The organism is Lactobacillus crispatus, assembly GCF_018987235.1.
Classification (GTDB): Bacteria; Bacillota; Bacilli; order Lactobacillales; family Lactobacillaceae; genus Lactobacillus; species Lactobacillus crispatus.
The window spans coordinates 749,729-807,399 of the sequence record NZ_CP072197.1; the positions used below are offsets into that span (position 1 = coordinate 749,729).

At 37.4% G+C, this 57,671-nt stretch carries 42 protein-coding genes, 1 tRNA gene, 7 pseudogenes and 1 other annotated feature (2 of these 51 running past the window's edge); of the genes and pseudogenes, 37 read left to right on the forward strand and 13 right to left on the reverse strand.

Features of this window, described 5'->3' with window-relative positions:
- Both J6L97_RS03760 and pulA read left to right on the forward strand, forming a co-directional pair.
- Positions 1-1,133, forward strand: a pseudogene (locus J6L97_RS03760) (IS256 family transposase) (it extends 46 nt beyond the left edge of the window).
- A 234-nt stretch (positions 1,134-1,367) separates the two neighbouring features.
- The gene (gene pulA, locus J6L97_RS03765; protein WP_005719486.1) at positions 1,368-5,147 is read left to right on the forward strand and encodes a type I pullulanase; all 3,780 of its coding nucleotides are present in this window, start codon (positions 1,368-1,370) and stop codon (positions 5,145-5,147) included.
- A gap of 332 nt (positions 5,148-5,479) precedes the next feature.
- On the opposite strand, the gene J6L97_RS03770 is transcribed toward pulA, so the two are convergent.
- Together J6L97_RS03770 and J6L97_RS03775 are read right to left on the reverse strand one after the other, a co-directional pair.
- Positions 5,480-6,139, reverse strand: a complete 660-nt coding sequence (locus tag J6L97_RS03770; protein WP_057726923.1) for a LacI family DNA-binding transcriptional regulator — start codon at positions 6,137-6,139, stop codon at positions 5,480-5,482.
- A gap of 95 nt (positions 6,140-6,234) precedes the next feature.
- Entirely contained in the window at positions 6,235-7,269 is a 1,035-nt protein-coding gene (locus J6L97_RS03775; protein ID WP_123811765.1) for an IS30 family transposase, read from the reverse strand.
- Positions 7,270-7,638: 369 nt separating this feature from the next.
- Between J6L97_RS03775 and J6L97_RS03780 the strand changes: the two genes are divergently transcribed.
- The 5 genes and pseudogenes from J6L97_RS03780 (at position 7,639) to J6L97_RS03800 (ending at position 12,009) form a co-directional block, all read left to right on the forward strand.
- Positions 7,639-7,884, forward strand: coding sequence for an AbrB/MazE/SpoVT family DNA-binding domain-containing protein (locus J6L97_RS03780; protein ID WP_005719479.1), 246 nt, complete (start codon positions 7,639-7,641; stop codon positions 7,882-7,884).
- Entirely contained in the window at positions 7,884-8,261 is a 378-nt protein-coding gene (locus J6L97_RS03785; protein ID WP_005726889.1) for a type II toxin-antitoxin system PemK/MazF family toxin, read from the forward strand. The genes J6L97_RS03780 and J6L97_RS03785 overlap by 1 nt, the downstream gene beginning before the upstream one ends.
- Positions 8,262-8,604: 343 nt before the next feature.
- Positions 8,605-9,168, forward strand: a complete 564-nt coding sequence (locus J6L97_RS03790; protein ID WP_005726890.1) for a tyrosine-type recombinase/integrase — start codon at positions 8,605-8,607, stop codon at positions 9,166-9,168.
- A 127-nt stretch (positions 9,169-9,295) separates the two neighbouring features.
- Positions 9,296-10,473, forward strand: a pseudogene (locus tag J6L97_RS03795) (IS256 family transposase).
- 165 nt (positions 10,474-10,638) lie between these two features.
- Positions 10,639-12,009: an ISNCY family transposase gene (locus tag J6L97_RS03800; RefSeq protein WP_054833069.1), complete on the forward strand. Its 1,371-nt coding sequence runs from the start codon at positions 10,639-10,641 to the stop codon at positions 12,007-12,009.
- A 54-nt stretch (positions 12,010-12,063) separates the two neighbouring features.
- Here J6L97_RS03800 and J6L97_RS11040 read toward each other — a convergent pair.
- The 3 genes and pseudogenes from J6L97_RS11040 to J6L97_RS03820 all read right to left on the reverse strand — a co-directional run bounded on the left by J6L97_RS11040 (position 12,064) and on the right by J6L97_RS03820 (position 14,120).
- Positions 12,064-13,414: pseudogene (locus tag J6L97_RS11040) on the reverse strand (ClC family H(+)/Cl(-) exchange transporter).
- Positions 13,415-13,500: 86 nt separating this feature from the next.
- Entirely contained in the window at positions 13,501-13,917 is a 417-nt protein-coding gene (locus J6L97_RS03815; RefSeq protein ID WP_081036440.1) for a GntR family transcriptional regulator, read from the reverse strand.
- Positions 13,905-14,120: a GntR family transcriptional regulator gene (locus J6L97_RS03820; protein ID WP_054833068.1), complete on the reverse strand. Its 216-nt coding sequence runs from the start codon at positions 14,118-14,120 to the stop codon at positions 13,905-13,907. Before J6L97_RS03820 ends, J6L97_RS03815 begins: the two co-directional genes overlap by 13 nt.
- Before the next feature lie 139 nt (positions 14,121-14,259).
- On the opposite strand from J6L97_RS03820, the gene J6L97_RS03825 reads away from it, so the two are divergent.
- Positions 14,260-15,294 (forward strand): IS30 family transposase, encoded by a 1,035-nt coding sequence (locus tag J6L97_RS03825; RefSeq protein WP_123811765.1) that lies wholly within the window; start codon positions 14,260-14,262, stop codon positions 15,292-15,294.
- 182 nt (positions 15,295-15,476) lie between these two features.
- Positions 15,477-16,124, forward strand: a complete 648-nt coding sequence (locus J6L97_RS03830) for an NAD(P)H-binding protein (RefSeq protein WP_054832863.1) — start codon at positions 15,477-15,479, stop codon at positions 16,122-16,124.
- A 54-nt stretch (positions 16,125-16,178) separates the two neighbouring features.
- Here J6L97_RS03830 and pyrE read toward each other — a convergent pair whose 3' ends face one another.
- Positions 16,179-16,817, reverse strand: coding sequence for an orotate phosphoribosyltransferase (gene pyrE / locus J6L97_RS03835; protein WP_005721958.1), 639 nt, complete (start codon positions 16,815-16,817; stop codon positions 16,179-16,181).
- 1 nt (position 16,818) lies between these two features.
- Positions 16,819-17,523, reverse strand: coding sequence for an orotidine-5'-phosphate decarboxylase (gene pyrF, locus J6L97_RS03840; protein ID WP_005726123.1), 705 nt, complete (start codon positions 17,521-17,523; stop codon positions 16,819-16,821).
- Positions 17,524-17,773: 250 nt separating this feature from the next.
- Here pyrF and J6L97_RS03845 point away from each other — a divergent pair, with 250 nt between their 5' ends.
- From J6L97_RS03845 to msrB, 10 genes are all read left to right on the forward strand, one after another.
- Positions 17,774-18,697 (forward strand): dihydroorotate dehydrogenase, encoded by a 924-nt coding sequence (locus tag J6L97_RS03845; protein WP_057726775.1) that lies wholly within the window; start codon positions 17,774-17,776, stop codon positions 18,695-18,697.
- Between the two features lie 168 nt (positions 18,698-18,865).
- The gene (pyrR, locus tag J6L97_RS03850) at positions 18,866-19,408 is read left to right on the forward strand and encodes a bifunctional pyr operon transcriptional regulator/uracil phosphoribosyltransferase PyrR (RefSeq protein WP_054832864.1); all 543 of its coding nucleotides are present in this window, start codon (positions 18,866-18,868) and stop codon (positions 19,406-19,408) included.
- A 140-nt stretch (positions 19,409-19,548) separates the two neighbouring features.
- Entirely contained in the window at positions 19,549-20,505 is a 957-nt protein-coding gene (locus tag J6L97_RS03855) for an aspartate carbamoyltransferase catalytic subunit (RefSeq protein ID WP_057726776.1), read from the forward strand.
- On the forward strand, positions 20,505-21,782 hold the full coding sequence (locus J6L97_RS03860) for a dihydroorotase (protein WP_057726777.1): 1,278 nt from the start codon (positions 20,505-20,507) through the stop codon (positions 21,780-21,782). Before J6L97_RS03855 ends, J6L97_RS03860 begins: the two co-directional genes overlap by 1 nt.
- Positions 21,782-22,867, forward strand: a complete 1,086-nt coding sequence (locus J6L97_RS03865) for a carbamoyl phosphate synthase small subunit (protein ID WP_005728149.1) — start codon at positions 21,782-21,784, stop codon at positions 22,865-22,867. Before J6L97_RS03860 ends, J6L97_RS03865 begins: the two co-directional genes overlap by 1 nt.
- Entirely contained in the window at positions 22,860-26,048 is a 3,189-nt protein-coding gene (gene carB / locus J6L97_RS03870; protein WP_054832865.1) for a carbamoyl-phosphate synthase large subunit, read from the forward strand. Before J6L97_RS03865 ends, carB begins: the two co-directional genes overlap by 8 nt.
- A gap of 263 nt (positions 26,049-26,311) precedes the next feature.
- A complete protein-coding gene (locus J6L97_RS03875) occupies positions 26,312-27,838 on the forward strand; it encodes an L-lactate permease (protein WP_057726778.1) in 1,527 nt (508 codons plus the stop codon).
- A 144-nt stretch (positions 27,839-27,982) separates the two neighbouring features.
- Positions 27,983-28,846, forward strand: a complete 864-nt coding sequence (locus J6L97_RS03880; protein ID WP_013086553.1) for a GRP family sugar transporter — start codon at positions 27,983-27,985, stop codon at positions 28,844-28,846.
- Between the two features lie 125 nt (positions 28,847-28,971).
- Complete coding sequence (locus tag J6L97_RS03885) at positions 28,972-29,253, forward strand: hypothetical protein (RefSeq protein WP_005726124.1); 282 nt, start codon at positions 28,972-28,974, stop codon at positions 29,251-29,253.
- A gap of 15 nt (positions 29,254-29,268) precedes the next feature.
- The gene (gene msrB / locus J6L97_RS03890; RefSeq protein WP_057726779.1) at positions 29,269-29,706 is read left to right on the forward strand and encodes a peptide-methionine (R)-S-oxide reductase MsrB; all 438 of its coding nucleotides are present in this window, start codon (positions 29,269-29,271) and stop codon (positions 29,704-29,706) included.
- A 56-nt stretch (positions 29,707-29,762) separates the two neighbouring features.
- Here the strand turns inward: msrB and J6L97_RS03895 are convergent, their stop codons facing one another.
- Positions 29,763-32,144, reverse strand: coding sequence for a Xaa-Pro dipeptidyl-peptidase (locus tag J6L97_RS03895; protein WP_057726780.1), 2,382 nt, complete (start codon positions 32,142-32,144; stop codon positions 29,763-29,765).
- 94 nt (positions 32,145-32,238) lie between these two features.
- Between J6L97_RS03895 and J6L97_RS03900 the strand changes: the two are divergent.
- The 6 genes and pseudogenes from J6L97_RS03900 to J6L97_RS03925 form a co-directional block, all read left to right on the forward strand.
- Positions 32,239-32,538 (forward strand): annotated as a pseudogene (locus J6L97_RS03900) (alpha/beta hydrolase); the annotation flags it as partial.
- 122 nt (positions 32,539-32,660) lie between these two features.
- Positions 32,661-32,921 carry a hypothetical protein gene (locus J6L97_RS03905; RefSeq protein ID WP_005719435.1) on the forward strand — a complete coding sequence of 87 codons (261 nt, stop codon included), beginning with the start codon at positions 32,661-32,663 and terminating at the stop codon, positions 32,919-32,921.
- Positions 32,922-33,042: 121 nt separating this feature from the next.
- On the forward strand, positions 33,043-33,369 hold the full coding sequence (locus J6L97_RS03910; RefSeq protein ID WP_005721964.1) for a hypothetical protein: 327 nt from the start codon (positions 33,043-33,045) through the stop codon (positions 33,367-33,369).
- Positions 33,370-33,428: 59 nt separating this feature from the next.
- The gene (locus tag J6L97_RS03915; RefSeq protein WP_013086548.1) at positions 33,429-34,244 is read left to right on the forward strand and encodes a Cof-type HAD-IIB family hydrolase; all 816 of its coding nucleotides are present in this window, start codon (positions 33,429-33,431) and stop codon (positions 34,242-34,244) included.
- Positions 34,245-34,577: 333 nt separating this feature from the next.
- A pseudogene (locus tag J6L97_RS03920) lies at positions 34,578-36,150 on the forward strand (ATP-binding cassette domain-containing protein).
- Positions 36,150-37,730 (forward strand): ATP-binding cassette domain-containing protein, encoded by a 1,581-nt coding sequence (locus tag J6L97_RS03925; protein ID WP_054832867.1) that lies wholly within the window; start codon positions 36,150-36,152, stop codon positions 37,728-37,730. The pseudogene J6L97_RS03920 and the gene J6L97_RS03925 overlap by 1 nt, the downstream one beginning before the upstream one ends.
- Before the next feature lie 45 nt (positions 37,731-37,775).
- Here J6L97_RS03925 and J6L97_RS03930 read toward each other — a convergent pair whose 3' ends face one another.
- The 3 genes from J6L97_RS03930 to J6L97_RS03940 all read right to left on the reverse strand — a co-directional run bounded on the left by J6L97_RS03930 (position 37,776) and on the right by J6L97_RS03940 (position 40,175).
- Complete coding sequence (locus J6L97_RS03930; protein WP_005721969.1) at positions 37,776-38,132, reverse strand: arsenate reductase family protein; 357 nt, start codon at positions 38,130-38,132, stop codon at positions 37,776-37,778.
- Between the two features lie 12 nt (positions 38,133-38,144).
- On the reverse strand, positions 38,145-39,041 hold the full coding sequence (locus J6L97_RS03935; RefSeq protein WP_057726781.1) for an alpha/beta hydrolase: 897 nt from the start codon (positions 39,039-39,041) through the stop codon (positions 38,145-38,147).
- A 99-nt stretch (positions 39,042-39,140) separates the two neighbouring features.
- Positions 39,141-40,175: an IS30 family transposase gene (locus J6L97_RS03940; RefSeq protein ID WP_123811765.1), complete on the reverse strand. Its 1,035-nt coding sequence runs from the start codon at positions 40,173-40,175 to the stop codon at positions 39,141-39,143.
- Positions 40,176-40,374: 199 nt separating this feature from the next.
- On the opposite strand from J6L97_RS03940, the gene J6L97_RS03945 reads away from it, so the two are divergent.
- The 7 genes from J6L97_RS03945 (at position 40,375) to J6L97_RS03980 (ending at position 46,886) form a co-directional block, all read left to right on the forward strand.
- Positions 40,375-40,448: transfer RNA gene (locus tag J6L97_RS03945), tRNA-Arg, on the forward strand.
- Positions 40,449-40,710: 262 nt separating this feature from the next.
- A complete protein-coding gene (locus J6L97_RS03950; protein WP_057727046.1) occupies positions 40,711-41,949 on the forward strand; it encodes a GH25 family lysozyme in 1,239 nt (412 codons plus the stop codon).
- A 129-nt stretch (positions 41,950-42,078) separates the two neighbouring features.
- Positions 42,079-42,984 (forward strand): alpha/beta hydrolase, encoded by a 906-nt coding sequence (locus tag J6L97_RS03955; protein ID WP_439709047.1) that lies wholly within the window; start codon positions 42,079-42,081, stop codon positions 42,982-42,984.
- Between the two features lie 3 nt (positions 42,985-42,987).
- Positions 42,988-44,769: a DUF2207 domain-containing protein gene (locus tag J6L97_RS03960; protein ID WP_057727044.1), complete on the forward strand. Its 1,782-nt coding sequence runs from the start codon at positions 42,988-42,990 to the stop codon at positions 44,767-44,769.
- A 47-nt stretch (positions 44,770-44,816) separates the two neighbouring features.
- Entirely contained in the window at positions 44,817-44,996 is a 180-nt protein-coding gene (locus tag J6L97_RS03965) for a 2-hydroxymuconate tautomerase (RefSeq protein ID WP_054833048.1), read from the forward strand.
- 173 nt (positions 44,997-45,169) lie between these two features.
- On the forward strand, positions 45,170-45,691 hold the full coding sequence (locus tag J6L97_RS11045; protein ID WP_223876395.1) for a hypothetical protein: 522 nt from the start codon (positions 45,170-45,172) through the stop codon (positions 45,689-45,691).
- A gap of 160 nt (positions 45,692-45,851) precedes the next feature.
- Positions 45,852-46,886 (forward strand): IS30 family transposase, encoded by a 1,035-nt coding sequence (locus J6L97_RS03980; protein ID WP_123811765.1) that lies wholly within the window; start codon positions 45,852-45,854, stop codon positions 46,884-46,886.
- Positions 46,887-47,118: 232 nt separating this feature from the next.
- On the opposite strand, the pseudogene J6L97_RS03985 reads toward J6L97_RS03980, so the two are convergent.
- A pseudogene (locus J6L97_RS03985) lies at positions 47,119-48,296 on the reverse strand (IS256 family transposase).
- Positions 48,297-48,392: 96 nt separating this feature from the next.
- Between J6L97_RS03985 and J6L97_RS03990 the strand changes: the two are divergent.
- The 4 genes and pseudogenes from J6L97_RS03990 to rpmA all read left to right on the forward strand — a co-directional run bounded on the left by J6L97_RS03990 (position 48,393) and on the right by rpmA (position 51,473).
- Positions 48,393-49,778 (forward strand): DUF2325 domain-containing protein, encoded by a 1,386-nt coding sequence (locus J6L97_RS03990; protein ID WP_057727059.1) that lies wholly within the window; start codon positions 48,393-48,395, stop codon positions 49,776-49,778.
- Positions 49,779-49,861: 83 nt separating this feature from the next.
- Positions 49,862-50,694, forward strand: a pseudogene (locus tag J6L97_RS03995) (YitT family protein).
- A 62-nt stretch (positions 50,695-50,756) separates the two neighbouring features.
- Positions 50,757-50,837 (forward strand) — a sequence feature (ribosomal protein L21 leader region).
- A 15-nt stretch (positions 50,838-50,852) separates the two neighbouring features.
- Entirely contained in the window at positions 50,853-51,164 is a 312-nt protein-coding gene (gene rplU, locus J6L97_RS04000; protein ID WP_054833071.1) for a 50S ribosomal protein L21, read from the forward strand.
- A gap of 18 nt (positions 51,165-51,182) precedes the next feature.
- A complete protein-coding gene (gene rpmA / locus J6L97_RS04005) occupies positions 51,183-51,473 on the forward strand; it encodes a 50S ribosomal protein L27 (RefSeq protein WP_005721978.1) in 291 nt (96 codons plus the stop codon).
- A gap of 85 nt (positions 51,474-51,558) precedes the next feature.
- Here the strand turns inward: rpmA and J6L97_RS04010 are convergent, their stop codons facing one another.
- On the reverse strand, positions 51,559-52,416 hold the full coding sequence (locus J6L97_RS04010) for an IS982 family transposase (protein WP_118992340.1): 858 nt from the start codon (positions 52,414-52,416) through the stop codon (positions 51,559-51,561).
- A gap of 186 nt (positions 52,417-52,602) precedes the next feature.
- Between J6L97_RS04010 and J6L97_RS04015 the strand changes: the two genes are divergently transcribed.
- Positions 52,603-57,671: the 5' end (the start) of a mucin-binding protein gene (locus J6L97_RS04015; protein WP_216786122.1), read on the forward strand. The gene runs 6,868 nt beyond the window's last position; 5,069 of the gene's 11,937 nt are visible here — the first part of the coding sequence; it begins with the start codon at positions 52,603-52,605; its stop codon lies off the right edge, out of view.

The following is a 57,671-nucleotide window of genomic DNA, read 5'->3' on the forward strand; positions in this document are numbered from 1 at the left end:
ACAAAATAAACGATTTATTGCGCAAAGAACTCCAGCAAGCAGTTAATGACTTATTAGAGGCTGAACTGACTGCGTTTTTAGGCTATGATCCTTATGCCAGAGCTGGCTGGAATACAGGCAATTCACGCAATGGTGCTTACTTTCGCAAGGTTGATACGCAATTTGGCGAGATTAAAATTCAGGTGCCTAGGGATCGCAACGGCATGTTTCATCAGCACACGCTCCCTGACTACAAGCAGCACTCCAATGTCTTGGAAAGCATGATTATCAAGCTATATTCCAAAGGCGTAACCACTAGAGAAATAGCCGACTTGATTGAAAAGATGTATGGCAGTCATTACAGCCCAGCTCAGGCATCTAACATCTCCAAGCAGATGATTCCAAAAGTCGAGGCCTATCATCAGCGCAAACTCAGTGACAAGTTCTTCTGCGTTTATTTGGACGCTACCTACATTCCTTTGCGCCGAGAAACGTTTGAGCGTGAAGCAGTCTATATTGCCATTGGCATCAAGCCTAATGGTCACAAGGAAGTCATCGATTACCGCATTGCTCCCAGCGAAAACGTCGAGAATTGGACGGAAATGCTTCAAGACATGAAGTCTCGCGGTCTAGAACAGGTTTAGCTCTTTCTTTCAGATGGCGTTGTGGGCATGAAGACAGTGCTGGAGCAGACTTATCCGAAAGCTCATTTTCAACGCTGTCTAGTTCATGTCATGCGCAATATTTGCGCTAAAGTATTCGTAGATGATCGCGAAACGATCATGAATGAATTCAAGCAAATTCATCAACAGCCAAATAAGGAAGCCGCGATCAAAGTCTTGCACGCTTTCTATGACAAGTGGAACAGAGCGTACAACCATGTCATCAGAAATCTCAAAGAGATTGAACCTGATCTGCTAGTCTTTTACAGCTATCCTAAGCAGATCAGGGCTTCAATTTACTCTACCAATATGATCGAATCCTTTAACAACGTTATCAAGCGTAAAGCTAAGCCTAAAGCAGAGTTTCCAACTGAACAGTCGCTTAATACTTTTATTGGCATTCAGGCAATGAGCTACAATGACCGTTATTTCAATCGAATCCACAAAGGCTTTGATCAGGTTCAGGATACCTTAGAATCCTACTTTGATTAAATAAAAGATTAAAAAATCAATCTACGAGAAAAATCTATTTACACAAAAAATTTGACAGTTTCAGATTAAATTTCTTCACTACTTAATTCAAACATATTAATAATTGATTTAAACATAGATAAAAGTTGTTTAACTATTAAAAATGAATTTTGTGAATATAATGTTATCGATAACAGAAATCATTTTTATATTGCAAATGAAAGCGCATACGTTTATTGTTGAATTTGAAAAAACATGATTTTGTGGAGGAATTTATTTATGAATAAAAAGAGTGGTCATAATATCAAATTTAAATCAATTTTTGTATGTACTTCAGCTATTATGAGTCTTTGGTTAGGGGCAAACTTAACTACGACTCAAGTTCATGCTGCAGAGGACAATGCAGCTCCTAAAAGTTCAGAAGTTGTAGGCCAAACGAATTCTAGCAAAGATAATGCAGCTACTGCTACTGTACAAAATCAAAGTAACGCAAAAGCAAAGCAGCGTCAACAAGGTGTAGCTCCTCAAAACGTTCCTACAGTTTTGGCAGCCAAAACTAAAGATGAGGGAACAAATAACTCTCCAGCACGTGAGGAAGTTAAAGATCAGACTAAAGTAGTTATTCACTACAATGGTGATGGTGAAAAATGGGTTCCTTATATTTGGGGTAAGAAACCTAATGGTAACGGCAATGAATACAAATGGGCCGGCAAAGATGATAATGGGTATTACTCGGTTATTGATTTAGATAAAAACTATGACCAAGTAGGAGTTTTAATTAAAACCAAAGGCAGTTGGGCTGGTAAAGACGGTACAGGTGCTGATCGTAGCTTAAATGTTAGCGATAATGGCAAAGCGGAAGTCTTCTATAAAGCAGGTAGTGATGATGCCCAAAAGGTAACACCAGAGTACCATTCCGCAAATATAAATTTGCATTATTACGGTGATGACCAAGTTAATAAGGTTAATGTTTGGACAGATAAGGATCAAGATAATAAACAACTTATTAGCTTAACCAAACAAGGCAATAGTCAAGATGGCTCAATCAAATTAGACAATACTGATTTTAATAAACTTTTTGTTGCGCCAGTTGGTTCTGATGAAATAACAAGAGAATTCACTCCGTTACCGGGTAATAAGGCGACAGATATTTATTTAGTTAAAAATGATACAGAAGCTTATTATAGCAAGAGTTTTGCCTTAGCTGATCAAAGTCTATCTTCTGCATATATGACTTCACCAGATAGTTTGACTGTTGAAGCAGGTAAGGCTACTACTGTCGATAAAATCAAAGGAAAACTTAGTCTGCGAAATAATAGTATTGATCATATTGAAGCAGTCGATGCTAATACTGATGGTAAAGCAAAGAAATTTATTATTCATACCAAAGCAGATATTGATATTTTAAAGGATAACCAAGTTGGACTAGGGATGAACTTTAAAAATGTTGATATCGGTCCTTATGTTCGTTCCAAAGCTTTTGACGATAAATATGCCTATGATGGTGACGATCTAGGCTGCACCTATGATAGTAAAAAGACGCAAATTAAACTCTGGGCTCCAACTGCTAAAGAGGTTGAATTGAATTTATATGATAGTGTTGATAATAGTGCCAAGCCTACGAATGTTATTGCTTTGACAAGAGGCGATAGAGGTGTTTGGACTGGTATTATTAAGGGCGATAAAAAAGGCTGGGCTTATGATTTTAAGTTAACTTTTGGTAATGGCAAAATAACACAGACTGATGATCCATATTCTAAAGCCGTTACTGTCAATGGCGTTAGAAGTGTAATTGAAGACTACAATAATATCAAACCGACAGATTTTAACCGAATGCCTTCATTCTCTAAGCCAACTGATGCAATCGTTTATGAAACTTCAATTCGTGACTTTAGCAGTGATCCTAACTCAGGAATTAAAGATAAAGGTAAGTTCTTAGGGATGATTGAATCAGGTAAGACACCAACTGGACAAGTTACTGGCTTAGACTATCTCAAGGCATTAGGCATCACTCATGTTCAAATTATGCCTTCATATGATTTCGCTAGCATTGATGAAACTAAGAGTTTAAAGAATCAATACAACTGGGGTTACGATCCAAAGAATTATGATGTGCCTGAAGGATCATATTCTTCTGATCCAACTAATCCAACTGCTAGAATTATCGAAATGAAAGAAATGATTAATGGCCTGCATAAAGCTGGTATTAGGGTCATTATGGACGTGGTATACAACCATGTTTATAATCCTCAAGAGCAAGCTTTTGAATTAACAGTGCCAGGATATTATTTCCGTTACGATGCTGATAATAATACCACAAGTGATAGTGGCTGCGGTAATGACATTGGTAGTCAACGTAAAATGGTTCGCAAGTACATTGTTGACTCAGTAGTTTACTGGGCTAAGAACTACAATCTAGATGGCTTCCGTTTTGATATCATGTCCTTACTAGATCGAGAGACTATGAATGATGTTAGAGCTGCTCTAGATAAGATTGATCCTGGTATTATTACTTATGGTGAAGGCTGGGAAGTTGGTAACCAGAAATATACTAGAGAAGAAGGAACGACCCAATACACTGCGGATAAAGTTCCTAATGTTGGTTTCTTTAGTGATGATATGAGAAACTCGGTTAAAGGTAATGATGATGGCTCCGAACCAGGATTAGTAATTGGTAACGGTAATGAAAGAAACTTTGATAAGCATGCTGTCTTGTTTACCGATAGTTTTTTAAGAGGTAAATGGTTACATAATGATTCTTGGGAGCCACATAACTATGCAACTCCAAGCCAAATGGTTAATTATGCCGCTTGTCATGATGGTAAGACGTTGTATGATTACATCAAGGCTGCAATGCCAAATGAATCAGATGAGAATAGTGCCAGGAGAGTAAGATTGGCTAACTCAATGATCATGCTTTCACAGGGTATTTCTTTCTTCCACTCAGGTCAAGAAGCATTAAGAACTAAAGGTGGCAATTCAAATTCATATAATTCACCAGTAAATATTAATGAAATTAATTGGGAAAGAGTTGGTGCTAATAAAGCATCAGTCCAATATTTCCAAAAATTGGCTAAATTACGTAAACAGCTGCCAATTTTGCATTTGAATGATTTCAATAAGATTTATGACGAGAATGTTACTAAAATTATTAGTTATGGTAGAGAAACCAAAGATAAAAACATCAAGGGTGTATTTGAGTACGAATATAATGTTAATGGCAAGAAGTTATTAATTGTCTTTAATGTCAACAATGATAAAGTTGCTCTAAATAATGTTGATTTATCACATGGTAAGAAATTGTTAGATAGTGATGGCAATGTGAAATTAAGTGATAAAACTATGCTGGCACCATTAAGTACGCTTGTAGTTGATGAAGATGGAACAATGGTTTTACCAGACGTGCCAAAACCAGATCAACCTGTAAGTCCAACCACTCCAGGTGATAAGCCAGGTAAACCAACTACACCAGAAAATCCAAGGATTCCGGATCAAAAGCCAGCCAATCCAATTGTTCCGCAAGAAACAATTATTACACCTGAAGCTCCAAGTGAAAATAGTATTATAGACAATACTAAAAATATAATTAATGGATCAGAAGAGACTACTACAGTTTCTACTCAGGATAATACAACCACTGAAATATTATTGACCCATAATGCTTATGTGTATGACAGTGAAGCAAATCCTATTTATCAAAATGATAACAAGCTTGTCTTGAAAGCTGGAGATACAATTAAGCCTTTGGATAATGGTAAAAAGTATAGTATTAAAGGTAAGTTGTTCTATAAAGTAGCTAAAAATCAATTTGTCAAAGTTGCTAATACTGTTAGTTACTATAAGTTAGCTCATAACTCATTCGTTTATAATAAGCATGGCAAAGCAGTTAAGAAGAATGGAAAGCGCATTTTACTTAAGAAGAATAAGCATATTTCACTTCATTCTGATAAGGTCGTTAAGATTAAAGGGAAGAAATTCTATCAATTAAAAGATGGTAGCTTTATTAAGGCTAGAAATGTTAAAAGAATTGGTTAGATTTAGATAGTTAATTAAAAATATTAAAAAACAAGATTGTTTCCAAAATGGGCAATCCTGTTTTTTTAATCCTGATTAATCAAGCTAACGGGCAAAGTATAAACACTCTCCAATGATACCGCTGGATCATTAATTTCGCAATCTCTTTAGTCCGTTGCCGCGCACTAATTAAATGTGGGAATAGGTTCTGAATCAATTGTGTGCCGTCAAATCCTGTAATTAACGATTTTTTATTTAAATAATCGTTGCATTCTTTAGCCAATAAAGCCGTATGTCATCCGTACAACAAATCGCATCGTAATCGTTATCTTTCAAAAATTGAAGGATAGCGATTACGATGCGATAATTGATTCACGGGCGCTAATTGAGCGTAAATCAAATTTAACGTCAAAGGTATTAAACACACACATCATCCCTTTGATACGATCACTGATTGGATAATAGTCTTCTTTGGAACCAGCAATAATGATTACTTTCTTCTTTTTTTGCTTTAAAACCGACTTTGCAATTTGCATCCCCGCATCATAGTTATTCGACTGCACAGTAGGGATCTGCGGACTAATTACCCGGTCAAAACTAACCACCGGTAGATTAAGCTTGCCACTCTTCTTTGAAATCTGAATTGGCGAGCTGGTAAGTAAGCCTACGATCTTTTTTTGCTTATATTTATCCAAATAATACTGCATATCTTGCTCTTGATAATGATCTAAATGCAAAATGCAATCATAACCTTTATCCTGCAAAATAGTAGCCAAGTATTCATACAGTTCTGAATAGAAAGGATTATTGATTTGCGAAAAATTGATTTCAATTAAGTTTAATTCTGTTTTAGCGGAAATTACATTCTTGGGTTTATAACCCAGTTTTTTGATAGCTTCCTTTATTTTTAAAGCCGAATCAATGCCAACGTAACCATTCTGATTAAGATATCGCGAAACGGTGGCAATAGAAACGCCGGCTTTTTTAGCTATTTCTTTAATAGTTACTGCCATGTTTTACACCTTTATATGTAAATCCTACACACTTTCTATCAGTAAGTATAGCATATTCTAAAACCTGAATTGTCAAATTAAGTGCAACAGTTAGGCTATGAGGAAATATATTGCTTGAAGAGTTCTTCTGCTGTGTGATATTGAAGGATTCGACGATGTTTGCGGTTAATGGCATCAGTTGCCTGTTGAACATAAGCAGCTGACTTATCTTTCATGCTTTTGCCTTTAGGGAAGAATTGACGCAGAAGTCCATTGCAGTTCTCATTGGTGCCTCTTTCCCATGGAGAATATGGGTGGGCGAAGTAGATCTGGCAGCCTTTGATCTTGGTCATATCCGCAAACTCAGAGCCATTGTCAAACGTGATCGATTTAAACCAGGCAGGATGTCTGTCAATCTCATTTTGAAGCAGCCTTTGGCATGTGCTTGCCCGATAGTCAGGAATCTTGATAACTACTTCAAAGCGTGTGGTTCTTTCGGTCAAAGTCATTAAAGCAGGCTGATTCTTGCGTCTGACGCCTTTAACCAGATCTCCTTCCCAGTGCAGCGGCGTTTTTCTGTCTTCAATCTCTTTAGGACGCTGTTCAATGGAATTGCCAAGATTCTTCTTGTGCAAAGCATGACCGCTCTGGCCGTGATGACGCTTGTTCCTGCGTCTTTTGAGCTTCATAGGCAGATCAATATTGCTTATGTCCAGCAAGCCCTGATCAATATAGCGATAGACAGTTGGTGTGCTGGGACAAGGGTAGCCTGGCATAGTCCTTTTGAATTCACCAACGAATTCATCGATGCTGGTGGCATCAAATTTAGCTTTGAAGCGTCTGGAGAGCATTCTCAAAAAGACAGCATAATGCTTCAATGGATTGCGCTGATAGCAGTTTTTGCGACGCTTCTCATAATAAAGCTGTGCAGTATCAGCGTAATAGTGCTCATACAATAAATAGCTGCTGTCTCTTTGCAGGACGCTTCCGCGTTTGATTTCGCGACTGATTGTCGACTTATGGCAGCCGACTTCTTGAGCGATAACAGTACGGGAAGTTATGCCGGAATCCAGCATTGCTTGAATTTGTCCACGTTGTACGCTGGTTAATTGATGATAGTGCTTAGAAATGCTAGAATTTGAATTGGTCATGAAGATCTTCCTTTCTTGATTTTTCGTCACTTCAAGTTTAGGTCTTCATGGCCTTTTTGTTTAACACTTGGTGTTGCACTTCAATTTTAAATCCGGGTCCATTATTAATTCCTTTCATAGAAAACTAAATTCCTTTTCTAAAGGGGTCAAGAGCTATTATATACAGTTTTCTCAGCAGTTACATTCGCAAAAAAGAAAAATGCTAAATTTATTTAAAATATTTAGATTTTTTATGCAATAAGGACAAATAGCTAGGAGAAAGAACAAAGAATATCTCCCCATCTATTGATGTAACGCTAAAACATAATTTACTTTCTTTCTTTTTTTGTGTATACTAAATATACACAAAAAAGAAAGAGGCGTACAACTATGACTGTAAAATTAAGAAAAGTTGGAAATTCAAAAACTTTAACAGTTCCTAAAGATATAATAATTACTAGTAAAGAGTATACTGTGAAAAATGAGGGGATGAATATAGTTTTTACACCCGTCGTGAAGAAAAAGAAAAATATTTTTGCAACCAAAGAATGGCAAAATTATGATTATCAAAAAGACATAGAAAATGACGTGGAACTACAATCAGTAAAACCAGTGGGACGTGAGGTAGTTGATTAATGATTTATCCGAAAAAGGGAGATATTGTTAAAGCAGATGCAGAACCTCATTCCGGACATGAAATGGGTGGCCATAATCCGCATAAAGGTAATATTAGAAGACATTATGTGGTAATGAGTACCAGTGCCTATAATAAATCAACACATATGTTTATAGGGATGCCGATTACTACTTCAGATAAATATCAAGGCAACCCACATTACGAGCCAATATTAATTCCAGGCAGTAATGGCACTGGAGTAAAAGGTTATGTTGTTTTATGGCAACTTCAGAATTTTGACTTTGAATCTAGAAATGGAGAAATTGTTAATCACGTAAATATTCAGCTATTAGACAAACTTCAAGGTTTCGTGAATGATATGGTGGGACTAGAATAGGTAAAACAATTATGCCAATTTTAAGGCTAGTTCGATTATGCTGAGAGGACGATTCTGAGGTCAAGTTCGACTGCAGAGGTTAAAATTAATAATCATTTAATGCAATAGAATGCTAATTCTTATTTTTATGGGAAATTAGCATTCTTTTTTGTACTTTCTAACTATGTAGAATAATGAGATTTTATTCTACATAGTACATCTAATCATGCATTATTCTGCTATGCCAATTTTTGGGTGTGTTGATTATGTAGTATAATTAGCTATAGACTAATTATTCAACATAGAGTGACGAAATACTTGTATATCAAGGACTAATATAAAAATTGACAGAAGGAGACGTAAATTGAAGCATAAAGATACTCGTCCAATTACTGATCCAATAATTTTAAAGAAGTTTTTGAAACATTTACGTGAAGATACTAGTATGGGAGAAAGAAACTATGCTATATTTCAAACCGGTAAAGCAACCTTACTACGGGTAAGTGATGTTCTAGCTTTGAAAAAGAATGATGTCTTTCAAGCCAATGGCAGAGTTAAGAAAAATGCTTATATCGTTGACAAAAAGACAAAAAAGCCTAACCGATTATATTTAACTCCAGTTAGGGATGTTTTAGAGGATTACTATGATTGGCTGCAAGAATATGAAAAGAAGCATCCCTACACGAAGCTGTTTTCTTCTGAATGGCTATTTCCAAGTTCTAGGAGATTAGGTGAGGATGTTCCAATAAGAGAAAATAGTTTTTATAGAATTTGTCATCAGACCGGGCTTAAAATTGGGGTTAATTGGATTGGCTCACACTCAATGAGAAAAACAGGAGCTTTTATGGTTTATCAGCAGACTAATCATAATACTGCTTTAGTTATGAAAATGCTAAATCACTCCAGTGAAGCAATGACTTTAAGATAGAGACCGTAAAATATTTTGTGTAAGGATGAATATTTCCTTAATTTTATTTCCCTGAATATTAGAAAAAGGAATCCTTTTCCCGTATGATTGATTTGAACGAAAAACATACTAGAAAAGAGATTCCTTCATGAATGATTTTACCAAAGATATGGCTAATGCTCTATTCAATCAGGATAAAATTAATGATTTATTTAGACAAAAGCTCCAACAGGCTGTCAATGACCTGCTTGAATCCGAATTGACTGCCTTTTTAGGCTACAATCCTTATGAGCGCGATGGCTGGAATACCGGAAATTCTAGAAATGGTGCTTATTACCGCAAGGTTGATACGCAATTCGGACAAATAGAAATCAAAGTTCCTAGAGACAGAAACGGTGAGTTTCATCAACACACTATGCCAGATTATAAAAGGCATACTGATGTTTTAGAGCAAACTGTTATCAAGCTCTATTCCAAGGGCGTCACAACCCGAGAAATCGCTGATTTGATTGAGAAAATGTATGGCGGCTATTATTCTCCAGCTATGGTTTCCAATATTTCTAAAGAAATGATTCCCAAAGTTGAGGCATATCATCAGCGACATCTGTCAGATAAGTTCTTCTGCGTTTATCTCGATGCCACCTATATTCCTCTTAAGCGGGTCACTTATGAGCGCGAAGCAGTTTATATCGCCATCGGTATCAAACCTAATGGTCATAAAGAAGTGATTGACTACTGTATTGCGCCTACTGAAAATATTGAGATTTGGAGCGAAATGCTCAAAGGCTTCAAGAGTCGCGGCCTTGAACAGGTAGAGCTCTTCTTGTCTGACGGAGTAGTTGGCATGAAAGAGGCTATCTGCCAGTCCTATCCTAAAGCGCATTTTCAACGCTGCTTGGTACACGTCATGCGTAATATCAGTGCCAAAATGCGGGTTGACGATCGAAAAAAGCACTGGATGAATTCAAGCAGATTCATACTCAGTCAAACAAAGAAATGGCTGTACAGGTGCTGCATGAATTCTATCAAAACTGGGAAAAAGCCTACAAAAACGTAGTTAGAGATCTTAGACAGGTTGAGCCTGATCTGTTAACCTTTTACAACTATCCGCCAGCTATTAGAGCTTCAATTTACTCAACTAACATGATTGAATCCTTTAACAACAGGCTTAAGCGGAAAACCAAGCCTAAAACAGAATTTCCAACTGAGCAGTCGCTTGACACCTTTATTGGAGTTCAGGCAATGGATTACAATGACCGTTACTTTAACAGGATTCATAAAGGATTTGGGCAAGTTCGAGACACCCTAGAATCCTATTTTGATTAAAAGATAAATAAAAAAGTCAATCAACGAGAGAGATTATTTACACAAACTTCTTGACAGTCTCTAATGTCTTAACTGTTAACTTAGGAAAATGTCCTAATTGTAGTAAGTATGACATAATTTCCTTTATTGGAGGTTATAGTTAGAGTGAATAGGATTGATTTAACTATGAAATATGATGAACAGTACAAAGTCATTAAGGATCTTGTAGATCACAACGGCAATAAGAAAAGAGCAGCCTTGAAGCTAGGAATATCCGTTAGACAAATAAACAGGAGAATCAAGCAGTATCAAGCTAAAGGAAAAGCGGCCTTCGTTCATGGGAACAAAGACCGCAAACCTGTTAATTGTCTCACCACAGAAATTAACAATCAAATTGTAACCTTATACCGTACTAAATATCAAGACTGCAATATAAAACATTTTGTACAGCTGTTAGATCGCTTTGAGGACATTCATGTCTCTTATACCAAAGCTTACAGCCTGCTCAAGCAGCAGGATATTCTTTCCCCTAAGCCTTGGAGAAAGACTAAGCGTGCCTTAGCCAAAAAGAAATGGCATAAGCAGCACCCTAAGCAAAACAAACAAGAAGTCAGCGCTGCAGTTGATCATCAACTAGCTTTGGCAGATGCTCATCCTCGCCATGAAAGATGCAAGTACTTCGGCGAAGAAATTCAGATGGATGCTTCTGTCTTAGTCTGGTTTGGTAAGCGTAAGGCTTACCTGCACCTTGCAATCGACAACGCTACTGGCATTATTGTCGGGGCTTATTTTGACTGGGAAGAGACTTTGAATGGCTACTATCACGTCTTTGAGCAAATTCTTAAGGAATATGGCATTCCCCTTTGCTTTAAGACTGATAATCGGACTGTATTCAATTATGAGACTGCTCAAACCAAAGCTGCCCATAAAGATGTGCTGACACAATTTGGCTATGCCTGCAAAACTCTTGGCGTAGATCTAAAAACTACTAGTGTTTCTCAAGCCAAAGGCATGGTTGAAAGAGCTAACCAAACCGTCCAAGGTCGCCTTAAGCCAGAACTAAGATTGGCTGGAATCATGACAATCAACGAGGCAAATAAATACCTGCATGATGTGTTTGTTCCTGACTTTAACCAAAACTTCAGTCAGACTAGTCGTAAAGCCTGGTCTGTTTTTGAAAAGGCTCCTGATGACCGCAAAATCAATTATACCTTGGCCGTTCTCACTGGCAGAGTGTTTGATAGCGGCTCAGCTATTTCTTTCAAAAACAAGCTTTATCAAGCAACAGATGAATATGGCAAATTAGTCTGCTTCATGAAAGGAACTAAATGTCTGGTAATTGAAGCCCTAGATGGACAACTGCTAACGACAGTAGATGAGCATGTATATCTGCTTAAAGAAATTCCTAAGAATGCCAAAATATCGCCAGAAGTAGACCAAGAGCCTAAAAAGAAAAGGACCAAGAAAAAGTGGATTCCACCAATGTCACATCCATGGAAGCGAGAATCATTCATAAAGCAACAAAAGAGAGCTCATAAATACCATCAATACGTATAAAAATAGCGGAGAGCAAATTCTCCGCTAATAATTAAATAATTTTGGGACATTTTCCTAAATTATTGACATATTTTTATGATAATTCATTTGCAAGCGTAAGTCCTCGTAAATTGGTTTTCCACCTAAAATGTCCAGAATGTAGTAAGCAACGAAAGTAACAATAATCATTGGCAATACTTGCTGGACAGTCCCAATCATTTCAGTCAGTAGCATAATTGCTGTGAATGGTGCTTTTTCTATTGCACCAAAATATGCGGCCATGGAAATCACTAGGATATGAGGGAAGTACATTGGCAAAATAATCTGCAATTTTATCATAATATTGGCGCAAATTATTCCCAATAATGCCCCAAGAACTAGGATAGGCATGAAAATACCACTAGGTACGGAAGAATCATATGAAAGCATTGAAAAGACAAACCGAATTATCAAGAATAAGATCGGTAGTAAAAGAAAGTCCCATGATCCAAAGGCTTTGACATTCCAATTCAAATTGAATAAATTATCAATTAACACATGTGAACCACCGAGTAAGTGGGCATTAAATAGACCAACTGGAATAATTAAAATTAAAGGAATGATACTGTGATAGGCTGCAGGGATTTTTTTAATTTTACTGAACCATGGCTTTAGCGAAAGTAGTACATATTGATAAATGTATGCCATTATTCCCAAAAAGATACCAATTAAAGGTAAAGCCCAGTATGCAGTAACAGGTAAATAATCGTTAACGGGTAAATAAAGGAATGGTTTGTTTCCAAAGGCTAGAATAGTAACGAAGTCAGCTGAAAAAGTGGCGGCCAAGACGGCTACTACTTTTTGAGGTTTAAAATCAAAAGTAATTTCTTCGACCAAGAAAAGTGCACCAGCTATTGGCGCGCTAAAGGCGGCAGCCAATCCTGCAGCCACACCGCATTATTGTAGCGTTCTCAAATTTTCCTTGTTAGATTTAAATACTTTTTCTGCTAATCCTTGACCAACCATTGCGCCCATTTCAATACAAGGACCTTCACGACCTAGCATTAATCCAGGACAGATAGCTAATAAGCCTCCAATAAATTTCCGCCAAAGAATGGACCACCATGGCATCTTATTTTCATTTAAAAGAACAGCCTCGATTTGTGGTACCCCTGAGCCAATTACTTGTTCAAGGTAAGGCGCAGTTATTTTACCTAATGTTATTGCAATAATGAACATCAATAAGATGTAGGGTACGATCAGTACTCGCTGGGCTGCCATTTGCGGATAAATTTGATAAAGCAACTTCATAGTTTGATCAATAATCCAGCGAAATGCGCTAACTATAACTCCAGTAGTTAGCCCAACTGAAATTGCCTGAACCAAAGTTTTAGTCATGTTGGTTGAAAAAAGGTTTTGCTAAAATCTGTTTTGCATTTTTAATCATTACATTTCCCCATATTACAGACGATACATCCTTTTTATCCTAACAAAATATAGCAAAAAAGGCATTTATGTTTTTGATGAATGATCTTATTTTTGTAAAAATTGTTGTTCCCAATCATAGACATTTTTTATATGCTTCTTTAAAGCGTTAGAGGCTAACAAAATATCTTTTTTCTCAACTGCAGAAATAATATCCATTATTTCCTGAACCGAGGATTTCATACAACGATCATTGTCTACGATGGCATAACGCATACGATTGGTTTGAGTACGTAAAAGATCGATGGTTCGCTGAAGCGTGGGATTTCCGGTATTTTCAGTTAAAAATACATGGAATAGTTCATCAAGTTTAAGATAAGCTTGCCAATCATGTTTTGCTAAAATTTCTTGGAATTTTATTCCATAATCATTAGCCAGTTGTGGATCTAAATTGGGAAAATTTTTTTCCAAGGCATAACTCTCTAATAGAGAACGTAAATCATAATTGTCTTTTAATTCAGCCAATGTAATATGGCTAACGATTTTTTTTGTCCTTGACGAACTAGTAAGCTTTCATTTTCCAATTGTTTGATTGCTTCTCTAATTGGAGTACGAGACATGTTAAGTTTAATACGCGTTTGATTTTCTGATAAAAGATGACCTGGCTTAAAATGACCAGTGTTTATTTGATCTTTGATAAAAAGATATGCTTTTTCTTGATTATTCATTTGGTTCTCCTAACTAAGATAATTTTACAACTTTTTTATTTTCCCGGATTTAAAATTGAAGTGCAACACCAAGTGTTAAACAAAAAGGCCATGAAGACCTAAACTTGAAGTGACGAAAAATCAAGAAAGGAAGATCTTCATGACCAATTCAAATTCTAGCATTTCTAAGCACTATCATCAATTAACCAGCGTACAACGTGGACAAATTCAAGCAATGCTGGATTCCGGCATAACTTCCCGTACTGTTATCGCTCAAGAAGTCGGCTGCCATAAGTCGACAATCAGTCGCGAAATCAAACGCGGAAGCGTCCTGCAAAGAGACAGCAGCTATTTATTGTATGAGCACTATTACGCTGATACTGCACAGCTTTATTATGAGAAGCGTCGCAAAAACTGCTATCAGCGCAATCCATTGAAGCATTATGCTGTCTTTTTGAGAATGCTCTCCAGACGCTTCAAAGCTAAATTTGATGCCACCAGCATCGATGAATTCGTTGGTGAATTCAAAAGGACTATGCCAGGCTACCCTTGTCCCAGCACACCAACTGTCTATCGCTATATTGATCAGGGCTTGCTGGACATAAGCAATATTGATCTGCCTATGAAGCTCAAAAGACGCAGGAACAAGCGTCATCACGGCCAGAGCGGTCATGCTTTGCACAAGAAGAATCTTGGCAATTCCATTGAACAGCGTCCTAAAGAGATTGAAGACAGAAAAACGCCGCTGCACTGGGAAGGAGATCTGGTTAAAGGCGTCAGACGCAAGAATCAGCCTGCTTTAATGACTTTGACCGAAAGAACCACACGCTTTGAAGTAGTTATCAAGATTCCTGACTATCGGGCAAGCACATGCCAAAGGCTGCTTCAAAATGAGATTGACAGACATCCTGCCTGGTTTAAATCGATCACGTTTGACAATGGCTCTGAGTTTGCGGATATGACCAAGATCAAAGGCTGCCAGATCTACTTCGCCCACCCATATTCTCCATGGGAAAGAGGCACCAATGAGAACTGCAATGGACTTCTGCGTCAATTCTTCCCTAAAGGCAAAAGCATGAAAGATAAGTCAGCTGCTTATGTTCAACAGGCAACTGATGCCATTAACCGCAAACATCGTCGAATCCTTCAATATCACACAGCAGAAGAACTCTTCAAGCAATATATTTCCTCATAGCCTAACTGTTGCACTTAATTTGACAATTCAGGAACTTTTTTATTTTTTATTTTTTATATTATTTGCAACTAATAAAACTAAAAACTTGTATACAGGTTATCTGTGGTAAATCGTTGACTTACAAAATATAAGTTTTACTATGTAATTGTAAGTTAAATTTTGATAGAAATGAGGAAAGAAAAATGACTAAAATTGCAGTACTTGGTGCAAGTGGACAAATTGCTAAATTAGCAGAAAATTTATTTTTGGAAGATAAAAATAATGAATTAATTTTATTTTTACGCCATCCTAATAAATTGGATAAAAAAGATATCGATGATCAACGTGAAAGGATTGTCGTAGGGGATGCAAGTAAATTGGATGAACTTGCTCCGGCTATTAAAGGCGCAGATATCGTTTATGCTAATTTAGCTGGTTCAAATATTGAAGATCAAGCTAAGACAGTTGTTAAAGCTATGGATGAAGATTGTATTAAGCGTTTGATTTGGATTTCCTCGTTAGGAGTCTATGATGAGGTACCAGGCAAATTTGGTGAATGGAACAAGAATATTTTAGGTTCATATTTGACCACTTATCGTGCAGCTGCTGATCAAATTACTGCTAGCGATTTGGATTACACGATTATTCGTCCAGCTTGGTTGACCAATAAAGATGAAGTTGACTATGAAATAACTGAAGGCGCAACTACCCCATTTAAAGGAACTGAGGTCTCTCGTCTAAGTGTGGCTAGTTATGTAAATGAAATAGTTAAAGACCAAAGTAAAGACAGTCGTGGTAATGTTGGTTTAAATAAACCAAATACCGACGGTGATAAGCCAGCTTGGTATTAAAACAAAAAAATAAAGACCAGCTTCAAACTGAAACTGGTCTTTATTTTGGCTTAATTATTTTTCGAATTGTTTGCCCCAAGCCCATGGATCTTCGTGCCAGGTCTTTAAGACATCATATTGCGTGCTAGAAATATGACCTGACTCATTTTCCTTTTTGAGTAATTCAGGGTAGGAAAGAAGCGGAGCATATTTAACATTAGCTTTAGCAAAGTTTTCTTTTGCATCCGGTAGGTAGTAGGTGAAAATTGAAGAAACGCCAATGACGTTGCCACCATCTTTTTCAGTTGCTTTAACTGCATTTAAAACGGAACCACCAGTGGTGATTAAGTCATCAATTAAAACGATCTTATCATCTTTACTGAAACGGCCTTCGATTTGGCGGCCTTTGCCATGATCCTTTGGCTTAGGACGAACATAGATCATTGGTAAGTGCAGTTTATCTGCAACCCATGCGGCATGGGGAATACCGGCGGTAGCGACGCCACCAATAATAGTAGCCTCAGGGAATTCTTTGGCGATTAAATTAGCTAAATCACCAGCAATCATATCGCGTAATTCTGGATATGAAACCGTTAACCTAAGGTCGGTGTAAATTGGAGAAAGCATCCCACTTGCGTAAGTGAATGGTTTGTCAGGTGAGATAGTGATAATTTTTTCTTGAATAAGTTGACTGATAATTTGATCCTTATGCATTTTAGTTAAACTCCTTTTTAATTGCTTCATATGCAGCTTCTGGGTCACTGGCTAAAGTAATTGGCCGTCCAACAACAATAGCGCTTGAGCCCCATTCTTTGGCTTGCGCTGGTGTGGCCACGCGAGATTGATCGTCTTTAGCATTGCCAGCAGGCCGAATTCCCGGTGTGACATATAAAAAGTCATCGCCAACTTTTTCGTGTAATTCTTTTACTTCAAGTGGTGAACAAATAACCCCATCTGCTCCAGAGTGCTTAGCCATTTTTGCTAGCGAAAGAACTTGCTCTTTCATTGACAGTGCGCAATTTTGTTCATGTGCCAATACTTCATCAGAAATCGAAGTTAATTCGGTTACTGCTAGTAACTTAGGCACGCTTTTGCCAGCAGGTGTACCCGCGATTAAACCGTCTTTAGCTGATTTGATCATTTGACTGCCGCCTAAAGCATGAACGGTAGTAAAAGTAATTCCTAACTTAGCTAATTGTTTAGCCCCGTTATAAACGGTATTAGGGATATCATGCAATTTTAGATCCAAGAAAATCTTATAACCTTGCTCAGCTAAGTCTTTAACCACTTGGTTGCCAGCGTGATAGAATAATTCCATACCGACTTTGATAAAGACGTTTTCTGGTTTGCCTAATTTAGACAAAATCTTATGCAGTTGCTCTTCATTGTCAATATCTAATGCAACAATTACAGGTTTCATTTTTCCTCCACAAAAAAAGTCTATCTTAGCGCAGAGAGACACCAAGGATAGACTTTTCCTAGATAATTTAAGTCAATATTTTGAACTTGCGGTCTCTCTGTACCGTTTAAAGTTTGATCAAGGTGAAGTTTAACACCTCAAAAGTAAAAATACAAATAAAATTTTTGCTTGGAAAAAATTATAATCACGTGTAGAATCATTTCTTGAAAAAATAAAGAGTGTCCGTGAGCATTCATTTTGGAGGAAAATTATGGTTAATACACATGTAAAATTACCAGGTTTAGATTTGAAAAATCCAGTTATGCCAGCAAGTGGAACTTTTGGCTTCGGCGATGTGCCTGCAGCTAAGAAGTTTGACTTAAATGATCTTGGAGCAATGGTTATTAAGACAACTACGCCACATGCAACCACTGGTAATCCGCAACCACAGATTGCCGTTTTAGATGATGGGGTTTTGAATTCGGTTGGTCTTACTAATCCTGGTGTGGACAAGGTGATTAGTGAAAAGTTAGAACCATTGAGAAAGCAATATCCAGAATTACCGATCGTGGCTAGCGTTGGCGGTGATAGTGAAGCAGATTATGTTGAAGTAGCACAAAAGCTGTCAAATTCTGGCTTGGTTAATGCTTTAGAAATTAATGTTTCTTGTCCTAATGTGGCCCAAGGTGGAATGAGCTTTGGCGTGCATGCCGATGTGGTTGAAGAATTGACTAGAAAAATTAAAGCAGTTGTCAATATTCCAATTTATGTGAAGTTAACACCAAATGTGACTGATATCACTGTAATTGCTAAAGCTGCCGAAAAGGGTGGTGCCGATGGCTTATCGATGATCAATACATTGCTAGGGATGCGAATTGACGTGAAAAAACGCAGACCACTGTTAGGCCATAATATGGGCGGTTTATCAGGTGAGGCTGTTAAGCCAATAGCTATTAGAATGATTAGTCAAGTGCGTCAAATTACTTCTTTGCCAATTATTGGCATGGGTGGCATTGCTTCGGCCGAAGATGTGGTGGAATTTATGTTAGTAGGTGCTAATGCCGTAGCGGTTGGTACTGCTCATTTTAAAGATAGTATTGCTTCTAAGCATATTGCAGATGCCTTGCCGCAAGAACTTGAAAAATTAGGCATTGAAGATATCAATGAATTAGTTGGTCAAGTAAAATTTAATTAGAGCTTGACAAACGTTTCTAATTACAGTAACTTTAAAGCAATGAATGTCCTTTAAAATTAGTCTCGTGAGGCTAGCAAGGCAGGCTTAACTTAAGTTTCGACTTTACTAAAGCTCCTAGTCTCAGTTGAGATTGGGAGCTTTTTTCATGGGCAGAATTAGGAGGCTATAATGGCAAAAGAAATCTGGGATGCACTAGCAATGAAGCGTGCTTTAACCCGTATTACTTACGAGATCATTGAACAAAATAAAGGAACCGATGATTTGGTTTTGGTAGGGATTAAAACGCGAGGCGTTTACTTGGCTAAACGAATTCATGACCGTATTCAGAAATTGGAAGGCGTTGATGTACCAGTTGGTGAATTGGACATTACCTTATATCGGGATGATCGTCATGATGCTAGTTTAAAGCAAGATCCAGTTGTCAATTCTGATCAAGTTGGTGTTAATATTGATGACAAGCATGTTGTTTTGGTTGATGATGTTATCTATACTGGACGAACAATCAGAGCGGCGATGGATGCTTTGATGCACGTTGGTCGCCCAAGTTCAATCAGAGTCGCAGTGCTAGTTGATCGTGGTCACCGTGAATTGCCAATTCGTGCTGATTTTGTTGGTAAAAATATTCCAACTTCTGCCGATGAACAGGTTGCTGTTAATGTAATTGAGAAGGACGGCAAAGATTCAGTTGAACTGAAGGCTTTACCAAAATAAAAAGAAGATAGTTAAATATCCAACCATTTAATTGACTCCAGAGAGGGCCAGAAGGGTTGATTTCTTTTCGTGTACACGGGAAGACTCTAGGCCTGGAGCAATTAAATGCTTCAGGCTTTTTTGTATAGAAAGAATAGAAAATGGAAAATTTAAATCTTGTTAATTTACCACATTTTGTGAGTGTTGAAAATTTGGATAGTAATGAAGTAGAAGCCTTAATCAGGAGAGCTGAGTACTTCAAAAAAGGCGGTGCAACACCACGTTTAACTAAGCCAGTTTATGTAACTAATATGTTTTTTGAAGATTCATCTAGAACACATACGAGCTTTGAAATGGCTGAAAGAAAACTAGGTTTGACAGTTATTCCTTTTGATCCGGCTCATTCGTCTGTTAATAAGGGTGAAACCTTATATGACACTTCATTAATTATGAACGCCTTAGGTGTCAACTTAGAAGTGATTCGTCACTCACAGAATGAGTATTACAATGATTTGATTAACTTAAAAGAACATCAACATTTAAATATTGGTGTGATTAACGCTGGAGATGGTAGCGGTCAACATCCTAGCCAATGTATGCTCGATATGATGACTATTCATGAACATTTTGGCCACTTTAAAGGCTTAAAGGTTGCAATTGTTGGTGATATTACTAATTCTAGGGTTGCAAAAAGTGACATGGAACTTTTGACTAGGTTGGGCGCTGAAGTTTACTTCTCAGGTCCAAGTTACTGGTATGATAAAGAATTCGATCAATATGGTAAGTATGAAGAAATTGATCAATTAGTTTCAAATATGGACGTGATGATGCTCTTACGGGTTCAACATGAACGTCATGCAGGCGATCCTAATGAAAAGACTTTTAATGCTAAAGCATATCACGAAAAATATGGTATTAATCATCAACGCTATAGTGCATTGAAGCCCGACACCATCATCATGCATCCGGGTCCAATTAACCATGATGTTGAACTTAGCGGTGATTTAGTTGAAAGCGATAAGTGCATGTTTGTCAGACAAATGCAAAATGGTGTGTTCATGCGTATGGCAATGATCGAGGCAGTATTGCGCGGTAGACGACTTGGAGGATTAGAATAATGGCAACAGTAATTAAGAATGGCACAGTTTATCAAAATGGTCGTCTAATTAAAGCAGATGTTTTAATTGAAGATCAAAAGATTAAAGCAATAGGGACTAACTTAACGGCAGATAAAGAGATTGATGCAAGTGGCAAGCTAGTTAGTCCTGGACTGGTTGATGTCCACGTTCATTATCGTGATCCCGGACAAACTTACAAGGAAGATATTAAAACCGGTAGTGAAGCCGCTGCTCATGGTGGTTTTACTATGGTAGGGGCAATGCCTAATGTAACGCCTGTACCTAATACGCCTGAGCTAATGCAAAAAATGGTACAAGAAAACAATGAAAAAGGTGTGGTTCATATTTTTCAATATGGACCAATCACTAATGATGAAACTACTGATGTCATTCCTGATTATGCAGCATTGAAAAAGGCTGGTGCTTTTGCCTTAAGTAATGATGGTCATGGAGTCCAAACTGCTCAAACGATGTATTTGGCAATGCAAAAAGCCAAGGAAAATAATTTGATCATTGCTACTCATGCACAAGACGATTCGCTTTTTAATAAAGGGATCGTGAATGAAGGACCTAAAGCCAAGGAATTAAACTTGCCGCCAGTAACTGAATTAGCAGAAACAACGCAAATTGCTAGAGACTTGCTTTTAGCACAAAAAACGGGCGTCCATTATCATATTTGCCATGTATCAACTAAAACTAGTGTGGAACTGGTTCGAATGGCTAAGGCGCGTGGAATCAATGTTACCTGTGAAGTAGCGCCACACCATATTTTATTAACAGATGACGATATTCCTAAGGACAACGGTTATTATAAGATGAATCCGCCATTGAGAAATAAGGAAGATCAAGCGGCGTTACTAGTGGGACTACTAGACGGTACAATCGATTTAATTGCGACTGACCATGCTCCTCATGCTCGCAATGAAAAAGAAGGTGGCATGAAGGGCGCATCATTTGGTATTACTGGTAGTGAAACAGCATTTTCTACTTTATATACTAAATTTGTCAAAGAAGAAAAAGTCTTCACCTTGGAGCAGCTTTTATCATGGCTCTCCGATAAACCAGCTAAAACGTTTGGCTTAAAAAATGCCGGGGTACTTGAACCGGGTAAGCCAGCTGATATTGCGATTTTTGACTTAGACCATGAAACTGAATTAAAAGAAGAAGACTATAAGTCAAAAGGCGTTAATACACCATTTACGGGCGACAAGGTGTATGGTGAAACTGTAATGACCATGGTTGATGGTCAGGTTGTATACAGAAGGGATGAACAATAATGCGGTATTTAATCCTAGAAGATGGTAGCATCTATGCTGGCGAGGGTTTTGGCGCTGATTGCGAAACAGTTGGTGAAGTTGTATTTACAACAGGGATGACTGGTTATCAAGAAGCAATTACCGACCAATCTTATGCCGATCAGATTTTGGTTTTCACTAATCCTTTAATTGGAAACTATGGTATTACCTTGGCAGATTATGAGTCACTTGAGCCAAGGATCAAAGGCGTAATTTGTCACCAGGTTGCCCGTCATCCTGATAATTGGCGAATGCAGACAACCTTACCAAAGTTTTTGGAGCATTTAAACATTCCGGGTATTCAGGGAATTGACACGCGTGAATTAGTTAAAAAATTGAGAGTTCACGGTACATTACGTGGTAAGATTGCAGATTCAAAAGAAAATGCAGAAAAAATTGCGGCAGAATTAAAGACTAAGAATGTAACTCAAGGTGTAATTAGCCGAGTATCAACCAAGTCACCATATCCAGTTCCTGGTTCGAAACGCAATATTGTGGTTATCGACTTTGGAATTAAACACAGTATTTTGCGTGAACTAGCAGAACGTGATTGTAATTGTATTGTTTTACCATATACAGCTACTGCCCAAGAAGTATTAAACCTTCATCCAGATGGTGTTCTTTTGAGTAACGGCCCTGGTGATCCAGAAGAAATGGTAGAGGCAACTAAAATGGTGCGTGAAGTAGAAAAGCATGTTCCTTTGATGGGAATTTGTATGGGACACCAAGTCTTTGCTTTAGCTAATGGGGCTAAAACTTACAAGATGAAATTTGGGCACCGCGGTTTTAATCACCCTGTACGAGAGATTGCAACTGGTAATATTGGTTTTACTTCACAAAACCATGGTTATGCTGTGTCTGCAGATTCAATTGACAAGGATAACTTAATGATTACCCACGTTGAAGTCAATGATGGGACGGTTGAAGGGTTACGTCATAAGAAATATCCTGCATTTTCAGTGCAATTTCACCCTGATGCAACACCGGGTCCTCATGATGAGGTTTCATTATTCGACGACTTTATGTCAATGATTGATCAGAGAAAGGAAGAAGAGCGTCATGCCTAAAAGAACAGATATTCATAAGATTATGGTGATTGGCTCAGGTCCAATTATTATTGGTCAAGCTGCAGAATTTGATTATTCTGGTACACAGGCATGCTTGGCTCTGCGCGAAGAAGGCTATGAAGTAGTTTTAGTTAATTCCAACCCAGCTACGATCATGACTGATACAACAATTGCAGATAAGGTGTACATTGAACCTCTGACAGTTGAATCGATTTCACGAATTATTCGTCAAGAATATCCTGATGCTATTTTGCCAACACTTGGCGGTCAAGTGGGCTTAAACATGGCTATGGAACTTGCCAAAACAGGAATTTTGGATGAATTACACATCGAGCTTCTAGGTACTAAGCTGCAATCTATTGAACAAGCCGAAGACCGTGAAAAATTTAAGGAATTATGTAAGTCATTAGGTGAACCAGTTCCACCTTCTAAGACAGTTAATACAGTCGAAGATGCCTTAGCTTTTGGAGATGAGATTGGCTATCCGATCATTGTTCGTCCCGCCTTTACGATGGGTGGTACCGGTGGTGGTATCTGTAATAATCATGAAGAATTAGCAGAGATTGCCAAAAATGGATTGGAACTTTCCCCTGTAACTGAATGTTTGATTGAAAAATCAATTGCGGGCTATAAAGAAGTAGAATTTGAAGTAATGCGCGACCATGATGACAATGCAATGATTGTCTGCTGCATGGAAAACTTTGATCCGGTAGGGATTCACACTGGTGATTCAATTGTCTTTTCACCAAGTCAAACTTTATCTGATAAGGAATATCAGATGCTTCGTGATTGTTCACTGCGTTTGATTAGGGCTTTGAAAATTGAAGGGGGATGCAACGTTCAACTTGCTCTTGACCCAAATAGCTTTAATTATGATGTAATTGAAGTAAATCCGCGTGTTTCAAGATCATCTGCTTTAGCTTCTAAGGCAACTGGTTATCCAATTGCTAAGATGGCTGCTAAAATTGCAGTAGGAATGACTTTGGATGAAATTAAGAACCCAGTAACGGGAACAACCTATGCAGAATTTGAACCTGCATTAGACTATGTAGTCTGCAAGATACCACGCTGGCCATTTGATAAGTTCCCTAAGGCTGATCGCGTTTTGGGCACCCAAATGAAAGCAACCGGTGAAGTTATGGCAATTGGCCGTACTGCAGAAGAAGCTATGCAAAAAGCGGTAAGATCACTAGAAATTGATGAAAAAGATCTTTACTCACCAGAAGCACACGTAGCTAGTGATGACCAATTAGAGCAAAAATTAGTCAAAGCTCAAGATGATCGTCTCTTCTATTTAGCTGAGGCATTTAGACGTGGTTATTCAGCTGAAGATATTCATGAATTAACGAAGATTAATTTCTACTTTTTAGATATCGTGCAACATATGGTTGAATTGGAAAAGACACTTGAGGAAAATAAAGATGATGTTGATGTATTGCGCTTAGCTAAGAAATATGGCTTTAGTGATCCAACGATTGCCTCTTTGTGGAATGAAACTGCAGATGAGGTAAGAGCATTTCGGAAAAAGCATGGCATCATCCCAGTCTACAAGATGGTTGATACATGTGCTGCTGAGTTTGAATCAAAGACACCATACTTTTATTCAACTTATGATGCTGAAAATGAATCACATAAGACTGGTAAGAAGTCGGTGATCGTTATTGGCTCAGGTCCAATCAGAATCGGTCAAGGTGTTGAATTCGATTATGCGACTGTTCACTGTGTCAAGGCCTTGCAAAAGATGGGCTACGAAGCAATTGTTATCAATTCTAATCCTGAAACTGTTTCAACTGACTTCTCTATCTCAGATAAATTATACTTTGAACCATTAACTTTGGAAGATGTCTTGAATGTCTGCGACTTGGAAAAGCCAGAAGGCGTGATTGTTCAATTTGGTGGTCAAACCTCAATCAATTTGGCTCATGGCTTAGAAGAACATGGCGTCAAGATTTTAGGCACTAAAGTAGCTGATGTTAACCGTGCAGAAGACCGTGAACTGTTTGATCAAATCATTAAGCAACTTCATTTGAATCAGCCTCAAGGTTTAACTGCAACTACTCATGAAGGCGTACTTGAAGCTGCTGATAAGCTAGGCTATCCAGTTTTAGTCCGTCCAAGTTATGTTTTGGGTGGTAAGGCGATGGAAATTGTCTACACCAAGGCAGAGTTAGAAGAATACTTGCAAGACCACGTTGATATTGCAGCAGACCACCCAATCTTGGTTGATGATTATCTTGATGGTCGTGAATGTGATGTTGATGCAATTAGTGATGGTAAGGAAGTTCTTTTGCCAGGAATCATGGAACATATTGAGCATGCCGGTGTCCACTCTGGTGACTCAATGGCTGTTTATCCACCACAAACCTTCTCTGATGAAGTTAAAGAAAAGATTACTGATGTCACTAGAAAGCTTGCTTTGACGTTGAACTGTGTCGGCATTATGAACATTCAATTCATTGTCAGAGATGGTGAAGTTTACGTAATTGAAGTTAACCCTCGGGCAAGTAGAACAGTGCCATTTTTAAGCAAGATCACGGGTATTGAAATGGCTCAGGTCGCTACCCGAGTAATTATGGGCGAAAGTTTGGCTGAACAGGGCTACGGTGATGGTCTTGCCCCAGAGCCAGACATGATCTCTGTTAAAGCACCAGTCTTCTCCTTCAGCAAATTATCGGACGTTGATGCATATCTCGGGCCAGAAATGAAATCGACAGGTGAAGTAATGGGGAGTGATCACACTTTTGCCAAAGCTCTCTACAAAGCTTTTGCAGGTGCTAAGATGCAATTGCCTGAAAATGGTAATGTATTACTTACCATCGAAGATCGAGACAAAGAAAAGATTTTACCAATTGCCAAGAGATTTGCGCGGATTGGCTACAGAATCTTTGCTACTAAGGGTACAGCTGATTTCTTGCGTAGTCATGATTTGCATGTTGATCCAGTAACTAAAGTGCATGAAGATGAAGACGCCAAGGATAATATCTTGAATGAATTAAGAAATGGCAAGATTGACTTGGTTATCAATACGATGGGTCACGATATTGAAAAGAATTCTGATGGCTTCATCATTAGACAGGTTGCCATTGGTCAAAATGTACCATTGATTACAGCACTTGATACTGCAGATGCTTTGCTTACTAGCTTGGAGAATAGATCATTTGCTACTGATGCTTTGAAGTAGGATAGTTGAATAGATAAAAATAATGCATTTCTCTATTGAAGTAGGAGAATGCATTATTTTTTATGCAAAAAATAATTTTCACAAGTGAGCTAATAATTCTGAGATAAATAAACGATAGATAGCATTCAATCAAGATATTGTGAAAAAAATATGTATCACAAACTTTATTATAGAGCCATGAGTAAGAATATTTCACTATCTTTTGTAAGCGAATACATTTATAATCTGAGATAAGGAAGTGAAGTGTTTAGGGGGGAATAAAAATGTGGATTTCGTTTTTATTGGCTTTAATTCCAATTATTTGGCTTATTTACTCTTTGGCAATTCGAAAAATGCCTGCTATTAAAGCATGCAGCATTGGACTATTAATTACTATCGTATTGGCTATACTGGGATTTAACCTCTCTATAGTTGACACTTTGACGGGTGCTTTAGAGGGCATTCTGATGGGGCTATGGCCAATTGTTTATGTAATCGTGGCTGCACTGTTTACTTATAATGTAAGCAATTATTCAGGTGGAATTAAAATTATTCAAGATACTTTGTCGTCAATCACTATTGATCAGCGTATTTTAGTTTTGATTATCGCATGGGGATTTGGCGGATTCTTAGAAGCAATTGCAGGTTTTGGGACAGCAGTTGCAATTCCCGCTGGGATATTAATTGGATTTGGTCTTAATCCGATTAATGCCGCCGTAATTTGTTTAATTGCTAATACTACACCAACTGCCTTTGGTGCAATTGGATTACCAGTGATTACACTGAGTGACGTAACTAATTTGCCCGTTACTCCATTATCATTTGTTATTACTTTACAACTTGCATTATTAATTATTATAATTCCGTTTTTATTGGTGATTCTAACAGGTGGCGGAGTTAAAGCTATCAAAGGAGTGGGATTAATTACCCTGATGTCTGGTTTGTCATTTTCAATTCCGCAAATTTTGGTAGCAAAATTTGTTGGTCCAGAGTTACCAGCAATTGTTGGTTCAATTTGTTGTATTTTGACTACAGTTCTGATGGCAAAATTATATCATCATCAAGATAATGACATAAAAGAGAATATTGAGAAGCACAGCGCTATCGAAATTTTGCGTGCAAGTTCACCATTTATTTTAGTGTTCGTATTTGTGGTTCTTGCTTCATCACTGTTTCCAAATATTCAGCATCTATTGGGAAAAGTGACTTCTTATATTAAGGTATATACTGGGAAAGATACAGAACTGTTTAAGATTAATTGGCTTTCTTCACCAGGAACATTAATTTTGCTAGCTACTTTTATTGGTGGATTAATTCAAAAAGTTAGTTTCAAGAAATTAGGACAAATCTTAAAATCAACAATTTTTGGATTATGGAAAACATTAATTACAATTTGTTCTATTGTGGCTTTAGCCAAGGTAATGGGCTACGCAGGAATGACTTCAGCAATTGCGGCAGCATTAGTAGTTCTAATGGGACCAATATATCCATTAGTTGCACCGTTAATTGGTGCTTTGGGTACGTTTATTACAGGATCTGATACCTCAGCTAATGTTCTTTTTGGTAACCTGCAATTGTCTTCAGCTAAGGCTTTAGGCGTAAATAGTAATTGGGTAGTTGGTTCAAATATGGTGGGAGCAACTGCTGGAAAGATGATCTCACCTCAGAGTATAGCTGTTGCTTCAGCTGCAATTGGACAAGATGGATCTGAATCAATAATTTTGAAGCAAGTGGCTAAATGGTGCTTATTGTATTTGGGAATAATTTGTATATTCCTATATGGAATAGGCTTTGCCGTAGGATTTTTATAAAAATAATTTAAATAACTCTTGGTGTTCTGATATATATTGATTTGCACTTGTCATCCATTAATAGTAAATCGCTTGCATTAAAAGCGCTTTCGTTGATAGAATGCTTTTTGTAACTTTTTTACATTAATAAGGGAGACAAAACAAATGAGTTATTTATTTCTGTTTATTCCGGCAATAGGATGGGGTCTTATGCCCATGTTTGTTGCTGGTGTCAAGAAGAGTAACATTTACCACCAAATTTTAGGTACCGTTCTTGGTGCATTTATCTTTGGTGCTGCAGTTACTCTCATTAAGCGTCCATCTTTTAATGCGACTACTTTTATTTTAGCAATGTTAGCTGGTGCTGCTTGGGTTATTGGTCAAGTTGGTCAGTATTACAGTTATTCCAAGGTTGGGGTTTCTGAAACTATGCCAATTTCAACTGGTTTGCAGTTGATCGGTGTGCCACTTGTAGGTGTGTTGATCTTTAGTGAATGGGCAAGCACTCAAGCTAAATTGTTTGGATTTTTAGGGATCTTAGCTTTAATTATTGGTGTAGCATTTACATCATTGACTGACAAAGGTACATCTGAGGGTGGAAAAAAGAATCAGACCACTACAATGATTGTGCTGGTATTGACTACACTTGGTTACATTACTTCAAGTTCCATTCCAAAGGCCTTGAAGGGTGACAGCGTAATGATTTTCTTTGCTGAAACCATTGGAATGTTGGTTGCAGCAATTGTTTATTTAATTGCAACTAAGCAAACACAAGTCTTTAAGGAAAAAGAAAGTTATCAAGTAATTCCTGCCGGTGTGATTTACGCAATTGCTGCTCTTGCATACATTGTTTCAGTTAAGATGAACGGTGTAAACCTAGCCTTTGTTATGTCACAACTTTGTGTCGTTATTTCTACTCTTGGTGGTATCCTTTTCTTACACGAAAAGAAGACACAAAAAGGTCTTATTTATACTGTGATCGGTTTAATATTAATTGTTGCCGGTGCAGTTTTGACCTCAGTATTTTAATGAATTTTAAATAAATATTGAATGAACTCCAACATGATAATTGTTGGAGTTTTTGAGTAAAAAAGTCATGAATAAATATAAAATGAATTAAAATATAAGTAGAAGCCAAAGAGAGGATGATTTCTATGAGTGATAATACAGTATACGTGATCGACGGTCGTCGGTATGCACGTAATGGAGAAATTGTCGAGCATAATGTGCATGTTTATAGTTCTTATCAAAATCTGATTGCTGCATTTAAGCCATTTTTGGAAGTTTCAAATAAAGAAGTGCATATGAATGGCAAAAATGAGATGCTTCAGGTTAGAATATATGATCCATCAAATCAATTTTTGACAAAATATAAATTTGATATTTATGAAAAGAAAATAGATAATTTCTTTCCAAGTACTACTGAACATATTTAGCAAAGGAATGATCCAATGACTTTTAACAAAGAAGAAAAAGAGCAAGCTTTAAAGCGGCTAACTGATGAGGAATATAACGTAACTCAAAAGGCCGCTACAGAATATCCTTTTACCGGAAAATATGATGATTTTTATGAAAAGGGGATTTACGTTGATGTAGTGTCAGGTGAGCCACTTTTTTCAAGCTTAGATAAGTATAATGCAGGCTGTGGTTGGCCTAGTTTTACTAAGCCAATTAAGAAATTAACTTACCACCGCGATCAATCGCACGGAATGGAGAGAACAGAAGTTAAAAGTCCCGAAGCTGATTCTCACTTAGGTCATGTTTTTACTGACGGCCCAGTGGATCGAGGTGGTTTACGTTACTGCATTAATTCCGCAGCATTGAGATTTATTCCATATGATCAGTTGGAACAGGCTGGCTATGGTGAATATAAGAAAATATTTGAATAAAAAATACGGCAGATACTTAAAATAAATATCTGCCGTATTAGTTTATATATTAAAAATTATTTCTCATAGAACTTAATTTCAGTATTGGCCAAATCAACTGTATAAGTTTCTTCTTCAAGTGGTCGTTTAGTCATTCCTTCATCAGTTGAGTAGATGATCAAGGCCAACTTACTACCAGATGGAAGAGTGTAGTAGGTAGGTTGAAGCAAGAAGTCTAAATCGTAGAACTTGTCAGCATCAATCTTCTCAGGTCTTTTCATGTCCTTATAGTTTTGTAAGTTCATGTGAGCCTTAGTGATCAACTTAGCCTTAGTCTTCTTGTCCGGCACAAATTCTTGCAAAGTATCAGTGCCAAATCTATAGCCAAGTTCTTGACCGCCGCGCATTAAGAACTTAGGTGTAGCGGTTAAGCGTCTTCTTTCTCCCAATTCAACTAAAGCAACAGAAATTTGTCCCTTAGGTAAGCTGCCTTTAACTCTAACTTTTACTTCAGGACGACCGACAATCGTAGTTGGGTGAATAAATTCGTCTGTTTTAAAACGCAAACTTGGTTTAGCCCATTTTTCATCACCACAGATGAATTTGTATAGCCAGTCGCTTTCTGAGATGTCAGCCTTCTTAAATTCAATGCCACCTTCATCGACAAATGATTGTTGTGCTTTGCCATTGCCATCTTGGAAAAGCTCGCCGTCATCAGTTGGGTAGTAGGTCTTCTTTTGACCTAATTCATTTGACCAATCCTTTTCTTCGTGCCACTTGTCAGCTTGCAAGTTGTCCTGGATCATGACGGTTGGCCATTGCTTGTAAGCATTGTTTTCAATCCCTAGTAATTCATGTACAAACCAAAGGTTCATCAAGTCAGTAAAATCAATAGAAACAAAGTTGTTCATATTGTAGTGAGGACCTTGGTGTAGGAAAAGATGATGCTTCATTGGCATTTTTTTGACTAGTTGCCAAATTTTATAAACATTCTTTGGCTTAACGTTCCAGTCATTTAAACCGTGAACAGAAATCCAAGAACATTTGATGCCGTCAGCGTGATGGCGGTAGTTTCTTGCTTCCCAAAAGTTGGAATATTGACCGGTTTCACGGTCTTCTTTTGTTAAAAGCTCTTTTTGCATCTTGTCGTATTCTGGTTTGATCTTTAAGTAAGAACCTGCATCCCACAAGTTTGATTGACAAGTTTCAGCCAGTAAATCAAGGTCTTCACCTTGGCAGGCTTCGGGTGCGATTACCAAACCGTGTTCACGGTAATAGTCATACCAAGAAGAAATAGCGGCTTCAGAAACCACAGTTTTCAAGCCTTTAACCCCAGTAGTGGCAATAGCAATTTGCAAAGTGCCTAAATATGAACGACCAGTCATTCCGATATTGCCATTGCACCAGTCAGCTTTAGTTTGAACAGATCTAGTACGATCAGTGTAAGCGATACGATCGCCGTGGAGCCATTCGATAACTGCAGCAGCTGATTCAGTTTCTTCAGGTGCACCAGTAATACGAACTCCATCACTACCGCGGGTACCAATTGCTCCAGCAAAAACACTGGCAAAACCACGAGCAAGCATATACTCATTTAATGGATAAGAAGATTTATGTACTGCTTCTTCGGTAGCTGGGTGGTTAGAGTCGTCTGGCTGCTTTGCTTTAACTATTGGTGAATGAACATATTGTGGATCATTCCAATCGGCGGCATCAGATAAATTTTCGTCAACATTATGGTTACGCTTTTCATTAGCGATAATTCCGCCGAAATATGGTGAAGCAGTATAAAGGGCAGGCACTTTTAAGCCTTTGTTAGTTTCAGCTGGTCGGAAAACAGTAACTTGAATCAAGTCACTCTTACCATCATGATCAGTATCAAGATCAGTTTCAACGTAAACAACTTCACGAATTACTTTGTTGGTATCGAAGACAGGAATAGCTTTGCCATTGAAAAATTTAAACTTATTTTGTCCCCAGAATTGAGTAAAGTACCCCTTACCAGCCATTACATCGAGCAAAATTTGACCGTTTTTGGCGCGAGTATTGAGCAAACGATAAAAAGCAGAGATTAACTTTTTGACATCAGAAATGTCTTGGACAAAAGGTAAAGCATTCTTTTGCATAAAGCCGGTTGGATCGGCTAATTCGTAGTCATAATGAACATGATAGCCAAGTAATTGTAAGGCTACATTATAGAATTGAGCAGTACCAATTGATTCAGGCTTTCCTTTTAAAAAGTCAGCTAAAGTTTGCTCATTTGAAACAGCAAATTCAGATAATTTTGTTGTCTTAGCAGCGTCAGTTTTTGCTTCAGCAATTGTCATTTTAACGAGCTTGCCCAGCAAATCGTTAAAATTCCAGTCTGCATAATTTTTAGGTAAGAAATTGATGTCGATTAATTCTTTTACTTGTTGATCGAAGTCAGTTTCGACATAAGCGTATTGATTATATTTCATATTTTTCTCCTTTGCAGTTTAATTACTTTCTATTTTACTTTTAATTGTGGCTATAACCAATAGATATGAAAATTAATAAGTAAGAAATATTTTTTTAAAATTGAATTCTGCCGGAAAACCGAACAAAATGAATGCTAGCTATCGGAAAATGACGGGTGTAAGAGAAACATATCCGAAAAATAAAGTTCGTGTTTTAAACATCATTGGTGATATTGGTGGTCAAACCGATGGAACAGTACCCAATGTATCATCTTTGTCATTAAAGTATTTAGTGGCAGATCGTGCTAAAAGCTATCAGGTAGTGAAGTTTACTGGAAAAAATGCACGTCACTCCAAGTTGCATGAGAATCCAAAAGTAGATAAAGTATTAATCAAATTCCTGTGGAATAAATAAAGTTAATAATAGGCATGCGAACGTATGTCTATTTTTTGTGCCTTTTCTTAATCCAATTACTTGAATTATAAAATAATGCGTGTATAATATTCATCTAATTAATAAAGAAAGGGCATGGTTTTATGAAGCTATTAAAGACTAAAATCTTAACAATTCTGTGTGGCTTGCTAACATTGAACGGCTTAGCCATGTTGTTTTCAGGATTGATTATCCAAATGGACGAAGTTGCTGATTTTGATTCAGCCCAAAGTTTAGCAGTTGCTAATTCGACTAATGCCATTATTTTGGCAGGAATTATTATGATTTTGCTTTTTGGGGCATTGTTTTTCGATGGTTGGGCTAAGCTCAAGAACAGGCATGCTAAGCACGTTAAGTTAGTTTAATAGAATAGATAAGACTAGCTCTGAAGTGAGCTAGTCTTTTTTTGCCCAAAATTAAAGTCTTCTTTACCGTTTTTTTACTTTTGCATGTGATAATGAGCCAAAATTAATCAGGGAGATAGTTATGGGATTCTGGTATTATTATGTTTTGCCATTAGTGACGGCTATTTTATTCGTTTGGCTAGGAAACCGAGTTATGGTGACTAAAAAATGGATTAGCATAATTTTTTACTCATTAGCTGGAGTAGGCTATTTAATTGCATCGGTTTTTGCTGTTTTTTATATCTATGCAACAGTAGAAGAAATTTTAACGCCAGATATTTTAACAAAAATAGGTTGGCATTATTTTTGGAGTGATAATTTTATTTTTCTTCTTACCAGCACTGTTCTATTAACAATTAGCTATTTTGTACTAAAACGTGGTAGATTACGCAGATTACGGATGAAATAGGATGCTCAAAAATGATAAGATTATTTTTGGAAAAAATAGAATAATGATGGGGTGAAAAAATGACTTTACCATTTAAGGCAGTTGCTGTAGATATGGACGGCACGTTTTTAGATGATCGTAAGCAGTTTAATCACAAGGAATTTGATCAAATTTTGACTGAATTTGAAAAACGAGGAGTACATTTTATCGTGGCTTCAGGGCGTCCTTATGTTAGATTGAAGCAGGACTTTGGCAAGTTTGCCAGCAGAATGGATTTCGTAACTTTGAATGGCTCGAGATTAATCATCAAGGGTCAAGAAGCTGGCAGTTATTTGCTTAATCGCGATGACGTTTTAAAGCTAATTCATGATGTACATGTGAAATATGGTGAAATGGCTACAATGGTTTTTGGCCGAGATATTGCATATTTGCATAGCAATGTTGAAAAAGATGAACGCGACTTTTTGGCTTACTTTGCTGGTAATAGTACCGTGATTGATGACTGGAATGATTTGCCAGAACAGATTTATCAGATAACCTTTGGCATGGATAGTTCCAAGGCAGCGGAGATTGAACGTGATTTTAATTTTGAACATAATAACCAGATCTCTGCTTTTGCTTCCGCAACTTTTGCCATTGATGTTAACACACAAGGCGTTAATAAGGGTGCCGGATTAAAGCATCTCCTAGAAAAGATGGGGATGACTGGGGATGATCTGATTGCTTTTGGAGACGGTGGCAATGATATTGACATGCTTGACTTTGCCAAATATTCTTATGCGATGGCTAATGGCATGGATAAGGTAAAAAAGCACGCCAAATATATTGCACCAGCTAATACGGAGAACGGTGTTTTCAAAGTTTTGCAAAAATATTTAGCTGAAGATAAAAAATAGCTTGTAAAATTAAATTAATATGATATAGTTTTAATTAACTTATAGAAATAGAGGAAATTGCCATATGATTCGTTTACTGAATCTCTAATATTTGATTTGTTGTTTAGCAAAATACTGTCTTTGCACCTTGTTTAGTGCACCCATTTTTTGCTTGCATACCAAGTATTAGCAGTAGATGAATTGAGGGTGGTTTTCTTTATCAAAATCAACCTTTATTTGTTGCACTGTTAATAGGATGTGAGCATCCAGAACAGTGCTTTTTCTTTGCGACAAATCATGTTAGAGATTTTTTTGCTGATTATACGTTTTTGTCAAAAAAGAATGAGGAAAATAATGGGTTTAAGAGATTATATTAAAGCTAACCGTCAGCGGGCAATGTTAGTTCTGTTTTTGATTACGCTAACGCAACTGACAACTACAATGTACACCTACTTAACTAGTCCGCAGTTAAATGCAATTGCAAGTGGTAAATTCGAACTGTTTTTGGAATTAATCTTTGTACAATTTTTAATTGGACAGGTCTGCAATGTCAGTTTTAATTGGGGAAGTTTACAAAATACCAAACAAACACAGACACTTTTTCATCAGGTAAGACAGCGAATTATACGACATTATTATCAGCAGCCTGAAGACAAAGTTTCAGAGATGGAAAATCATTTGGGAAATGACTTGCAGTTAGTGCAAGAGAGTTACTATAATGTTTACTTCTATTTTGTTTGTGACTTATATTTTAACTATTGGTACGCTGTTTACCTTTCATTGGATATTGGTTGTCTATACGTTATTAGTTACTTTGCTTGCAGTAGTAGTGCCGAAATTGACTGAAAAATATACCAATCGAGCAACTAAAGCTGTTTCTATCCAAAATAAGCAATTTTTGCAGTTGTTAGAAAAATGGTTCAAGGGTTTAGATGAGCTGCGACGCTACCAGAATAAAGTTGTTTTGAAAAAGGTGGTGGGACAACAGAGTCAGAAACTAGAGCAGAGTGAATATCAGCGAGATAAATTGCTACATTATACTAGCTTAGTGTCTGCGATATTTAATATAGCTGGTCGTGTTGGTGTTCCATTTATTGCTGGAATTTTGTTTTTCAATCATCAGGTAAATTTAGGAGCGATTCTGACAGCGGGATATTTTGCCAATGGAATTTTTTATAGTGTAGATAGTTGCGTGAACAGATATACGCAATTAAAATCAACGAAAACTTTGCGGGATGATCTGGCTAAATTGCAAAAGTGTTTACCAGAAAAAGGGTATGATTCTTTAAAACAAATCGCTACCGTTCAAATAAAAAGCTTGTCAGTACAATATCCAAATGGTGAAGGAATTACTTATCCTGACTTTGAACTGAAGAATGGTGAAAAGGTTTTATTGACTGGTGATTCAGGTACAGGAAAATCAACTTTATTAAAAGTTTTGTTAGGGCAAATTAAGCCAAGTACGGGTGAAGTAATCTATTGCGATAAAACAGGAAAAAAGATCAAACCTGATTTACGTCAATTAGGTTATTTGGCACAGGACTTATTGATCTTTCCTGGCAGTATTCAAGAAAATATTACTATGTTTAAGCCTAAGCTTAATAAAAAAGCTGTACAAGTGATTCATAAGACGGTTTTTGATAGTGATCAAGCGCGTTTGAAAAATGGGATAGAGACACAGCTTGATCCACAACAGGAATTGCTGTCTGGTGGACAGAAACAAAAGGTAGTTTTAATGCGGGCGTTGTTGCATGAGAAGCCGATTCTGTACTTAGATGAAGCAACTAGTGCAATTGATCAACAAGCAACGACAAAAATCTTCCAAAACTTAATGCAAAGTAGAGCAACAATTTTGGCCGTTGCACACAATTTAACCGTAGAACAACGAGCATTGTTTGATCGTGAAGTTCACTTGGAGGGAAAATAATGAGTAGCAAAGAATTATTTAAACTTAATCCAATTAAATTCTGTCTGGCTATGGGACTACAGATTATTGCAGCAGTTGGCGAAGTAGTTGTAGCTTATGTGTTAACTTTGCAATTTGATGCTGCCAAAAATAGAAACTTGAGTTTATTTTTAACTTGGACATTAATCCAGCTGTCTAGCTATGTCATGGTATTCTTATTCTATAATTTGGCGGGAATCATTTGGCAAAAGTTGATTCAAAATTACCTGCATTTAATTCGGCAAGAACTAACAGATCATTATTTTGCCGATAGTCAAAAGCATGCGGTTAGTGCAGTGCAAAATCGGATGACTAATGATTTGAAACTGTTACATAATGACTATTTAGATTCGTTCCGCTATGTAGTAGGGATGCTAGCCGGTATTGTCGGTGTAGCCTTTAGCTTGGTGACTTTTCAGTGGAGTTTGTTAGTTGCTTGTTTAATTTTTGCCGCAATTCAGATTTATTTACCTAAATTACTGGATAAGCCATTACAAAAAGCTACTGAAAAGGTATCAGTAGCTAATCGAAAGTATTTGAAGACTTTAGGTGATTGGTTAATTGGCTTATCAGAAGTTCGTCGCTATTTGGCTAGCGATAAGCTTTTTAAGACTATTGCTGAAAATTCAGGACGCTTGGAAGCAGCAAATATTGAGAAGGAAAAAGTAGATCAGGAATTAGATTATCTGAATCAATTGGCTTATTCATTAGGAGATGTGCTAATCTTTCTTTTAACTGGATTTTTGGTAGTGAATAATTGGGCTGCTTTTGGTTTGATTGCCAGCATTGGCAACTTCAATGGAGCACTATTTGGTTCTTTGCAAGGAGTTGCTAATTATGGTGGAAGAATGCGAGCAACGAAGAAATTGCGAGAAGAGATTTTTGTAGCTAGAAAGAAAATTCAGTCTGAACAGAAAAGTAATTTAGAACAAGCGGTTAGTTTTTCAATCCATAATTTAGCTATCGATTTTAGAAACGGTGAGGCCGTGACTTTCCCAGATTTCCAAGTTAAAGCTGGAGAGAAAATTTTACTAACAGGTGATTCAGGTACAGGAAAATCAACTTTACTCAAATTGATTTTAGGTGAATTGCAAGCCAGTCGCGGCAAGATTCAATACTTTAATCAAAAGGGTGAAAAGATTCAACCTGATTTAGCTGAAATTGGCTATTTGCCGCAAGATCCAGTGTTATTCCCAGTAACGATTGTTGAAAATATTACGATGTTCAATTCAAAATTGCTAAGTCGAGTTAAATCAGCCATTGAAAAAGTTCAATTTGCAGGAGATATTGCTAAGTTTTCGGCCGGCATTGAGACTAAGATTGACCTTGATCAATTGAATATTTCTGGTGGTCAGAGGCAGAAAATTGTTTTAGCTAGAAGCATGGTGCACCAGAGCAAGTTGATTTTGATTGATGAGGCGACAAGTGCAATTGATCAGGCGGCTACGATGAAAATTTTGCGTCAGTTGACTAAGACGGATGCAACGATTGTATTCATTGCTCACAACTTTAATCAAGAAATGCATCAATTGTTTGATCGTGAAATTCATTTAAAGAAATAAAAACAAGCTCATAACCTCAAAGTTACAGGTTATGGGCTTGTTTTATTATAGCCAAATTTGTTCGAAAATATCTTCTTTAAAACCGCAAGTTAAATTACTGTCATCAACGACTAATGGCCGCTTGATTAACTTACCATTTTTTGACATCATATCTGCAGCTTCTTCAATCGTCATTGTTGGCACTTTTTCTTTCAAATTTTCTCTGCGGTAATCTTGACCGTGTGTATTGAAGAAATATTTTAGACCACGATCTTGATATTTGGTCATCCATTTTACCAAGTCTTCTTTTTTCGGTGGCTGTTCAACTAAATCTTGAAATTCGTAGTTGACCTGATGGTCATCCATCCACTTGCGTGCTTTACGTGAGGTAGAGCAACGTTTATAACCATAAAATTTAATCATTATTTTCCGTCCTTATTTTTGTAAAAATTTTCTAAAAAATTCAATTTCTTCATCATTGGCGATATCAGCTAGCTCGTCTTTTTGATCAACAAAGAACACATGACCGCGAGGATTGTCTTCATCACCATAGGACTTGCAGATGGCGTGAACACCGCGACCGAGCAAGAAGCCAAAGAGGGTAAATTGCATGTCATGCAAAAAATCCTTGTTAGCCGTGATTAAAAAAGTCGGCAAGAAATTGTGATTGATATATTTTTCAACGTCGAGTTGTTCATGATACTTGTTAACTGCATTTTTAGTGAAGTAGGCGCTAGCCATGCCATCTAAATTGCTTGGGGTTAACATGAAGGAAGCAGCACAATTCAAGCCGACAGCCCTAAATTTTAAGTTCAATGGTTTGTAAGAAAATAACTTGGCATAATCTGGATTAGTCAAAATAGTGACATACTGCTCAGCCATTTGACCACCGGCGCTGTCGCCAACGATAAAAACGTTGTTGCGATCTAGACGATATTCTTCAGCGTGCTCATCAACCCAATGCATGTAGCGATCAACATCGTCTAATTCATCAGGGAATTCCGCCTTTTCTGGTGCAAGACGATAGTTGGGATTGATGAAAGCAAAACCGCGCTTAGCTAAACCCATTCCATAATATTGGTAGATTTCTTTAGTACCATAAACCCAACCACCGCCGTGAATATTGATGATGACAGGGAAGGGAGCTTCGTGCTTTTTGGGTAAATAAACATCTAAAGTATGCCACTTTTCATCTGGACCATAAGGCAGATTATCAAGACGTTCAACTTCAGGGATGTCGTGAGGCAAGCCACTGTCACGTTTGGTGTCATGCTGATATGCACCATCTCTAAAGTCAGTAACAAACTTTTTGATTTTATCTTTAAGTTCCATGATTGTTCTCTTTTCTAGTAATTATCTATGTTAACTCAATTATACTTTAATTGAATTTGAAAAAATACCTGAATTGTCAAATTAAGTGCAACAGTTAGGCTATGAGGAAATATATTGCTTGAAGAGTTCTTCTGCTGTGTGATATTGAAGGATTCGACGATGTTTGCGGTTAATGGCATCAGTTGCCTGTTGAACATAAGCAGCTGACTTATCTTTCATGCTTTTGCCTTTAGGGAAGAATTGACGCAGAAGTCCATTGCAGTTCTCATTGGTGCCTCTTTCCCATGGAGAATATGGGTGGGCGAAGTAGATCTGGCAGCCTTTGATCTTGGTCATATCCGCAAACTCAGAGCCATTGTCAAACGTGATCGATTTAAACCAGGCAGGATGTCTGTCAATCTCATTTTGAAGCAGCCTTTGGCATGTGCTTGCCCGATAGTCAGGAATCTTGATAACTACTTCAAAGCGTGTGGTTCTTTCGGTCAAAGTCATTAAAGCAGGCTGATTCTTGCGTCTGACGCCTTTAACCAGATCTCCTTCCCAGTGCAGCGGCGTTTTTCTGTCTTCAATCTCTTTAGGACGCTGTTCAATGGAATTGCCAAGATTCTTCTTGTGCAAAGCATGACCGCTCTGGCCGTGATGACGCTTGTTCCTGCGTCTTTTGAGCTTCATAGGCAGATCAATATTGCTTATGTCCAGCAAGCCCTGATCAATATAGCGATAGACAGTTGGTGTGCTGGGACAAGGGTAGCCTGGCATAGTCCTTTTGAATTCACCAACGAATTCATCGATGCTGGTGGCATCAAATTTAGCTTTGAAGCGTCTGGAGAGCATTCTCAAAAAGACAGCATAATGCTTCAATGGATTGCGCTGATAGCAGTTTTTGCGACGCTTCTCATAATAAAGCTGTGCAGTATCAGCGTAATAGTGCTCATACAATAAATAGCTGCTGTCTCTTTGCAGGACGCTTCCGCGTTTGATTTCGCGACTGATTGTCGACTTATGGCAGCCGACTTCTTGAGCGATAACAGTACGGGAAGTTATGCCGGAATCCAGCATTGCTTGAATTTGTCCACGTTGTACGCTGGTTAATTGATGATAGTGCTTAGAAATGCTAGAATTTGAATTGGTCATGAAGATCTTCCTTTCTTGATTTTTCGTCACTTCAAGTTTAGGTCTTCATGGCCTTTTTGTTTAACACTTAGTGTTGCACTTCAATTTTAAATCCGGGATTTGAAAAAATAAAAACTTTTTTGAAAAATCCTCTTGCATTTTAATTAACGTTTCCCTATAATAGTTTATGTTCTGTTGAGGACATACAAACATACAAGATGGTCTGGTAGCTCAGCTGGATAGAGCAACAGTCTTCTAAACTGTGGGTCGTGGGTTCGAATCTCACCCGGATCATAAATTAAGCCTGTAAGCATTGGTCTTACAGGCTTTTTACATACCTTAGGTATCTATGTGCTAAATTTTACTACAAAGACAATATTTTTTTACATTTGATATTGTATGATACAAATATATGACAATTATTAACTTAATCTTACATTATTAGTGAATCAGTTGACTAAAGTTTGGAACGAGCTTATCCTAAAATTGATTTCCAAAAAATAGGATCGACAAGTGTGAACGACAACTATTTTTAACATTATCGGAGGAATTAAGATTGACTACAACCAAAAAAATCATTGTTAGATTGGCATGCGCGACTGTTCTTGGTACGGCAGGGGTAGCGCTGACACAAGTAAATAGACCACAAACTGCAGTTGTGAACGCTGCAACTACCTCTGTTGCAGCCCGCGCACTTGGAGTTGATGTTGCTAGTTATCAAAACGCTGACTTGTCAAGTCATGCGCAAGCTGGAGCACAATTTGCAATTGTTAAAGTTAGCGAAGGTACTTCCTATCGTAACCCTAAAGCATCAAGTCAAATTTCAACGGCTTTATCAAATAATATGATGCCAATGGCATATCACTTTGCTACTTTTAGTTCAAATGCAAGTGCTGCTGCTGCAGAAGCAAATCATGCAATTCAAACTGCACAAGCATTTGGACTACCTAAGGGCTCATATATTGCTTGTGACTATGAAACGGGCTCAGGCAATAACATTTATGGTGGTAAAACGCCAACGGCTAATGCAATTATTGCTTTTATGGACACTATAAAAAATGCAGGCTATAAGCCACTTCTTTATGCTAGTTCATCAGTTTTACAAAATAATATTGATACTAATAGTGTAATTGCCAAGTATCCTAACTCATTGTGGGTCGCTTCATACGCTATTTCAGGTAGAATTGATAGTCCAAACTTCAATTACTTCCCATCAATGAATGGCGTTTCAATTTGGCAATTTACTGATAATTGGAAGGGATTAAGCGTTGATGGAAATATTGCTGTTTTACCATTATCAATTGACGGTAATGTAACTTCCAACAATGGCGCAATTTCACAAGCTCCAGCTACCAGCAACACCAATTCTGCTAGCTCTTCAAATGCTTCATCAAATACTTCGAATAAGAGTACTTCATCAGATGATGATAAGGGTTCAGCAACTGCTGGCTATGTGATGAAGAAATCATATATCTATAATAAAAAGGGTGAGCGTCAAAGCGGCTACTATGTAGCTTATACTAATATTACTCATTATGGTGTAGTGACTCTTGATAATGATAAGACTGCCTTAAACATGGGCAATGGTCGTTACATTATGGCAAGTAATGTTTTAGGTAATTCACGTGTACTTAAGCACAATGCTTATGTATATAATAACAAGGGAAACCGCGCTAACTGGAGAGTGCTTAGAAAAGGTACGCCAATTAAGACCTATGGTTCACGGATGCGCGTTAATGGTAAAAGCTGTTACCGAATCGGACGTAACATGTACGTTAAGGCGGCTAACTTTTAATTAAAAAATTGAATTTATCAAGAAGGAATTAAGCTTAAAGGTTTAATTCCTTTTTTCCTGCCGTTTTTTGTATAATTAAAAGTATTCAGGAAACGCCTGAATTAATTAACTGATAGGGATGAAATAAACTTGAAAAAAAGATTTATAGCAATAATATTGATGCTACTGATTTTAACGGGTTGTACTATGAAAATTACTACGCCTAAGAAGGCTAAGTCGTCAGTTAAAACGGTTAAAGTCGATAAACAGCAATCTAAGGAAAAACAGGCTAAGTATCAAGTGATGGACCAAGTTTGGCGAATTCAACAAGATGGCGTTGATATTTATGGTCATATATATCTACCACAGGGTTTAGCTGGTAAGAAGAAAGCAGTAATTTTGGCTCACGGATTGGCAGGAAATTACCGTGATCTAATCAGTTATGCTAAATATTTAGCTAGTCGTGGCTATGTTGCCTATACTTTTGATTTTCCTGGTAGAGCTAAGAATGGTCAAAGTAGTGGTGTAGATCAATTAAAGATGTCAATTTTTACAGAAGAAAAGAATCTACAGCTGGTATTAAATACAATTAAAAATAGGACTGATGTTGACCGTAAACAAGTGTCTTTGCTAGGCGAGAGTCAAGGTGGAGCAGTTGCCGCAATGCTCGCAAGTAAATATCCGCAAGAAGTAAAGTCATTGATTTTGCTTTACCCTGCCTTTTCGATCACTGATTATGCGCAAGCGGCTTTTAAATCAGAAAAACAAGTGCCGGACAAGCTCAACCTATTTGGCTTCACAATTGGTAAGGCCTATTTTGAAAACTTGTTCAAGTATAACTTGTTAAAAGAAGCAACTAAGTATCATGGTCCAGTTTTAATAATGCATGGTACAAGTGACATGATTATTCCAGATTCTTATTCAATTAAGGCTAATAAAAAATTTAAGCACTCGAAATTATACTTATTTAAAGGTGCAGGTCATGATTTTAAAGGTAAATATCATAGTCGAGCAGATACTTTAATTGATAAATTTTTGCAGAAAAATGGGAAATAAATAATGAAGAAGAAATACCTTGGTTTAGTGGCTTTATTAAGCCTATTGAGCGTTTTTGCTATTTGGGGTCAAAGCGTTAGAGCTGATGTTGATTATGATATTGATAATGTTAGAGCCATAGCAAGAGTTAATAAAGATGGTTCACTGACAATGCATCGAACAATTAAGTATTCATTTGATAGTGATGCTCGCGGCGTTTATTATAAGCAAAATCTGGCTGTAAAACAGAAGTTGAGCAACATTCAGGTTAAGGTCGATGGACAAAATATAAAGGCCGCAACAACGGGCAAAAATAATACGTATAAATTGCAAAAGCAGGGCAATTCTTATAATTTTAAGGTTTATCATCGAATTAAGGAAAATGATAAGGCTAAAGTTGAGTATTCTTATCTAATTCACCGGGCAATTACTAATTATCTTGATACAGCTGAGCTGAACTTTAAAATAGTTGGTAATGGTTGGGATACTGACTTAGATCATGTGCGTGCTGAAGTGATTTTTCCTGGGGCAGTTAAGGGGCTAAAAGCTTGGGCTCATGGGCCACTAAGTGGTTACACTCAGGTTTTGCCAAAAGAGGGCAAAATTATTATGACTGCTGATGATGTTGCAGGAGATAGTGGTGTAGAAGTACATGCGATTTTTCCAACTACGGTAACTAGTGCTAATCAGAATATTGTTAAAGAAAATAAGAAAAGAGCAATTGAAAAACAAGAAGCAGCATTAGCAAAAGAAGCTAATCAGAAGCGTCAGCGTAAGCAGATGCTTGGTATAGGATTGATGATCATTTCAGTACTTGTCGGTTTTGTGGTGGTAATTAGAGGCTTTTTTATTAAAAAAGTTGGGGTTAAGCCAAAAATAGAGCGCGATTTAGTACATAATTATGAAATTCCAGATATATCACCTACTACTGCGCAAATTTTGGATGAAGCTGATAAACCAAATGTTAAAGCATTTGCAGCTTATTTGATGCAATTAGCTGGTAAAAATAAAATTAAGATCGAAAAATATCAAACTAAACATTTAAAGCGGACTAATTATCGAATTACTTTAGTAGATGATAGTGTTTTGACTGATGACCTGTTAGACTTTATTTTTAACAAAGTTGGTGATGGTAAGTCATTTACAACGAAAGATTTGCGGGATTATACTTCTAAAAAATTGGGTAGGCGTTTTGATAAATGGTGTGACGGGCAATATAAGCAAGTTGAGGATAAGGACTTGCTTGATAAAAAATATAAAAAGCAGCGTAGCAACTTCCGAACGGGGATGCTCATGGGAATGATTGCTAGCTTTGCGATCTGGGTAATTAGCTTAATGATGGCAAATAATATACCCAGTTTTGTGATAATAATTGGAATCATGATGATCGTCTTAGAAGTTGTTGCATTCATAGTGGGCAATTCTCGTTTAAGTATTTATACCCAAAAAGGTGCACTTGAAACAGATCAAGTTCGCGGCTTTAAGAAAATGCTAGACGATATTGGTCAATTCAAGATGAAAGACGTCGGTGATCTGATTTTATGGGAAGACATTATGCCGTATGCTGTAGCGTTTGGTCTATCCAAAAAGGTATTGAAGCAGCTTAAGATTGAATTTGCAGATGAATTAGATGCTGCACCAGTTCTGTTTTATAGTGGATTCTATAGTAGCAGTAGTGACAGTTTTGAGCATAGTTTTGAACGTAGCTTCTCTTCAGGCGTGTCTACTGGTTCATCTTCAGTTTCTGGAAGCTCAGGTGGATCGTCTGGCGGCTTTGGTGGTGGCAGCGGCGGTGGTGCTTTTTAGTGAGAAATTTTTATACTATAATTAAACTAAAAAAGGAGGGCTAAATTATGCCATTTGTACATATTGAATTAATTAAAGGTCGCTCAGATGATCAGATTACTAACTTAATGAAGGATGTTACTGAAGCAGTGCACAAGAATACTGGTGCGCCTAAGGAACACATTCATGTAATTATTAACGAATTAGGTAAGCATACTTATGGCCAAGGCGGCGAGTGGAGAGCTTAATAATTAGGAATTGTAGTAAAAGACGACTCGATTGTGAGTCGCCTTTTTATATAGTTAAATAGATAAACTTGTATTAGAGCCTTAAAGCTATGTGTGCATAAATGAATTATTTATTTAGAATCCCACGTAATATAATGATGTTGATGTCTAGATATTTACGAGGAGGATTTGAAATGAATTTAAAAAAGAAAATTGCAATTTCTGCAACTGCACTGACTGTTGCTCTCTCTACTGCATTTCCAATTGCTGCTGCGCAAAGTCAGCCGGTAAAAGCAGTAGGTATTGTATTGGTTCATCGTGTTACAGCAGGTGAAATTGCTGGAGGATTTGCCCTAGCTGGAGCTGCAAAGCTATTGAACTTTATGCAGCGAGCTGATGAAATGGATGCCGCACAATATAATCGTCGTGCGAATAAGATTAATAAAATGCATTTGTTACGAACAAAACCAGGTGCCGTTTTTATCTATAACAAACGTGGCCAAATTTTGAATAAAAAGTCAGGTTGGGTTCCAATGGGCACAATCTTGCGTCGACCAAAAGGCCTTTATACCATTAAGGGTAAAAAGTACTATTACTTTGGTAAAGGATTGTTCTTCCCAAAGAGTGGGACAGAACCCTATAGAATTCCTAAAAAGCATATAAGTACAGCAGGTGAAAATTTCGCTAATTGGTTCAATTGGCTTAGAACTCGATAAATAGAAAAATTAGGAAGCAGGCAATATAAAGATTGTCTGCTTTTTGCGTAAAAAAATTTAATCCCCGGATTTAAAATTGAAGTGCAACACCAAGTGTTAAACAAAAAGGCCATGAAGACCTAAACTTGAAGTGACGAAAAATCAAGAAAGGAAGATCTTCATGACCAATTCAAATTCTAGCATTTCTAAGCACTATCATCAATTAACCAGCGTACAACGTGGACAAATTCAAGCAATGCTGGATTCCGGCATAACTTCCCGTACTGTTATCGCTCAAGAAGTCGGCTGCCATAAGTCGACAATCAGTCGCGAAATCAAACGCGGAAGCGTCCTGCAAAGAGACAGCAGCTATTTATTGTATGAGCACTATTACGCTGATACTGCACAGCTTTATTATGAGAAGCGTCGCAAAAACTGCTATCAGCGCAATCCATTGAAGCATTATGCTGTCTTTTTGAGAATGCTCTCCAGACGCTTCAAAGCTAAATTTGATGCCACCAGCATCGATGAATTCGTTGGTGAATTCAAAAGGACTATGCCAGGCTACCCTTGTCCCAGCACACCAACTGTCTATCGCTATATTGATCAGGGCTTGCTGGACATAAGCAATATTGATCTGCCTATGAAGCTCAAAAGACGCAGGAACAAGCGTCATCACGGCCAGAGCGGTCATGCTTTGCACAAGAAGAATCTTGGCAATTCCATTGAACAGCGTCCTAAAGAGATTGAAGACAGAAAAACGCCGCTGCACTGGGAAGGAGATCTGGTTAAAGGCGTCAGACGCAAGAATCAGCCTGCTTTAATGACTTTGACCGAAAGAACCACACGCTTTGAAGTAGTTATCAAGATTCCTGACTATCGGGCAAGCACATGCCAAAGGCTGCTTCAAAATGAGATTGACAGACATCCTGCCTGGTTTAAATCGATCACGTTTGACAATGGCTCTGAGTTTGCGGATATGACCAAGATCAAAGGCTGCCAGATCTACTTCGCCCACCCATATTCTCCATGGGAAAGAGGCACCAATGAGAACTGCAATGGACTTCTGCGTCAATTCTTCCCTAAAGGCAAAAGCATGAAAGATAAGTCAGCTGCTTATGTTCAACAGGCAACTGATGCCATTAACCGCAAACATCGTCGAATCCTTCAATATCACACAGCAGAAGAACTCTTCAAGCAATATATTTCCTCATAGCCTAACTGTTGCACTTAATTTGACAATTCAGGAAAAAATTTAATCACTAAAACGATCAATCAATTAACACTACTTCATAAAAATTAGTATAATTATGTTCGTTACTATTAGTAAGTTATACAATAAAAGTGGTGAGAATAATGTATGATTATCGAAATAATATCAAAATAAGAGACTGTCAAGAAGTTTGTGTAAATAATCTCTCTCGTTGATTGACTTTTTTATTTATCTTTTAATCAAAATAGGATTCTAGGGTGTCTCGAACTTGCCCAAATCCTTTATGAATCCTGTTAAAGTAACGGTCATTGTAATCCATTGCCTGAACTCCAATAAAGGTGTCAAGCGACTGCTCAGTTGGAAATTCTGTTTTAGGCTTGGTTTTCCGCTTAAGCCTGTTGTTAAAGGATTCAATCATGTTAGTTGAGTAAATTGAAGCTCTAATAGCTGGCGGATAGTTGTAAAAGGTTAACAGATCAGGCTCAACCTGTCTAAGATCTCTAACTACGTTTTTGTAGGCTTTTTCCCAGTTTTGATAGAATTCATGCAGCACCTGTACAGCCATTTCTTTGTTTGACTGAGTATGAATCTGCTTGAATTCATCCAGTGCTTTTTTCGATCGTCAACCCGCATTTTGGCACTGATATTACGCATGACGTGTACCAAGCAGCGTTGAAAATGCGCTTTAGGATAGGACTGGCAGATAGCCTCTTTCATGCCAACTACTCCGTCAGACAAGAAGAGCTCTACCTGTTCAAGGCCGCGACTCTTGAAGCCTTTGAGCATTTCGCTCCAAATCTCAATATTTTCAGTAGGCGCAATACAGTAGTCAATCACTTCTTTATGACCATTAGGTTTGATACCGATGGCGATATAAACTGCTTCGCGCTCATAAGTGACCCGCTTAAGAGGAATATAGGTGGCATCGAGATAAACGCAGAAGAACTTATCTGACAGATGTCGCTGATGATATGCCTCAACTTTGGGAATCATTTCTTTAGAAATATTGGAAACCATAGCTGGAGAATAATAGCCGCCATACATTTTCTCAATCAAATCAGCGATTTCTCGGGTTGTGACGCCCTTGGAATAGAGCTTGATAACAGTTTGCTCTAAAACATCAGTATGCCTTTTATAATCTGGCATAGTGTGTTGATGAAACTCACCGTTTCTGTCTCTAGGAACTTTGATTTCTATTTGTCCGAATTGCGTATCAACCTTGCGGTAATAAGCACCATTTCTAGAATTTCCGGTATTCCAGCCATCGCGCTCATAAGGATTGTAGCCTAAAAAGGCAGTCAATTCGGATTCAAGCAGGTCATTGACAGCCTGTTGGAGCTTTTGTCTAAATAAATCATTAATTTTATCCTGATTGAATAGAGCATTAGCCATATCTTTGGTAAAATCATTCATGAAGGAATCTCTTTTCTAGTATGTTTTTCGTTCAAATCAATCATACGGGAAAAGGATTCCTTTTTCTAATATTCAGGGAAATAAAATTAAGGAAATATTCATCCTTACACAAAATATTTTACGGTCTCCAAAATAATTTTAAATAAAACTGAGGCTGATAATAAAAGTCTCGAAAATAGTTTAAGTGCGATTAAAGCTATCCTAAATATGGCCGAAGATAATACAGCTGAAAAATCTGAGACTAAATCAGTAACTCAACCTAAGAATAAAATTGCAAATACACAATCAATTGCACAAAGAAATGCAGATTTAAAGCAATTTAAGCAATTATTGATTGGGTTGACAGCCTTAATTGAGACTCCAGGTGATGAAAAAGCTAAAAAGAGTTTACTTGATGCTTTACACAAGTTGACGTTTGTTCCAGGCGTTGGCAAGCGCTATGGCAATGTTTTGGGTAAATTGGATCAGGCAATTCAAAAATCTAAGACAACTAAAGAAGCTGTTAACAAGAAAATTTTTGAAGAAGCAATGAAGCCCAAAGAGCAACCTAAGCGCGATTATCGTAAAGGACGCCGCTATACTGTTATTCGGGCTTTATCAGGCTGTAATTTGATTAATGATAGTGGTCAAATTGTTTACCGTATTAAAGAATCACAAATTCACTCTTTGAATTTAAAGAGCGGTGACATAGTTGAAGCTATTGAAAATCGAGATAATCCAAATTATGAAGCAGAAGTCTTGCGCGTGGTGGGTTATCGCAAATTGCGCATGCGTGATTATGACCCAATCGAAGAATTCCGGTATGCTGTGGTCCGCGGCAAGGCCAATCAATTAGCTATCACTAGAAATATTAAGGGCGAAAAGTTGCGAATTCGCGGTAAGGATATCACGATTCCAGTTGATTCAAGTTATTATCAAGGTGAAAATATTCATCTTGAAGATGGTTCGATTGTAGATCTAGCTTGGTATACGGGTGATGTTCGCATTAAGAAAAATCCTGCTGAGGCAGTACAGATTCGTTGGATTTATCAAGTTGATCCGCCTAAGAAATCAGATCTGTCGTATCAAAAGAAAAATAAGTCAAAGAAAGAAGAAACAGAAGAGTTAACTAAACTCGATATGAACTTGCACTATCAACGGGTAGGAATTGCGATTGGCGATAATCAAAATGAAGGAATATTAGAAGGGATTGTTTCGCGCTATAATGGGATCCCAATTCCAATAGATGCTTTTGAAGGCAAGAAGAAGGTAATGGAACGGCAAATCAAAGACTTAGATATTGTAATCTTGATGACAGCTTATGCTGCTCATGATGCTACTTGGAATATTCAGGAATTCGCTTCAAAGTATGGTGTTAAATTTGCCGTTTCTTCATCTAAAGGTTACCGTTCTTTTGAGCGAGCATTATATCGAGCTGAAAATGGGTTACCTGCTTATGAAGGAACGCAATCAATCGATTATAAAGAAGTTAAAAATAAATAATTTGTTAATATTATTTTGTTTGCTTGAGCTGACAGATGGTTTTTCGTTAAAATAGTACTAACTAAAAGAAAGGACGCTTAATAATGAAAAACATTAAACAACGTTCCTGGATGAGATGGTTGGTATTCTTAGCAGGACTTGAAATAATCGCAATATCAATCTTTTTTATGGACCGATTAATATTGCAGCTGGTGGCTCAACGGGTATTTCTATTCTAGTCGATGCGGTCTGGGGGATTAATCGATCAATTACAGTATTTGTAGTGAATGGCTTGATGCTGATTTTGGCGGCAATCTTTTTAGGCAAAAAGACTACCCCAAATATTGCATTAGGTAGTTTGCTCTTACCAGTTTTGATGGAAGTTACGCCTAGCTTTAAAGCAGTGAATAATGACCTACTAGCCGTAATTTATGGTGGTGCATTAATGGGACTTGGAGTTTCGCTACTTTATCGCGTTAATGCCTCAAGTGGTGGGACAACAATTCCGCCGATGATTCTGAAGAAATATTTTTATTTAAATCCTGCAACTACACTTTTATGCATTGATATGGTAATTATTTTCTTGAACATTTTTGTCGATGGTTGGAATGCTTTCTTCTTAGCAGCATTTTCTCAAGTGGTAACTGCCATTACGATGCGCTACGCGGAGACCGGTTTTGATAAAAAGTATCAAGTCAGAATTATGAGTAATTCAGATTTAAACCGAATTCAAGATATGCTTAAAGAAGATTATCAAGGCCTGACGATTTATGATGTTATAGGTGGATATAGCGACGAAAGCAAGCGTCAATTATTAATCGTAGTTGATCCACGTGAATATGGGCCACTTATTTCTAAAGTACATGAGATCGATCAGGATGCGTTTATCATTACCGAAAATGTTGCAAAAGTGCATGGCGGTCAATGGCGAATGTAAAAAAATAATTGATCTTAGTCTAAAAGCGTTGTATGATATAAGAGTTGTATTTGTGGAGACCTCCACATCTGCAACCGCACGGCTTGAGGTTAGAAGTCTTCTTATGTAAGAAGCACCCCAGTTCGGCGAGTCTAAGTATTTTTTTCGGAGGTGTACAAATGTACGCAATTATTAAGACCGGTGGTAAGCAATACAAAGTTGCAGAAGGCTACAGCGTATTTGTAGAAAAGCTTGATGCTGAAGAAGGTAGCTCAGTAACTTTTGACGAAGTTATCCTTGTTGCTAATGGCGACGACGTTAAGGTTGGTACTCCATTAGTAGATGGTGCTAAGGTAACTGCTAAAGTTGAAAAGCAAGGCAAGGAAAAGAAAGTTGTAACTTTCAAGTACAAGCCTAAGAAGCACTCACACAGCAAGTATGGTCACCGTCAACCTTACACTAAGGTTACAGTTGAAAAGATTGAAGCTTAATTCAGAGGTGAAATGAATATGAACATTTTAGGTATGAAATTATACGCTCACCACAAGGGTGGTGGTTCTACTGCCAACGGTCGTAACTCAGCTGGTCGTCGTTTAGGTGCCAAGGCTGGTGACGGTCAAACTATCCACGCAGGTACTATTATTTACCGTCAACGTGGTACTAAGATTCACCCAGGCAAGAACGTAGGTCAAGGTGGAGACGACACTTTATTTGCACTTGTTAACGGCGTTGTTAAATTTGAACGTCTTGGCAAGTACAAGAAGCAAGTTTCTGTATACCCAGCTGAAGAAGCTAAGTAATTCAGAGATTAACATGAAAAGGCGAGTAGCATAAGCTGCCCGTCTTTTTCCGCCCAGAAACATGTATAATTAAACACGCGTGGTGCTAGTTAAATCGTTCTAGACAATAAGCCAAATTATAAGCTAAAATTGCAATTTCCAACCGGCTTTGAAAGCCTATCAGACTACGTGCTCGATTGTTCTCGGCATTGTAATAGGTCAGAAGCGAAAAGTCGCTTTCAATTGTTCTGCGAATAGCCATCAATTGATGATCATTGTGCTTTTTAGCTCCTGTCATATTTTTACGATATGGTGTCCAAAGTTCATAACCCATTTGTTTTAGCTGTTGATGCAGTTCTTTGCCTAAATAGCCTTCGTCGCCAAGAAGATAGTAATTAGATGGATGTGCATTTTCCATCAGTTCAACTGTCTCCTTGGCATCATGAACTGATGCTTTTGTTACGACATAATCAAGAATGTAACCGTCATCGCTAACAATGGCATGAACTTTGAAACCATAGAAGTAAATTTTCTTGGTGGCCTTATAACCAATGTTGGCATAACCGCGAAAAATTTTAGCACGATAGTTGCGAATTGGTTGGCAAACAGGTACCGGAAAGCTGTCAATGATCAAGAAATGTCCATTCAGGTCAACCTTTTTATTCATTTCTTGCCGTATCTGATAAATCAATTGCAATAGCTGACGTGAACGCCGATTAAAACGTGAGTGTGATAAACAATTGAAACATTCACAGAATCTTCTTTGTGATTCAATTCCTGTCTTAGCTTGCCAGATAAGTAAAGCCAAAATCAGACTGTCCGTAGTTTTAATTTGATCAATATTTCGCCGATGAGTAAACTCAGCCGGTGCATACAAACGATACCAGTGCCGACAAATTATCACTAAATCTTTAAAACTAACTTGTAAATGGTGGCTAAAACGCTTAAGCTTAAGGCAGTTCAATCAGATCAGACTCTTTTCTATTATTACTATTTACAAGTCGAGTCTAACAAGATTGGACTTTTTTATTAACTAAAACGATTTAACTAGCACCACGCGTGTTATGATATAAAAGTGAAATGTAGGGGTAGTGTTTCTCTACTTGGATTTGACACAATAAATAATTAGGTTAAAAAGGAGATTGCTATAATGCTTTCAAAAAATAATTATAAAGAACGCTTACGCAAGATGGAGCCAAGAAGAGAACGGTTCTCAATTAGAAAATTCACGGTTGGTGCTGCTTCAGTATTAATTGGGTTTACAATTTTTGGCTTGAATAATACTCAAACAGTTAAGGCTGATACAACTGATAATACTAATACATCGACTGAAAAAGATGAGAATGCTACTACCAGTGATAATGTGGCGAGTGACATTCAAGTCAATGATCTGAAAGATAAGACTTCAGAAGTTAAGGCTAATAAAGCTGCAAAACAAAGTGAAACTGTTGCAGATCAATCGCAGACCACTACTGATGTTGCTAAGTCTGATAAGGACACGCAAAATGCTAATGATTTAGAAATCAGTAAGCCAGTACAACAAGAAAATGCTGCTGTTAAAGTTGCTAATGAAACTACAGTAGATCAAGCTAAGTCTAAGAGTGGAAATGTATTAAACGTACAAAAAGCACAAACTAAGGCTAGTGAAGATGTAGCAAAGACTCTCGCAGAATCTAAAGTAACGCAGGAAGGTGCTAGTGCATTACGTAGTGCTTTCATAGAAGCTCCTCAAAATACTCAGTCACAAGATGCAAATGACTTCCAAAGTTTAATTAATGCTATGAACAATGGTAATGTTGGCACGATCAACGTTACTAGTGACATTACCATTACTGATAAGGTTAATGGTACAACTATTTGTGGATTAAGTGATTCAAAGAGGCATTACCTTAGGCTTGATTCTAAAGGCTCAGCTCGTGATTTAGTGATCAATGGTAATGGTCACACCATTAACTTTGCTGGCTTTAGTTTGGCATTCCAAGACAGGAACTATACTAATGCTGTTGGCCCTTGGAATATTACTTTAAAGGACGTAACAATTGAAGGTAGCAAGTATGACTATGCACCATTGTCATTCTATGGTAGTGAAGCTAATACCGAAAAGAGTAAATTAACTTTTGATGGTGTTACTGCAAACTTGAATGATCGGCCATTAGTTGATAAGTATGGTGAAAACTTACCAGTTCACTTTGCTGGTAAAAACAATATTACACTTAACTATATGTCAAGTGGTTACAATCTAGTAACTGGTAAGACTGTAAGATTTGACTCTGGTGATACTATTTTTAATGTTGATAGTAAAGTAACTGGAAAAGCTATTAATTCTAACAACTGGGTAATTCGTTCAACTGAAAATGCTAGTGATAGTGAAAATCCTTCAACTTTAATTAATGAAGGGGCAAGGGTTACTATTAATGCTAAGTCAGATGACTTACGTGGTATTTATGCTGGGCGTCAAACATTAGCTGGTCAGCCAATCTATGGCGTTACTGTTATTAATGGTACTCTGAATGCCAACATGGCAGCTGGTCACTCAACTGCAATTTGGTCACATGATCTTGAAATTGGTAAAAAGGGTAATGTAACTATCCATACCAAGCAAACAAATCAGGCTGATGGTGTTGAAAATAATACTTCTAATTCAGTATCTAATTATAATGGTACCCACTATGCTCCAATTTCATTAGATGCTGGTCCAATGACTAGTGTTGCCAGTCCATTATCTAAGCAAACGGCCAGCTTAATTAACAATGGTAGTTTGACTATTATACGTGATACTACTGAAAAGACACTTGTACCATTAATTTCAATGGGTGATGGTGGTTTAAGTACTAATACCACTTTGAAATTTGTTGTTGGTGATGGTGCTACTCTCGATTTACAAGATAATGCAGGTACATTTAAAGCTGGTACTGAACCTGCCTCACCATTTACTGGTTTAATTAATTTATGGGGAACTAGTGGTACTGATGTCTTAGAAATTAATAACCCAGCATATGTCAACTTACAACGGACTGGCAGTATTCGTGGTACTTTGATCCGGATGGAAGGTGTGTACAACAATTCAACTATTAGCGGACCAACTCCAATTGCTCAATGGGATCAAGGTAACAAGACTACAACTCCTAATGATGTTTGGTATGTAAGATACTTGAACACAAAGAACCAATGGGGTAACAATTCTGGTCAATTTATGGGTAAAGGTCAACAGCCTAATACTTCAATTGCCCATAAAGGTGTTGATACTCTTTATAATTCTAATGCTACTGTTTTAATGTCAAAAAACCAAGGCGCTGATAAGTACGAAAATGGTGCTATTCCAACTAAAGTTGAAGAAGCACTGCACTTAAACAGTTTCTTAAACAACTTTAACTGGTGGCGTCCACAAAGAATTGCCATGGGTAGCAAATTAAATAATACCCCAAATGTTAAGATTAATGATTTTGATAAATATCAACCAGAAGTACAAACCATTAATGGTAAAACTAATCAAACTTTAGATGATCTTGATGCTAAGAAAGGTATTAAGGACTTAATTGGCCCTGACGAAAAGGCAATTACTGATTTTGATAATCTAGTTAATAAAGTTACTTGGTACAATTCAGGCACTGATAAGATTGAATGGAACAAGATCATGATCCAGCCGACTGACAGCAAGGATCCAAGTGCCAAAGTTCCTTATTCAGAACCACAAAACCCAACAGGTAATTTGAAGACGACTAATGATTCGGCTTGGGCTAAGGTGACTTATGCTGATGGTTCAGTTGACTTTGTCAAGATTCCATTACATATTATTGGACCTACTGATGCTGAAAAGTACATTCCAAAAGGACAAGATGTTAAAGCCAATAAAGGCGAAGATTTAACTAACAAGGCTGATGAAGCTATTAGTAATAAGGAAACTTTGCCAAGTAGAACCACTTATACTTGGCAAACTACTCCCAAAACTACTACTCCAGGTAAGAAATCAGCAGTTATTGTAGTAACTTACCCAGATGGTTCTAAGGACAAAGTTCCAACTAATGTAGTTGTTAATGCTAAGCCAGAGATTAAATCAATTACTACTACTGTTGGCGGTAATCCAGCTGCCACTGAAGGAATTGCCAACTTGAATGATGGTGGTACTACTCCAGTTGACGGTTATCCAACAAGTGCAACTTGGACTACTAAACCAAATACTTCAAAGCCTGGTGCAACTACTGGCACGGCAACTGTAACTTATCCAGATGGTACTACTGAAACAGTAACAATTCCGGTTGCTGTAAATGGTCAAGGTGATGTTACTGTTATCGATAATGGTCATGTCTTCAGCCTTCATGCCAATAATGTTGTAACTCACAAGACTTCTGACAAGAACATCATTGGTGGACCAGTAATTGAAAACTTCAAGTTAAGCTACTACCAAGGTGGTCAAAACTACAGCAAGCCATATATTTACACTTTGAATGCTGACAAGACTGCATATGTTCTTACCCAAACTGGTGATAATCCAGCTGGTGTAACTGTTAATGCTCCACAATCTATTAATGCTAGTGACATTAAGATTAGTTGGACTGAAGCAGGCACTGTTCTATTCAATAATGCATTAGGTGCAATCAAGGGTAATGGTCAACCAACAAGTTTGGTATCAGAGAACAATGGTGGAACTCAGACGATTACTTATACTAACCGGGTAAATAATCAATTTGGTTATCCTAAGTATTCAGCTGTTGTTGACAGTTCAAGTGTAAACTGGCCAATTTATGGTAATGGTCCAGTATCAACTTATCCATTCCCATCAGTTTACATTTATGGTGCAGAAGCTAACGGTACTATTCCAAGTGTTAACTCCGACGTTACTGATTTGAGGGCTGCTTTAGGGGATGCTTCGAAGCTTGTAAATACTAGTGATTTAACTGCTGATCATAATTCTGAAATTAGTTCAGTAAACTGGCAAACTTTACCAAGTCTTGATAAAGCTAATGCTCAAGCTCCTGCAACAGTACGAATTAACTTCCCTGATAAGAGTTACCTTGATGTTCCAGTAGCTGTAAATGTAATCAAGGTTGATCAAGGTGTTGATGATAAGACTAACCACGACATTTATCGTGATATTACTCGTACGATTAATGTTGAAGGCGAAAGTACTCCAGTTGTTCAACATGTAATTTACAGTCGTGCTAAGATAACTGATCTTTCTAAGCCAGCAGGTCAACAAGTAACTTACACTACCTGGGCATCTGCTAAGAATAGTGAAAGTCAAGCAGTAACGAAGTTCTCACAATATGAAGTAACTAAACCTGGCTACACTGCTACTGCAACTGGTGCAACTATTGAAACTGTTGATGGTAAGCAATATGTTCCAGCTTCAGCACCAATTACTCCAGATTCATCAAATGAAACTGTTAATGTAACTTACACTGCTAACGAACATACTTTAGTAATTAATTATGTTGATGGTAACGGTACTGTAGAAGGTACTTACAATGTTCCTGGTAAGACTGATGAAACTGTTAATGTTGATGTACCTGGACATGTTCCAACTAACTGGAAACTAGTTCCAAATCAACAAACTATCAGTTCTTACAAGTTCGGTTCAGATGATCCACGACCTGTAGATTACAATGTTAAACACGGAACTAAGAATATTACTCCAACTGATCCAAGTGTTAACCCAACTGATCCTAAATACAAGGATATGTTCACTAGTGTAAGTCGTGACATTTACCAAACTAAACCAGGTGAAACTAGGACTAAGATTGATACTCAATACGTTGATTTTGGACGTAATGGTGTTGAAGACCTAGTAACTGGTGTAGTAACTGGTACCGGAGACTGGAAAGTTGGTAAGATTGAAAACAACAAGTTCGTTGAAGGTGGCAAAGCAGAATTTGCTTCAGCTAGCGTAGAACAAATTAAAGGTTATGATTCATACGTAGATGGAACAAAGGCAACTGAAGTTTCAGCAGCTGCAGTAACAGAAAAAGATGGTGTCCCACAAAATGGTGCAGCTGTTAATGTAACTTACACTGCTAACGAACATACTTTAGTAATTAATTATGTTGATGGTAACGGTACTGTAGAAGGTACTTACAATGTTCCTGGTAAGACTGATGAAACTGTTAATGTTGATGTACCTGGACATGTTCCAACTAACTGGAAACTAGTTCCAAATCAACAAACTATCAGTTCTTACAAGTTCGGTTCAGATGATCCACGACCTGTAGATTACAATGTTAA

Bases quoted from the DNA above. Each gene is read 5' to 3' on its own strand.
- pulA (WP_005719486.1), top strand. From the start codon at position 1,368: ATGATTTTGTGGAGGAATTTATTTATGAATAAAAAGAGTGGTCATAAT.
- J6L97_RS03770 (WP_057726923.1), bottom strand. From the start codon at position 6,139: ATGGCAGTAACTATTAAAGAAATAGCTAAAAAAGCCGGCGTTTCTATT.
- J6L97_RS03775 (WP_123811765.1), bottom strand. From the start codon at position 7,269: ATGACCAATTCAAATTCTAGCATTTCTAAGCACTATCATCAATTAACC.
- J6L97_RS03780 (WP_005719479.1), top strand. From the start codon at position 7,639: ATGACTGTAAAATTAAGAAAAGTTGGAAATTCAAAAACTTTAACAGTT.
- J6L97_RS03785 (WP_005726889.1), top strand. From the start codon at position 7,884: ATGATTTATCCGAAAAAGGGAGATATTGTTAAAGCAGATGCAGAACCT.
- J6L97_RS03800 (WP_054833069.1), top strand. From the start codon at position 10,639: ATGAAATATGATGAACAGTACAAAGTCATTAAGGATCTTGTAGATCAC.
- J6L97_RS03820 (WP_054833068.1), bottom strand. From the start codon at position 14,120: ATGAATAATCAAGAAAAAGCATATCTTTTTATCAAAGATCAAATAAAC.
- J6L97_RS03825 (WP_123811765.1), top strand. From the start codon at position 14,260: ATGACCAATTCAAATTCTAGCATTTCTAAGCACTATCATCAATTAACC.
- J6L97_RS03830 (WP_054832863.1), top strand. From the start codon at position 15,477: ATGACTAAAATTGCAGTACTTGGTGCAAGTGGACAAATTGCTAAATTA.
- pyrE (WP_005721958.1), bottom strand. From the start codon at position 16,817: ATGCATAAGGATCAAATTATCAGTCAACTTATTCAAGAAAAAATTATC.
- pyrF (WP_005726123.1), bottom strand. From the start codon at position 17,523: ATGAAACCTGTAATTGTTGCATTAGATATTGACAATGAAGAGCAACTG.
- J6L97_RS03845 (WP_057726775.1), top strand. From the start codon at position 17,774: ATGGTTAATACACATGTAAAATTACCAGGTTTAGATTTGAAAAATCCA.
- pyrR (WP_054832864.1), top strand. From the start codon at position 18,866: ATGGCAAAAGAAATCTGGGATGCACTAGCAATGAAGCGTGCTTTAACC.
- J6L97_RS03855 (WP_057726776.1), top strand. From the start codon at position 19,549: ATGGAAAATTTAAATCTTGTTAATTTACCACATTTTGTGAGTGTTGAA.
- J6L97_RS03860 (WP_057726777.1), top strand. From the start codon at position 20,505: ATGGCAACAGTAATTAAGAATGGCACAGTTTATCAAAATGGTCGTCTA.
- J6L97_RS03865 (WP_005728149.1), top strand. From the start codon at position 21,782: ATGCGGTATTTAATCCTAGAAGATGGTAGCATCTATGCTGGCGAGGGT.
- carB (WP_054832865.1), top strand. From the start codon at position 22,860: ATGCCTAAAAGAACAGATATTCATAAGATTATGGTGATTGGCTCAGGT.
- J6L97_RS03875 (WP_057726778.1), top strand. From the start codon at position 26,312: ATGTGGATTTCGTTTTTATTGGCTTTAATTCCAATTATTTGGCTTATT.
- J6L97_RS03880 (WP_013086553.1), top strand. From the start codon at position 27,983: ATGAGTTATTTATTTCTGTTTATTCCGGCAATAGGATGGGGTCTTATG.
- J6L97_RS03885 (WP_005726124.1), top strand. From the start codon at position 28,972: ATGAGTGATAATACAGTATACGTGATCGACGGTCGTCGGTATGCACGT.
- msrB (WP_057726779.1), top strand. From the start codon at position 29,269: ATGACTTTTAACAAAGAAGAAAAAGAGCAAGCTTTAAAGCGGCTAACT.
- J6L97_RS03895 (WP_057726780.1), bottom strand. From the start codon at position 32,144: ATGAAATATAATCAATACGCTTATGTCGAAACTGACTTCGATCAACAA.
- J6L97_RS03905 (WP_005719435.1), top strand. From the start codon at position 32,661: ATGAAGCTATTAAAGACTAAAATCTTAACAATTCTGTGTGGCTTGCTA.
- J6L97_RS03910 (WP_005721964.1), top strand. From the start codon at position 33,043: ATGGGATTCTGGTATTATTATGTTTTGCCATTAGTGACGGCTATTTTA.
- J6L97_RS03915 (WP_013086548.1), top strand. From the start codon at position 33,429: ATGACTTTACCATTTAAGGCAGTTGCTGTAGATATGGACGGCACGTTT.
- J6L97_RS03925 (WP_054832867.1), top strand. From the start codon at position 36,150: ATGAGTAGCAAAGAATTATTTAAACTTAATCCAATTAAATTCTGTCTG.
- J6L97_RS03930 (WP_005721969.1), bottom strand. From the start codon at position 38,132: ATGATTAAATTTTATGGTTATAAACGTTGCTCTACCTCACGTAAAGCA.
- J6L97_RS03935 (WP_057726781.1), bottom strand. From the start codon at position 39,041: ATGGAACTTAAAGATAAAATCAAAAAGTTTGTTACTGACTTTAGAGAT.
- J6L97_RS03940 (WP_123811765.1), bottom strand. From the start codon at position 40,175: ATGACCAATTCAAATTCTAGCATTTCTAAGCACTATCATCAATTAACC.
- J6L97_RS03960 (WP_057727044.1), top strand. From the start codon at position 42,988: ATGAAGAAGAAATACCTTGGTTTAGTGGCTTTATTAAGCCTATTGAGC.
- J6L97_RS03965 (WP_054833048.1), top strand. From the start codon at position 44,817: ATGCCATTTGTACATATTGAATTAATTAAAGGTCGCTCAGATGATCAG.
- J6L97_RS11045 (WP_223876395.1), top strand. From the start codon at position 45,170: ATGAATTTAAAAAAGAAAATTGCAATTTCTGCAACTGCACTGACTGTT.
- J6L97_RS03980 (WP_123811765.1), top strand. From the start codon at position 45,852: ATGACCAATTCAAATTCTAGCATTTCTAAGCACTATCATCAATTAACC.
- rplU (WP_054833071.1), top strand. From the start codon at position 50,853: ATGTACGCAATTATTAAGACCGGTGGTAAGCAATACAAAGTTGCAGAA.
- rpmA (WP_005721978.1), top strand. From the start codon at position 51,183: ATGAACATTTTAGGTATGAAATTATACGCTCACCACAAGGGTGGTGGT.